This window comes from Pseudomonas sp. HS6-2, from assembly GCF_049325675.2.
In the GTDB taxonomy this organism is placed as follows: Bacteria; Pseudomonadota; Gammaproteobacteria; order Pseudomonadales; family Pseudomonadaceae; genus Aquipseudomonas; species Aquipseudomonas putida_N.
Genome location: NZ_CM143906.1, coordinates 2,599,322 through 2,655,680, shown reverse-complemented (window position 1 = coordinate 2,655,680; position 56,359 = coordinate 2,599,322). Strand labels below are relative to the sequence as shown.

Sequence of the window (56,359 nt, the reverse complement as noted above, 5' to 3'; positions counted from 1 at the left end):
CCCGCGAAGGGGCCGGCACAGGTTCAGTGATGCTATGATCACCACCCCGCTCTGATGGACCGCCAGCACCGCACATGAACTACCGCCAGCCCACCACGCGCAAGAGCATGCATGCCACCCTGGTTCAGGACCTCGGCCTGCAGATCGTATCCGGCCAGCTCCAACCGGGGCAGAAACTGCCCGCCGAAGCCAGCTTGTGCGAGGCCTATGCGATCAGCCGGCCGGTGTTTCGTGAAGCGATGCGCGCCCTCACCGCCAAGGGCCTGATCGAAGCCCGCCCACGTGTCGGCACCCAGGTGCGCCCGCGCCACGACTGGCACATGCTCGACCCCGACGTGCTGCACTGGCTGATGCAGGCCACGCCGCAGCAGGAATTCTTCAACACCCTGTCCAGCGTGCGCTGGGTCATCGAACCCGCTGCCGCCGCACTGGCCGCCACCAACGCCAGCGCCGACGATGTCGCCTCGATCAGCGACGCCTACCAGCGCATGGAAGCCGCACGCACGCACGAAGAGCGCCTGCAACCGGACCTGGACTTCCACGCGCGCATCGCCGACGCCACTCACAACGACCTGCTCGCCTACCTGTGCAACATGCTTTCGCTGGCCCTGCGCGAGTCGGTGCGCTATTCCAACCAGCGCCCCAATTTCGACGAGCTGGCGCTGCCGCGGCACAAGGCGATCCTCACTGCCATCCAGAACGGTGACGCCCTCGGCGCCCGGCATGCTTCGCTGGTGCAACTCGAGGATGCACGGGTAGCGTTGAGCAAGGTGCTCGGCCAGGACCCGATCGGCTGAGCCTCACAACCGCTGCAGGTACCCCTGCAGGTAGTCGATGAACGCCAGCACCTTGCCGCTGGCGCGCCGGTGGCTGGGGTAGACCGCCAGGATGTCTTCACCGAACGCATCCGGCTCGATCACGCAGTGCTCCATCACCCGCACCAGCCGCCCCTCCTGCAGGTAGCGGCGCACGCTCCACTCCGGGGTGTGCAGGATACCGTGCCCTGCCAGCGCATTGCGCAGCAGCAAGTCGTAGTTGTCGCTTTCCAGCCGCGCCCGCTGCGGGTACGGCAGGCGCATGCGTACGCCTTCGCAGTGCATCCACCAAAACTTGGCATCCAGCGCTGGGTGAATGTACTTGAGCCACTGGTGCTGGCCGATGCTGTGCGCCGTCACCGGCAGCGGGTTGCGTTCGAGGTATTCAGGGCTGGCACAGAGAAAGATACGGTTCTTGCCGATGATCCGGGCAATCAGGCCCGGCAGGTCGCTGTGCCCTTCGCGCAGCGCCAGGTCGTAACCGGCTTCGATCAGGTCGACGAAGGTGTCGGACAACTCTACCCGCAGCTGGATCTGCGGGTAGTCGCGCATGAAGCCAGCGCAGGCGTCGGCCAGGAACGCCCGGCCAAACGCCAGTGGCGCGGTCAGGCGCAAGGTGCCAGACACCCCCTGCAACTGGCTGATCTCTTGACCGGCCTCATGCAGGCTCTTCAGCACCTGCCGGGCGGTTTCCAGGTACAGCCGGCCCGCTTCGGTCAGCACGATGCGCCGCGTACTGCGCTCGAACAACTGGCTGCCAAGCTCGCGCTCCAGGTGCGTGACCGCCTTGGTCAGGGCCGAAGGCGTCTTGCCCAGCGCCTCGGCCGCGCGGCTGAAGCTGCCGTGCTCGGCCGTGGCGACGAACATCGAAATCGCACCCAAGGTGTCCATGCGGTTTTTCCTGAATGGCAAAAGGCTTTTTAGCGTTCTGGCGATTCTATGCCAAGTCTGGGCTGGGTAGGCTCGCCTCACACCAATAAATACAAGAGGCTACACATGTCGAGATGTCTACCTGGTTTGCTGGCGCTGGCCGTGGCTTTTGCCTCGGGGCACGCATTGGCCGCTGCTGACCTGGTGCTGGTCAACGGCAAGATCTTCACCGCCGACCGCAACAACCCGCAGGCCCAGGCCATCGCCATCGAAGGCGGCAAGATTGTCGCCGTGGGCACCGACGCCCAGGCGCGGGCACTCGCTGACCCACAGACCCAAGTCATCGACCTGCAAGGCAAGCGCGTCACTCCGGGCCTGATCGACACCCACTCCCACGCCATCTTCGGCGGCCTGCAACTCAGTGGCGCCGACATGGGCGGCGAGGCGGCGCCGCTGGATGCGTTCGAAGCTCGCCTGCGCGGCTGGCGTGATGACGGGCGAGCGCGCAACGGCGAGGTGTTGCAGGTCCTGGGGGTCAGCTCGGCCTACTGGGCCCAGGCCAAGGCGCTGAACGAGCGCTTCGGCCAAGGCGAGTGGGCCTCCACGCCCATCGTGTTCATCGGCGAGGACTACCACACCGCCTGGGCCAACCCGGCCATGCTCAAGCGCGCCGGTATCGACAAGGCATTGCTGGCCACCCTGAGCAAGCAGGAAAAGGACACCATCGGCACCTTCGAAGACGGCCAGCCCAACGGCTTTCTGGTCGATGCCGGCTGGGACCGGGTCGCCAGCGTCCTGCCCAAGGCCGATGCCGCCACCCTGCTCAAGGGGGCACAGGCCGCCGTGCAGTTCAACAACAGCCTGGGCATCACCGCCTGGATGGACCCTGCCGCCAACAGCATGCCTGGCGAGGCGCTGTTCGATATCAAACCCACTGACCAGACCGTCGGCGTGCTGCCAGCCTACAAGGCCCTTGCCGAACAGGGCGGGCTGAACGCGCATGTCGCGGCGCTGCTGGTGGTCAACCCGAAGAGCACCCCCGCCGACCTGCAGACCATCGACAACGTGCGCAAGCAGTTCGCTGGCGTGCCGAACCTGACCCTGCCCGGCATCAAGGTGTTCGCCGACGGTGTGCTGGAGTACCCCGCGCAGTCGGCCGCCTTGCTCAAGCCGTACCACAACACGCACAAACCTGGCGAACTGCTGATCGACCCGAAGCATTTCGGTGAGCTGGTCAGCGCTGCCGACCAGCGTGGCTGGCTGGTGCACATCCACGCCATCGGCGACCGTGCGGTGCGTGAATCACTCAACGGCATCGAACAGGCACGCAAGGCCGGCAACAGCGGCATCCATCACTCGATCACCCACCTGCAGCTGGTCAACCCCCAGGACTTCGCCCGCTTCAAGCCCCTCGACGTGATTGCCTCGATGCAGCTGCTGTGGGCCGCCGGCGACGACTACACCGTCGACATGGTCAAACCCTACGTCGATGCCTCCGCGTTCCGTTACCAGTACCCGGCCCATTCGCTGCAGAAAAATGGCGCGACCATCGCCGGCGCCAGCGACTGGCCAGTGTCGTCACCCAGCCCTTGGCTGGCCATCGCCCAGGCGGCAACGCGCAAGGGCGCGCAAGGCGTGCTCAATGCCGATGAGGGCCTCGACCGCCAGACCATGCTCTATGCCTACACCGCCAATGCAGCCAAGGCCCTGGGCCTGGAGCAGCAGATCGGCTCGCTGGCCCCGGGCAAGCAGGCCGACTTCGTCATCCTCGACCGTGATGTGCTCGCGGTGAACGACCAGCAACTGGGCGAGACCCAGGTGCTGGCCACCTACTTCGGCGGCCAACAGGTCTACGCCCCCCACTAAGCCCCTGCACCTCGGCATGCCTGTACGGCATGCCGCCTTTTCTATCTGCCACAACAACCACAACACAAGATAGGGATGACCATGAAGCACGCTACCCTGGCAGCCGTGTGCGCATTCGGCTGCGCCGCGCTCGCCCCCGCCGCCATCGCCTTGCCGATCAACGATGACTTCGCGCTCGACCTCGACCTGGCCGCAGTCAGTGACTATCGCAGCCGCGGCATCTCGCAAACCCAGGGCGATCCGGCCGCGCAGGCCGACGTCATGCTCAGCCATGCCAGCGGCCTGTATCTGGGCGCCTGGACCTCGAACGTCGATTTCGGCTTCGACAGCAAGACCCGCCAGGAGGTCGACTACTACGGTGGCTGGGCCTGGCAAATGAGTGAGCACGCCAACCTGGACCTGGGTTACCTGAAGTACACCTATCCCAAGGAAAGCCGGTACAACCAGTCAGAGCTGTACGCCATCGTCGATGTGCATGGCTTCAAGCTGGCGGCCTACTACTCCACGGACGCTACGACGCAGTACGGCAAGGATCAGGACAGCCTCTACACCTGGGTGGGCTACCACACGGTGCTGCCGCTGGAAGTCGGCCTGGAACTGCGCTACGGCCGCGCCGACTTCAAAGACCCGAGCTACTGGTCACAGAGCGGCCAGTCGCGCGATTCCTACCGTGAATGGGAAGCCAGATTCACCCGCGACTTCCTCGGCCTCACCTGGCGCCTGAGCTATATGGATACCAACCTGTCGCAGGCCGAATGCGCCAGCAACTATGGCTTCGATGACGTCTGCAGCGCCACCGTGGTGGCCGGTGTCAGCAAACACTTCTGAGGCCTCAGGCCACGGCCCGGCGCTGCAGGATGAAGTGCCGGGCCTGGACGAGCACCCTGTTCAGCCCGCCGTGGTGGGCACAGCAATGATGGGGATGCCGCTCTCGCTGACATTGCGGGGGAATTTGTAGTCGCGCATCACGCCGCCGTGCCTGGCGAGCATGCCGATGGCCTTGGCGCTGTCGATGGGACTACCGCCACCCAGCGCGACAATGCTGTCGTAGCCACCTTCGCGCGCGGCGGCGTCACCCGCCTGGATCGACTTGACTGTGGGCTCAGGTACCGTGTCCGAAAAGATGTCTGCCTGCAGGCCATGCTCGGTCAGGCTGCTGCAGATACGGCCTGCGTAGCCCAGCTCGACCATCATGCGGTCGGTGATGATCAGTGGCCGCGAACAACCCAGGCTGGCGAGGATGTGCGGGATCTGCTGGCTGGCGCCTGCTCCCGTCTGCAGGATGCGTGGGAGGATGCTCGAATACGTCATGGTGCGTTCTCTTTTCCAGGCACGAGCCTGCCCGCGAGCGGGCCAATGGCTCGAAGATGTGTAAGTTGTGATCCGGGCGAAGAAACCGGGCTGCGTCGCAGCCCGCCTTGTGCAAGCGCTGCCTTTAGCCAGGCAGGTACGCTTCGCTCCAGCTTTCGCCAATGGCGCCAGTGCTCAGCAGTGCATGGATTTGCTCCTGGCTGTATCCGTGACGTTCGAGCACCTTGCGCGTGGAGGCGCCGAACTTCTCTGCCGGCGCCAGTGCCCGGATGCGAGCGTTGCGAGTGCGGATCGCATAGGGGTCGAGCTGGGTGATGCAGTGGCCACTCGGGTGATCGCCGTACACGCTGAACGAGTAACTGCCGTTGCAGGTGCCCGGTAGGCCGTCTGCGGGCCGGCTGTAGGTAGTGCGCAGGTTGTCGATATTGTCCGGCACCGCCGCAGCGATGTTTGCTGCCTGCAAACGCTCTTGCAGAACGGTACCGCTCATTCGCGCAATCGCAACGTGCAGGAACTGCGCCCGATTTGCAGCCTGTTCCAGGCCTGCCAGCTCACTGATGCTGCGGAACTTTGGCAAGTCGGACTCATCGGCATCCAGGTAGATCCAGCCGTCTGCAGTGCGGTAGAAACGCGACAGGTCGCTGTACCCTGTGGCCTCTCGACCCGATGGTTCGTCGAATGGCCCTCGCCTTGGGTAGTCGTAGCAGAACGGTATTTGCACCAGGTTGCCCAATGCGGCCAGCGACGTGCGAGCGCGGTGCGCTTCACCCGTACGGTGCTTTTGATAGAGCGCTGTCGCCACGCCCAGGGCGGCAGCGAAGCCGCACATCACATCGATGGTACCCACGTGCGCGTGCTCTTCAGGGGTCTGCATGCCGCCCCCGAAACGCAACATGATTCCGGTCGTCGCCTGAATCAGGTCGTCGTAACCCAGGTAGTCGGTGCGTGGGCCACGGCGCGGGCCGCCGAAGCAATCGAGCTGGCAGAAGATGACGCCCGGGTTCACGGCCTGCAGGCTGGCTTCATCCAGCCCCAAGGGCGCCAGTTGCCGGTCGGGAGCGTTCATGATGATTACATCGACTTCCCGCACCAGGCGATTGAACACCTCGCGACCGTCCGCCTTGTGCAGATCCACCAGGATGCTCTCTTTGCCGCGCGCTGAAGACAGGCCAAAGACGACGGTGTTCCAAGGGTCGTAATTGGGAATTACCGGGTCCAGCTTGATCACGTCGGCACCGAAGCGACCGAGAAAAGATGCGGAGTGTGGCCCGGCGATGACGTTGGTCAGGTCGAGCACTTTTACGCCATCCAGCCAGCCACCTGGGGCGTCCTGCCGCAGAGCTGGAAGCACAGGCCGGGTGCGCTCCGACAGCGTGGCGATGGCTTCGTCAAAAGTAACATCGCGGCGGGAAACAGGCTTGAGCATCGGCTCGGCACTGCCTTCGAGCCAGGCCACCGGGCCAGGCTGCTTCATGAGCCCATATTCACGATCCGTGACCTCGACTACCAGGCCTGCCGTATTGGCGTGCACATCGTGCAGCCATTCCTGGGTCGAGCGATGAGGCGCGCCAGGGAAGCCGCCTTCACCAAAAATCACTTCCCACTGCGCAGCCGTTCTGGTGAGGAAGACCGCTTTCATCCGTGCGGAAATCCGCGCCGCCCAGTCTGCCGGCAACGGATAGACGCCCAGTGACGCGTTGCCCTCCCACTGATCGATCGGCAGGTAGGGATCATCGACTTTCGGCAGGCCCGCCGCGACCATTTCCTCGTACAGCCCCATCGCCTGCAGGCAACGCTTGGCATGCTCACGGTGCGATGGACAAACCGCATAGAACTTGCGGCCATCGGCGCATTCGTAGGTGCGGTAGAACGGGTCGAGAAACTCCTGCAGATCCTCATAGCTGAGGTTCATCGGCAGGTTCTCGGCCTTTCTGCGCTCACTCTCCTTTTCTCGCAAGGTCTTGTAGCGAAGCGGGTAGCCGTCGATCTTGATGGAGTTGTAGGAAAGCCCCTCCATCACCGCTGCCGCCAGTGGCACTTCGATCTGGTCGCCGATGCCGTTTTTCTCTCGCGACTGAAGGGCCAGCACCACCGAGGAGACCGCCAGCATGGTGCCGTAGGCGGATGCCAGCGGCAGTGGAGAGAAACTCGGGTTGATGCCCATCAGCACGCGGTTCTGCCCCATGTCGGTAAATACCCCGGAGGCCGAGGCAATCACCGCCTCGGTTGCTCGCCATTGACGACGCAGTTCGTCATTGCTGGCAAAGCCGGGAATGGACAGCGTGATCAGTTCGGGGCGAGATCGCCGCATTTCCGAAAAGTCCAGGCCGAGCTTTTCCATCACACCCGGACGGAAATTCTCGATCACGATATCGGCCCGGGCGATCAGCTCGCGGGCTTGTTGCAGGCCCGCGCTGCACTTCAGGTCGAGCCGAAGGCAGAGCTTGTTGCGGTTGAGGGTAGCGTTGGCCGGGCTGTCCCAAAGAGGGCCGCCAGGCGGGTCGATGTGGATGACGGTAGCGCCAAGATCCGCCAGGATCATGGCGACGGCCGGGCCTGCGATGAATTGGCCAAAATCGATAATGTTGACGCCCTGCAGGGGCAATTGCTTGGTGTGACCCATGAGGAAACCCTACGTAGCAACGGGACAATTGAGGGGCCGCCCCGGATTTATTGTTGTTGTCGATGCTTCGCTGTAGCCGTTCGCCTGGCTGCGGGTGCTAGCCATTGGCGTTCGATCTGGGCCCTACTTTCAGAAAAACGCGCAGCTTGCGGAAGCAATAAAAAATGACCCTTAGGGGCCATTTTTTTTATGAAGGCGCTCGAACACTTATGGTCAGCGTTCCTCGCTTTCAGCCAGCGTCTGGTCCCTGAAGCTGGCCGCTTCGGCACATAACCAGTCGACGAAGGCGGCTGCTTCCGGGTTTGCCAGGTTGTGGGGGGGTAAACCAGGTAGAAAGCCTCTTTCGTGGCAACGTGGCTGTCGAGCGGAGCGACCAGGCGCCCGCTCTTCAGCAAGTGCGCCACCAGGGATGATCTGGCCAGCGCAACCCCCTGCCCTAGCTCGGCGACCTCGAGTGCCGAGAAGAGCGTATCGAACTGCAGCCCCTGCGATGAGTCGACACTTTCTGCGCCATTTTTCTTCAGCCAGTAGCCCCACCCTTCCTCGTACCCCAGCACGTGCAGCAGTTCGTGTCGGGCAAGGTCCCGGGGCTTTTCAAGTGGCCGTTCGGCAGTGGGCAAATGCGCAGAACACACCGGCACCAGCGTGTCCCAGGTCAGGCGCTCGGCCTTCATGCCAGGCCAGCGGCCCTGCCCGTAGCGGATTTCCAGATCGGCGTCCGATGCGGAGTCATCAACCCAGATGTTACTGGCGATGCGCAGGTTCACATGGGGGTGGAGCTGGCGAAAACGAGGGAGCCGGGGGGCGATCCAGTGCGTGAAGAAAACCAGGCTGCTGCGAATAGTGAGGACGCTCTTGTGGCCCTGCCCGAAAATCTCATCGGTCGCAGCTGCCAGACGCTCGACAGCTTCCCGCACCACCGGAAAGTAAGCCATCCCAGCCTCGGTCAGCTCCAGGCTACGCGGCAACCGCTTGAACAGCACGGTCCCCAGTTGCGACTCCAGAGCCTTCAACTGCTGACTGATGGCCGCCTGGGTGAGGTTGAGTTCTTCTGCTGCATGGGTGAAATTGAGCAGCCGGGCCGAGGCCTCGAAGGCCCTGAGCCAATTCAACGGTGGCAGACGCTTTTTCATGATCGACTGATCTCGACACGCCCCGGGCAGCCCGGCAATGGTTTGTTGACATTAGAGACGATCAGTCTAAATTATTCCAGATGACTTCTGCCAAGCCCCCAGTCCGCCGAGGACGCCCTCCCAAGATTTCCCGTGATCATGCCGAAACGCGTGAGATGCTGTTGCGCTGCGGCATGCAGATCCTGACCGAGCAAGGGTTCGCTGCAACAGGCATTGATACCGTCCTCAAGCGCATCCAGGTACCCAAGGGCTCGTTCTATCACTACTTCGAGAGCAAAGAAGCCTTTGGCCAGGCGGTTCTTCATCGCTACGCAGACTATTTTGCACGCAAGCTCGACCGCTGGTTCCTGGCCCAGGAACTGCCGCCACTGCAGCGCCTTACCGGCTTTGTCGAGGACGCCAAGGCCGGCATGACCAGGTACGCGTTTCGGCGAGGTTGCCTCGTCGGCAACCTTGGGCAGGAGGTGCTGGTACTGCCCGAAAGCTTCCGACAACAGCTGGAAGCAGTATTGCAGGATTGGGAGAACCGCTTGGTTGGCTGCCTGAACGCCGCGGTCGAGGCTGGCGAGATTTCATCGGACCAGGACTGTCAGGCGCTGGCCGCCTACTTCTGGATTGGCTGGGAAGGTGCTGTGCTTCGGGCTCGCCTGGTACAAGACCCGCGCCCACTCGACACATTCTTCAAAGGCTTCCTTGCAGGCATCACCCGGTGATGCTGCAGGGTTATTTAAAGACGATCAGTCTAAAGTGAGGAAACGATGTTCAAAGCCATCTTGGTTGACAAGCATGATGCAAGCTACCAGGCACAACTCCGGGAGCTGGAGGCATCAAGCCTGCCTGAAGGCGATGTGACAGTCCGAGTCGCGTACAGCACCCTCAACTTCAAGGATGCCCTGGCCATTACCGGCCAAAGCCCGGTGGTCCGCCAGTTTCCGATGGTGCCGGGCATTGATTTCGCCGGTACCGTACAGAGCAGCTCGCACCCGAACTACAAAGCCGGCGACAAAGTGCTGTTGAACGGCTGGGGGGTGGGCGAGCAACACTGGGGTGGCCTCGCCCAACTGGCCCGGCTCAACGGCGACTGGCTGATCCCACACCCCACTGCCCTGAATGAAAAACAGAGCATGGCCATTGGCACCGCAGGCTACACCGCCATGCTTTGCCTGATGGCGCTCGAACGCCATGGCCTCACTCCGAGCGACGGCCCCGTGCTTGTCACAGGCGCCAGCGGCGGAGTCGGCAGTTTCGCCATCAGCCTGCTGGCCAACCTCGGTTACTCGGTCATTGCTGCCACGGGCAAGACTGTTGAGGCCCCTTATTTGAAGCAACTTGGCGCCGATTCGGTCATTGACCGCTCCGAGCTTTCGTCCCCGGGTCGCCCCCTGGCCAAAGAACGCTGGGCCGCCGCCATCGACTCTGTAGGCAGCCACACACTCGCGAACGCCTGTGCAGGCACACACGCCGAAGGCGCGGTCGCCGCATGTGGCCTGGCGCAAGGCATGGATTTGCCGGCGACGGTGGCACCGTTCATTCTGCGTGGTGTGAGCCTGCTTGGCGTGAACAGCGTGACTCAGCCTTACGCCCGACGCATTGAGGCCTGGAAGCGGCTTGCAGAAGACCTGAACCCGGACCATCTTGCGTTGATCACGCGAGAGATCGGGTTGCACGAGGCAATTTCCGCTTCAGTTGACCTGCTCGAAGGGGCCATTCGCGGCCGACTAGTGGTCGATGTGAACCGCTAGTTCGCCGCGCCCTTGAGACTGATCGGTGTCTGCATTGGCAACCGAATCGAAGTGTCACTGGTGTTCAGGCCCATGGCCTCAGGCCACGGCCCGGCGCTGCAGGATGAAGTGCCGGGCGCGGTCGAACGCCCAGTTGTACAGCACGGTGTAAGGCAGGATGATCACGAAGAAGCCCAGCTCGACCATGAACGCCTGCAGCAGCGAGATCTCCAGCATCCATGCCGCCACCGGCAGGCACCAGACCACCAGCCCCGCCTCGAAGCCCAGACCATGAACGAAGCGCGCCAGCGCTTTCCACTGGATGCGCGGCGTCGCCACGAAACGGTCGACCAGTGCGTTGTAGACCATGTTCCAGATCATCGCGATCACCGACAGGGTGACCGCCAGGGTACCAGCCGTGGCCAGCGACTTGCCCATGATCCACGAGAGCAAGGGCGCGCACAGCAGCACGGCGAAGATTTCGTAGCCGACGGCATGGACCATGCGTTCGGTGAAAGAGACCTTTTTCATAACAGATTCCATCATGTGGTTACGTCGTGGCTGACATTTTCTTTGATGGAACTGATACTCGCGACATAGCACCTATCGGTTTTATCAATAGGCAATGCCCGGCCCGTTGTCACGAAAAGACAGCTGACTGTCACCTGATGTGAAGCAGCACGCGGCACCTGCGGCCTACAGTCTGTTCCAGCGTGACCCAACGCTTACAACAACAATGCAGACTCTGAGAGCAGGCACATCATGCAAGTGGAACAACTGACCTGCACCATCGGTGCGGAACTGGTAGGCCTGAACCTGGCCGACGTCATCCATGACGATGGGCTATTCGCCGAGGTTCGCCAACAACTGCTCAGGCACCGGGTGCTGTTCCTGCGCAACCAGGACATCAGCCACGCCGAGCATGTGGCGTTCGCCCGGCGCTTCGGCGAACTGGAAGACCACCCGGTGGTCGGCAGCCACCCGGACCACCCTGGCCTGGTGCAGATCCACAAGTCACCAGAAAACCCGCCAGACCGCTACGAGAACGCCTGGCACACCGACACCACCTGGCGCGAGAACCCGTCCATGGGCGCGGTGCTGCGCTGCCTTGAGTGCCCACCCGTGGGCGGCGACACCGTGTGGGCGAACATGGTGGTGGCCTACGATCGCCTGCCGGCGGACGTCAAGGCCAGGATCGAAGGCCTGCGCGCCCGCCACAGCATCGAGGCCAGCTTTGGCGCCGCCATGCCGATCGAAAAGCGCCTGGCCCTCAAGGAACGGTACCCAGATGCCGAACACCCCGTGGTGCGCACGCACCCGGAAACCGGCGAGAAAGTGCTGTTCGTCAACAGCTTCGCCACCCACTTCAGCAACTACCACACGCCCGAACGGGTACGCTTCGGCCAGGACTTCAGCCCGGGTGCCGGCGAGCTGCTGCGCTACCTGATCAGCCAGGCGACGATCCCGGAGTACCAGGTGCGCTGGCGCTGGAAGCCCAACAGCATTGCCATCTGGGACAACCGCAGCACCCAGCACTACGCGGTCATGGATTACCCGCCCTGCCACCGCAAGATGAACCGCGCCGGCATCGTTGGCGACACGCCTTACTGATGGGTCGCACAACCGGTGCATTGGCACCGGTCTGCTTTACGGCAACGCTGCCAGCAGCTTGCCGTTTTTTTTGCGCCAGGCTGTCGGCGGCATGCCGAACTGCCCGATGAACCAGCGGGTAAAGGAAGTGGGTGCGCAAAAGCCCAGCAACTCGGCGATGCGTTGCAGCGGGTAGTTCGCATTGCCCAGGTAACGCAGGGCCAGTTCGCGGCGGGCTTCACCGATCAACGCGCTGAATACCTGGCCCTGGTCATCCAGGCGGCGCTGCAGGGTTCGCACGTTCATGCCCTGCTGCTGGGCGATATGCTCGATCGACGCCCTGCCTGCGGGAAGCCACTGGCGGATATCCCTGCGCACCGCCCCGACCAGTGACAGCCCACCGTCCTCCTGCAGCGGGACCAGGTAGCGCCGGGCATTGCCCGCCATCGCCGGGTCCACCTGGCCAGCAGCCCGCGCCAGGTTGCCGTCAGGGCAGACAATGCCGTTGAAGTGGCTGCCAAACACCAGCTCGCAGGTAAACAGGCGCCGATGCAACTGCAGGTCGGCCGGCGCCGGATGGGTGAAATGCACAACGTACGGCCGCCAATGCCTGCCGAGCAAGGTGGCGCACAGCCGAAACAGCACGCCCATGGCCAGTTCGTTGGCCTGGCGGTTGGGCATTGCGCTGCGGGTCAGCACGTCCTGGCGGATGATCGCCCGGCTGCCGTGCTCATCCAGATCGATGGCCACCGACCCGTTCATCAGGTGCCGGTAACGCAGCATCACCTGCAAGACATCACGCAGCGAGCGCTGGTGGCACAACAGCAGGCTGACCGCGCCCAGGTCCGAAAACTGCCGCGCCGCAGCCATGCTCAGGCCCAAGGCCTGGCAGCCGCTGGCGGCTGCGGTGTTTTCCAGCAGGCGCACCGCGGCGTCGCCGCACAGGCGGTGCTCGGCATGTCGTAGCCGGGCCGTGCTCAAGCCCACCTCGGCCAGCAGCGGCACCGGGTCTATCCCGAACTGCTGGCACACCTCAAGGTAGTGGGACAGGGCTCCAGCCCGAATCAGCACGGGCATGCAGCGGGGCTTACGCGCATTCAGCCGTCTTGCGCAGGAAGCCTTGCTGGCCGCCGTTGCGGTTCGGCGCGAAGCCGTTGGCTGCCAGGCTTTCTTCGACGGTGTCGTAGAACACGCCGATCTTGCTGATTTCGCGGGCCTCCTTGGCCGTGGCGATCGGCCGGCCGAACTCGCGCGACATGCGCACCAGTTGCTCGATCTGCTGCACCGTGGACATCTTCTCGGTCTGCGCCTGGTTCCACAGGTTGTCCTCGATGCCGCAGCGCACATGCAGGCCCGTGGCGATGCCCATCATGTTGACCGGCAGCACGTTGCGCATCGAGCTTTCCACGGTGAGCACCGCGCCGTCCGGCACGGCCCGCAGGATGTTGGCCAGGCTGTAGATGTTCGGCACGTCCATGCCACCGCCGATGGCCACCCAGTTCATCACCAGCGGGCCTTTGTAGATACCGCGGCGCATCAGGCGCTCGACCGATTCGAAGCTGTTCAGGTTGTAGCACTGGAAGGCGCTCTGGATGCCGGCGGCGCTGAGGCGGCGCACGTGCTCCTCGACCCAGCCCGGCTGGGCTGGCACGGTCATTTCCTTGTAGGCTTCATAGACGGCCGGGTCTTCCATCGAGGTGCCGCGCACGTCCTGGTAGCCCCAGTGCTCGACCACGTTCATCTGCGAGGTATTGACCGTCACCGTGACCTGATCAGGCTTGGGGTCGAGCTCGGCCAGCATGTGCCGGGTGTCGTCGCTCAGCCACTTGGCCGCAGCGCCTTCGGTTTCCGGCGCGAAGCTGATCGAGCCACCCACCTGGATGATCATTTCCGGCACCGCTTCGCGCACGCCGGCGATCAGCTCGTTGAACTTGGAAAGGCGCTTGGAGCCCTTGCCATCCAGCTCGCGAACATGCAGGTGGAGCACCGTGGCACCGGCGTTGTAGCAGTCCACGGCCTTCTGGATCTGCTCGGCCATGGTTACCGGAATGTCTTCGGGGAAGTCGGACGGTACCCACGACGGTGCATAGGGTGCTGCGGTGATGATCAGCGGCTGCTGGTTTTCGGTGAACAGGTGGCCATCGAGGAAGTTCATCGGGTGTTCCTTGTTGTGATTGTCAAAGGGTGTCGGTGCAGACCGACGGCTGTTCGGCCACAGCGCAGAGCCGGGCCAGTGCTTCCAGCAGAATCGCGGTATGCGCTGCATTCACAGGTGCATCTCGCGGATCAGCTTCTTGTTGATCTTGCCGACGCTGGTCTTGGGGATGTCGGCCACGAAGTGCACCTGCCGCGGGATCGCCCACTTGTTGATCTGGCCGCTGTCGACAAACTGCTTCAGGTGCGCTTCGAGCCCCACCTGGTCGAGGCTGTCGCCAGGCATGCAGACCACCAGTGCGACCGGCCGCTCGCCCCAGCGCTCGTCGGGAATGCCAACCACCGCCACCGCATTGACCGCCGTGTGCAGGCTGATCAGGTTTTCCAAGGCCAAGGAGCTGATCCACTCACCGCCGGTCTTGATCACGTCCTTGATCCGGTCCTTGATCTCCAGCACCCCGTGACGGTCGATCGAGCCCATGTCGCCGGTGTGCATCCAGCCGTCCTGCCACAGTTCGGCGCCCATGCCGGGCTCGTGCAGGTAGCCCTGGGTCAGCCATGGCGAGCGCACCACGATCTCGCCCAGCGACGCGCCGTCGTGGGGCACATCGCAGCCATTGGCATCGACGATGCGCAGGTCGACCATGGCCACCGGGGCGCCGGTCTTGATCCGCTGCGCCACCTGTTCGGCCATGGGTAGCGCCAGGTGCTCGTCGCGCAGGCGAGTCAGGGTCAGCAGCGGGCAGGTTTCCGACATGCCGTAACCGCTGAAGATCAGCATGCCGCGCTCGCTGGCCTGACGCGCCAGGCCCTGGGTCAGGGCACTGCCGCCGAGCAGCAGCTTCCAGCGGCTGAAGTCGGTATGCCGGCCCTGCTCGCTGTCGAGCATCATCTGCAGCAAGGTCGGCACGCAGTGAGAGAACGTCACCCCTTCGTCGCGGTACAGGCGCACCAGCTTGTCCGCCTCGTACCGTCCCGGGTACACCTGCTTGATCCCCAGCAGCGTGGCCGTATAGGGCACGCCCCAGGCGTGCACGTGGAACATCGGCGTGATCGGCATGTACACATCGCCGGAGCGCAGCAGCGGCTGGGCATCGTAGGCAGCGAACGTGCCCAGCTGGTTCAGGGTATGCAGCACCAGCTGGCGGTGCGAGAAGTACACGCCCTTGGGGTTGCCGGTGGTACCGGTGGTGTAGAACAGCGTGGCCACCGACTGCTCGTCGAAGTCCTCGAACTCGGCCTCGGGGCTGGCCGCCGCCAGCAGCGCCTCGTACTCGCCCAGCACCGGCAGCGAGGTAGCCACCGCCTCGTCGTCGCTGAGCTGCAGGTAGCTCTTGGCCGTGCCCAGCTGGCCATGGATCTGCTCCAGCAGCGGCAGGAAGTCGTCATGCACCAGCACCAGGTCATCCTCGGCATGGTTCATGGTGTAGGCCACCTGTTCCGGCGACAGGCGAATGTTCACCGTGTGCAGCACCGCACCGAGCATCGGCACGGCGAAGAAGCATTCCAGCGAACGGTGACTGTCCCAGTCCAGCAGCGCCACGGTGTCGCCGGCCTGTACCCCGGCCGCGCGCAGCACGTTGGCCAGCCGCCGCACGCGCTGGTCGAGCTCGCGGTAGGTGTAGCGCAGCTTGTCGGCGTAGACGATCTCCTGGTCCGGCTGTTGCCGTACGCCCGACATCAGCAGGCGCTTGATCAGCAAGGGGTAGGCGTCGGCGCCGGGTGCCGGCGGCATTATTTTTGTCTTGGCCATGACGTTGTGTCCGATTTCCGTTTTCGATTCGACGAGTAGACCTGCCGGCTACGCCTGCACCTGCGCTTGCGCGCGCGGCACCTGGGCGTCGTCACAGGGTTGCGGTTGGGCCTCGCAGGGCGTGGGGGCGGCGGCGACAAAGCGCTGGTCGGGCAGCAGGAAGTGCGACAGCGCCGGGATCAGCAGCAGCGCCCCGAGCATGTTCCAGAGGAACATGAAGGTCAGCAGGATGCCCATGTCGGCCTGGAACTTGATCGGCGACCAGGCCCAGCCGACCACACCGGCGGCCAGGGTGATACCCACCAGGCCGACCACCCGGCCCGTGAAGGCCACGGCGTTCTGGTAAGCCTCGCCCAGGGTGCGGCCCTGGCGCTGGTAGTGCAGCTGCACGCTGAGCAGGTACAGCGCGTAGTCCACGCCAATGCCGACGCCCAGGGCGATGACCGGCAAGGTGGCCACTTTCACGCCAATGCCCATCGCCACCATCAACGCCTCGCACAGCACCGAGGTCAGCACCAGTGGCAGCAGCGCCACCAGGGTCGCGCGCCAGCTGCGGAAGGTCACCAGGCAGAACAGCGTGACCGCCAGGTAGACGAACAGCAGCATGGTGCGGTTGGCGTCGCGCACGACGATATTGGTCGCCGCCTCGATGCCAGCGCTGCCGGCGGCCAGCAGGAACTGGCGGTCGGGGCTGCTGTTGTCGCGGGCGAAGCGGTCGGCGATGGCCACCACGTCGTCCAGGGTCTGGGCCTTGTGGTCCTTGAGGTAGGCGATCACCGGCATCATCGAGCAGTCGTTGTTGAACAGCTCGGGGGCGTTGACCGAGGCCTGCTGGGCGGCGTAGTTGAGCATGTCCTGGTTACGCTGCAGGCTGTTCATCTTCGGGTTGCCCTCGAAGGAACCGGCGGTGATCTGGCGCACGGCGTTGACCAGCGACACCGTGGTCTGCACCCCTGGGTACTGCTGCAGCTCCCACGCCAGGCGGTCGGCGAGAATCAGCGTCTTGTAGCTCAGGCAGCCTTCCGCCGGGGTCTTGATCATCACCGCGAACAGGTCGCTGGACAGCGCATAGTGGCTGGTGATGTAGGCGTTGTCGCGGTTGTAGCGCGAATCGGCGCGCAGCTCCGGCGCACCGCTGTCGAGGTCGCCGATCTTCAGTTGCAGGCTCATCCACAAGCCGCCCACGCCCATCAGCGTGGCGACCAGCACTGCGCCGGTGGCCCACTTGCGCGTGGTGAAGCGGTCGAGCGCGTCCCACAGTTTGCCGAAGCCCCGGTGCTCGGCGGCGCGGCGGTCGATGCGCAGGGCCCGCTCAGCCGCCTTGCGGCCGACGCCGACGTAGGACAGTGCCACCGGAATCAACAGCAACGAGGTGAAGATCAGCACCGCCACGCCGATGCTCGCGGTGATCGCCAGGTCCTTGATCACCGGGATGTCGATCAGCATCAGCACGGCAAAGCCCACGGCGTCCGCCAGCAGCGCGGTGACCCCGGCCACGAACAGGCGGCGGAAGGTGTAGCGCGCCGCCACCAGCTTGTGGGTGCCACGGCCGATGTCCTGCATGATGCCGTTCATCTTCTGCGCCGCGTGGGACACGCCGATGGCGAAGATCAGGAACGGCACCAAGATCGAGTACGGGTCGATGGCATAGCCCAGCCAACCGACGATGCCCAGCTGCCACACCACCGCCGCCAGCGAGCAGAACACCACCAGCAGCGTACTGCGCACGCAACGGGTATACAGGAAGATGATCACCAGCGATGTGACCACGGCCAGGGCAAAGAACATCATCACCTGGATCAGGCCGTCGATCAGGTCGCCCATCAGCTTGGCAAAGCCGATCACCCGCACCTTGTACTTGCCTTCGCCTTCCTTGCCAGACGCCCGCGCCTTGCTGTCACCGCCGTACTCGTACTTGTCACGCAACTGCTGCTCGAGCATCTGCGAGAACTGCCGGTAGTCGATGCCGCGCCCGCTGGCCAGGTCGTGGTCGAGCAGCGGCACCACCAGCATGCTCGACTTGAAATCGGTCGACACCAGGCTGCCGACGATGCCGGCACGGTTGATATTCTGGCGCAACTGCTCGATGTCGGCCGGCTTGCCCTGATAGTCATCGGGCATCACCGCGCCGCCCTGAAAGCCCTCCTCGGTAACCTCGGTCCAGCGCACGCCCGGGCTCCACAGCGACTTCATCCAGGCACGGTCGACGCCTTGGGCGAGAAACAGCTCGTCGTTGATCTTCTTCAGCACGTCCAGGTATTCGGGGTCGAAGATATCGCCCTGGGTATTCTCCACCACCACCCGCACCGAGTTGCCCAGGCCGCGCAGCGACTTGCGGTTGTCCAGGTAGTTCTGGATGTAGGGCTGGCTCTGCGGAATCATCTTCTCGAAGCTGGGGCGCAGTTCCAGGCGCGTGACCGCGACATAGCCGAGCACCAGCGTGACCAGGACCATGAACAGCATGAACAGCGGGCGATAGTTGAAGACCATGCGTTCCAGCAGGTTGCCGGAGCGTCGATCGAAATCCCGCAGGTCGCGGATCACCGGCATGGTGTCTTGCTTGATGTTGGCCATCACGGGGGCTCTCTTGGAATTATTGTGGGTCTTGGCGGGCAGGCAGCACGCGCACGCCGCGCTCACCCACCAGCACGGTGCCGTTGCCGCGGGCCTGCAACGCACCGGCCACCGGGGCCAGCGGCACCTGCGCTTGCAGGGCGAAGCTCAGCCCGCCGTCGTGGCTACGCAGCACATGCCCGGCCTGGCTGAACAGCCAGTAGTCGCCGCGGTTGTCGAGGGTGGCGGCGGTAATGCTCTGGCCCAGCCCGGTGTCCACCTCGGTCCAGCTCTGGCCGCCGTCGAGGCTGCGGGCCAGATGGCCGCGCAGGCCATAGGCGAGCACTTCGCCGGGCTTGCCGAGAATGCCGAACCAGCTGCCCTGGTAAGGGCTGGGCAAGGCGACGAAGCGTTGCTGCTGGGTGTTCCACTTAAGCAGCAAGCCTTGCTCGCCGGCCACGTAGAGGTCATCGCCGACCGCACGGATGGCGTTGAGGTGCAGGCCTTGCGGGTTGTCGGTGCGGTCCTGCATCGGCACCCAGCTTGCACCGCCGTCGTCGGTGCGCAGAATCAGGTTGAACACGCCCACCGCATAGCCGTGCCTGGCGTCGACGAAGCACACGCCGAGGAACGGCTTGTCGGCGCCCTCTTCTTCCAGGCGCTGGCCTTCGGCGGCGAACTGCGTCCATCGCTCGTCGTCCGGGTGGGCCTTGGCCAGGGCCTGGTAATGGGCCGCTACCAGGGCGCCGATCTGCCGGCCATCAAGCTGCACGGCCCAGTTCACGCCGCCGTCAGGGCTGTGCAGGATCACGCCATCGTTGCCCACCGCCCAGCCGTCCTCGGGGGTAGGGAAAGCCAGGGCATTGAGGTCGGCACTCACCGGCACGTTGGCCTGGTGCCAGTCCTGGCCCTGGTTGTCGGAATACACGATATGGCCACGAGCGCCCACCGCCACCAGCCGTTCGCCGGCCCACGCCACGTCGCGCAGGGCGCTATGCACGGCCAGCGCGCTGGGCCTGGCCGGCAAGTCGAGCACATCGACATAGGCCGCCCGGGCCACACCGCAGGGGCCGCCCAGGGCGAGCGTGATTGCCAGCGCCCAAGGCGCATACTTGTTCAAAGAAGCCATGCCACATCCTCTGCAAGACCTGACGGCGGCCACGCCTGGGCCACCGTCAGACGGATCGTCGGGGTCAGCGAATACCGGCGCCGGCCAGGGCTTCCGGCGACCACTGCGCCTTGGACAGAGGGGCGATGTACTCGATACCGCCGTGCGGGCCGATCAGGCCATTGACGTTGTAGGTGCTGCCGACCAAGTCGTAGACCACGTGCGGGTTGCTGTTGGGCGTCTGCACGTCGTAGCTCTGGGTGAAGAAGGCGAACGAGCCGCGGTACAGCTGGCCACGCGCGTCGTACTGGTCGGAGGCCAGGGCCACCCAGCTGTCCTCGTCGAGGTAGAAGCGGCGCTTGGCATAGATGTGCCGGGCATTGCCCTTGAGGGTGCCCTCCACCACCCACACGCGGTGCTTCTCCCAGCGCACCTGGTCGGGCGCCAGATGGTTGGGCGTGGTCAGGGTTTTCGGGTCGTGGATGTAGGTCAGCTTGTAGGTGTTGTACGGCACGTACATGTCCTTCTTGCCGACCAGGTGCCAGTCATAGCGGTCCAGCGCACCGTTGAACACATAAATGTCGTCGAACGTGCCCGAGCCTGCGGTGCCAGGGTTTGGCGTGTCGTAGGCCAGGTTCGGCGCCAGCTTGACCCGGCGCTGCCCCGGCAGGTACTGCCAGGCGCGGCGTTCCTGCACCAGCGGGTTGGCGGCGTCCTTGAGCATCATCGACTCACCGGCACGGCGCGCCGGGCCTTCGAAGTACAGCTTGGTCTGGAAGTAGATGTCCTTGGGCTCGATGACCTTGTTCAGGTCTTCGTAGATCGGGTAGGCGTTGTACGCAAGGCCTGTGGTGGCCAGGGCCGCGACGCCGGCGGAGTCGACGTTCCACGAATCGTACTTGGCCTTCTGCGCCACACCCTGGTAGCGAAGCAGGTGGTTCCACATCACCTCGGCCCCCGACTGCGGGATCGGGAACGGTACGCCCGGCAGCACATTCTCGATGGCCATGCCGTCCTGCAGGGACTTGGCATTGGCGGCATTCTTCAGGGTGTTGTCGAGCAGCGCCTGGGGCAACGCCGCCGTGCGGTGGCTCGGGTACACGTCGATGCGGAAGGTCGGGAAGCGCTTGGCCAGTTCCACGGTGGTCGCGGTCAGCGCATCCTTGTACTGGTCGACGTTCTTACCATCGATCACCAGCAGCGGCTTCTCCGCTGCGTATGGGTCCGGGCGCAGGGTATCGCCCTGCTTGAACCCGGCAGGCGGCGTATTCAGGCCGCCCTGGTAGGCCGGGATCGAGCCGTCGGCGCTGGCCGCCTTTTCGGCACCGACCAGGGTCAGGTCCTTGCCCAAGCGGGCGACGTCCTGCGCCGGGGCGGCGGCATGGGCATTACCGGCAATCACGACCGCAAGCGAGGCCGACAGCAGGCTGTTGAGATACTTCATCGCGTTTCTCCGCTTGTTTTTGTATGACGTGTTTTTGTTCAGGGAGCTTCAGAAGGTGGTCTTGAACGAGGCGGTGACCATGCCGCGATCCTTCAGCAGCGGCGCCAGGCCGGCCTGCGAAGTGATCTGCCCGGGGATGCACTGGTAGCGCCCGTTGGTGCCCGGGGTGTTGTTGTCGGTACCGGTTGCGCAGGTATCGAACTTGCCGAAGGAGTCGACGTACTTCAGGTCGAACTTGTACTTCTGGTAGACGTCGGCGGCGATGCCGATCGAGTAGCTGCCGGAGTCTTCGTTACCGCCCAACTGCACCGCCGAGTTGCCCTTGAGGCCGACGTTGTAGGACAGCGGCAAGGTGATATCGACCCCCGGCAGCGCCTGGAACCAGGTCGGGGTGAAATTGACCGCCAGGGTGTAGGCGTTGGTGGTGACCTTGTCGACGCCTTCGTAGCTGGAGTCGCCCTTGAAGGTCTGCTCGCCCTTGTCGACACTGACCAGGTGGGTCATGGCGCCCTCCACGGCCAGCGACGAGGCGTTCCACAGTGGCGTGGCGCCGAACGACACCAAGCCGTTGAGTACCACGTGGAAGGTCTTGCCGCGGGCCAGCCCGGTTTCACCATGGCCTGGCACTTCACCGATCAGGTTGGTACCACCAGCGGTGCCGGCCAGGGCGTCGTACAGCGGCCCGTTGATGGTGGTGAAGTTGCTGATCAGCGGCATATTCTCGCGGTAGTTGACGTCCAGCCCGACGCTGACCGGGCCGATGTTCTTGGCCAGGCTGATGCCGTAGATATCGATGTCGTCGGCGTAGGCGGTCATGTAGCTGGTGCCTTCCAGGCTGCCCTTGTGCAGGTTGGGGGCGTTGATCAGCACTGCCGGGGTCGGGTCGGAGGTGTTGCGGTAGTAGAAGCCCAGAGTGCCGTCGAGCCATTCCGGGCTCCACTTGGCCATCACGCCGAAGTCGCCCGAGTTGCGCGGGCGGATGTCATGCCCGCGGGGGGCACCATAGAAGGCACCGGCACCGCCGACCGCGTTGGGCACTGGCAGCCAGAAGATGTCGGCGCCGTCGCCCAGCATGTCGTAGGCACCCATATAGGTGCCCCCTTCAGGCAGGCGCGAGTTGTCGAATTCAAGGAAGTACTGCGCCGCGAGGGTCAGCTCGGGGTTGACCGTGTAGCTCAGCGACAGCTGCTTGCGCGGCAGGAACAGCTCTTTGGTTTCGGTACCGGGCACGTTGTACAGCTTGGCCAGGTCCAGGGCCGACTGGCCATAGTTGATGCCGTTAGCGGCGTTGAACAACGTCTCGCCCCAGTACACCGAGTGCCAGCCGAGCTTGCCGCTCAACATCGATTCGTCGCCGACTTCGGTGTTGTAGAACACGAAGGCATCGAGGAATTCGCCAGACGGGCCGTTGTAGTAACGGTCGGAATAATTGCTCAGGCCATGATGCCTGGCGGGGCCACCCTGCAGCACGGTACCCGCTGGCAGTGCACCGGCCGGGCGCGCCAGTACCAAGTTGCCGGCATTGCCGGCCTGGCCCGGGAACGGGTTGGAGTTGGAACCCACGTCGTCATAGGCGTGGTCGTACCAGCTGGCGGCACTCACGCGCATGCCCATGTTGCCCTGGTACACCACATCCAGCTCGGTCAGCAGGTCGAGACGCTGGGTCACCGCGCTGCCGACGCTGAAGTTCTTGTCACCGTCGTTGAGGTTGGAGGTACGTGCGATCTTCGCATTTTCGCCTTCGACCCGCTGGCCATAGCTGAGCTTGGCAGTGTTGTCGAAGCGCACGCTCCAGTCTGGGTCGGCGAGATCAAGCTGGAATGCCTGGGCAGCCGGCGCGCCGGCAACCAGCAACAGGGTGGCCATCAGTTTGTGGCGGTGAAGGCAGAAGAGAACGTTCTTATTGTTGTTCATGCGATGTCTCTGCTTGGAATGTGCAAGGTGCCAGCAGCGATCGGGCGCTGGCCTGCCTTGAGGTTCAGCGATCGAGTTGACGGATCAGCGCCTCGGCTTGGGGCCATGGGCCAAAGCCCGAGGCAGGGTTGAGGTGGCCGACGGCGCCGAGTTCGAGCAGTTCGCCGCCCCACTCGTCGGCCATGCGAGCGACCGCTTCGAAGCTCGCCAGATGGTCGTTGCTGCTGGCGGCCACGATGCTCGGGAATGGCAGACGGCCACTCGGCAGCGGCGCCCAGCCATTGGCGCGCAGGCTGTCGGGGGTGGGGTAACTGGCCGGCCATTCGGTTTCCAGGTCCGGTGGCGCGGCCAGCAAGGCGCCCTGGATCGGGCGTTGGTAACGGGCGGCCCAGTGCGCCACCATCAGCACACCGGCGCTGTGCGCCACCAGGATCACCGGGCCTTCGATGCTGGCCAGTTCACGCTCGATCGCTTCGACCCGGGCGCTGCAGCTGAGCTTGTCGGTTTCCAGCGGGGGTACCGAGCGCACCTTGCCCAGGCGCGCTTGCAACAGGGTTTGCCAATGTTCGGCTACATGGTCGCGTAAGCCGGGCACGATCAGCACGGTTGCGGTGGTTTGCAGTTTTTCCACGTCAGGGCCCTTGCTCTGGTCAGCTCGGTCAATTGCCGACTGCTTGGGGCCAGAGTAAAGAGTCGCCCTGCCAGGCGCTTTACATTGCGCGTCACGCACTTTTCAGTTGATGACACGAAAACCGTGGCGCGCAGCAGCAGGCTCCGCCGCTCGGAAATGGCTTTTCATCTGACGACACAACCGCTATAAGAAGCTTCCCGCCAGCGCAGCGGGAGCTCATCAAGATCACGTGGAAAACAATAAAATGACCGTGCTCGCCCGTGCTGCAACCTTGACCAATTACCTCGAAGTTTCACGCCATCTGGGCCTCAACGGCCATGGCTTGCTGGCCCAGGCCGGCCTCAGTGCCTCGCTGCTGGAAACCCCTGACCAACGCATCCCCGTAGCCGCTGCCATCAACGTGCTGGAGGAGTCGGCGCGGCTGAGCGGCTGTGAAGCCTTCGGCCTGCGGATGGCCGAGCTGCGCCAGTTGTCGGACTTCGGCGAGGTCAGCCTGCTGATCAACCATCAGCACTCGCTGCGCGATGCCCTGCAGGTGATCGTGCAGTACCGCCACGTGCTCAACAACGCGCTGGCCATTCACATCGAGGAAATCGGCAAGACCGTGATCATCCGCGAGGAGGTCATCACCGACCAGCCGATGCACAGCCGCCAGGCCATCGAGATGGCCATCGGCGTGATGCACCGCTTCTGCTCGGTGCTGTTGGGGCCGCACTGGCACCCGATCAGCGCCAACTTCACCCACGCCGCCCCCGCCGACCTGTCCACGCACCGGCGCATCTTCGGTTGCAAGCTGGAGTTCAACAGCGACTTCAACGGCATCGTGTGTTCGGCGTCCGACCTCGACACCACCAACCCTCAGGCGAATGCCGGCATGGCGCGCCTGGCGCAGCGTTATGTGGGGGTGCTGCAGGATGAGAACCTGCCGTCGCTGATGCTGGAAGTGCGCAAGGCGATCTTCCTGCTGATGCCCATGGGCCGCGCCACCATCGAACACATCGCCCAGACCCAGGGCATGAACGTGCGCACCTTGCAGCGGCGCCTGGAAGAAGAAGGTGCGACCTTCAGCGAGCTGGTCAACGGCGTGCGCCGCGACCTGGTGGTGCGCTACCTGGCAAGCCCCGGCTATTCGCTGGGGCGCATCGCCGACATGCTCGGCTATTCCATGCACAGCTCGTTCACCCGCTGGTTCATCAGCCAGTTCGGCCAACCACCAGCGGCCTGGCGCGCGCAGCATGAACCGCAGACGCAACCGAAACGCAGTCGCAGCGCTGCCCAGGCTGCCGTCAGCGCCCGCTGACGGCCCTGGGCCTGCGGGTTACAGGCCGACGCGCAGCAACCCTAGCACCAGCAGCACCAGGAACACCGTTTCGCCCACCATCAGCAGGATCGGCTTGATGCCCACGGCGGCCAGTTCCTTGAGCTGGGTCTTCATGCCGAGGGCGGCAATCGACACCACCAGGCACCAGCGCGACAGTTCGTTGATGCTGCCCTGCACCACCAGCGGCACCCAGCCGGTGCTGTTGACACAGGCCAGGACCAGGAAGCCGACCGCGAACCACGGCAACAACGGCGGGCGCTTGCCGCTGCTGTCGATGCCCTGGCGACGGCCGATCATGGCCGCGACGACGATCACCGGGACCAGCATGGCCACACGCATGAGCTTGACCACCGTGGCGGTGTCGCCGGTTTCGGTGGACATGCTGTAGCCCGCCCCCACCACTTGTGCCACATCATGGATGGTGGCGCCAAGGAACACCCCGGCCGCTTGCGGCGACAGGCCCAGAGCATTGGCGATCATCGGGTAGAGGATCATCGCCAGGGTCGACAGCGCCGACACCCCGATCACGGTGAACAGCGTGGCGCGTTCCTTCTGCGGGTGGCTGGGCAATGCTGCGGCCAGCGCCAGTGCCGCCGAGGCGCCGCAGATCGCCGTGGCGCCGCCGGTGAGCATGCCGAACAGGCGTTGGAAGCCCAAGGCCTTGGCCGCAACCATCGACACACTGATGGTCACCACCACCAGGATCACCACCAGCGCCACGGCTTTCCAGCCCAGGCCGGCCATCTGCTCAAGGGTGATACGCATGCCCAGCAAGGCCACGCCCAGGCGCAGCACGGTGCGCGCGGTGAACTCGATGCCGGCCTTGCACGTGCCGTCTGCGCTGAGGAAGTTCAGTGCCAGCCCCAGCAGCAGGGCGAACAGCATCACCGGTGCGCCGTAATGCTCGGCCAGGAAGCTTGCCGCACCTGCCGCGATCAGGCTGACGATCAGCCCGGGCGCGAGTTCGCGCACGCGGTGGTTGACCTGGGCAAGTGCCAGCGTGCTCATGCCCTCACCTGCGCCATGCGCGAAACCGCCGCGTGCATGGCTTCGAGCAATGCCTCGGCCGGTTGCGCACCGACCACCTGCAGGCGATCGTCGAAGACGAAGCAAGGCACGCCGCGGCTGGCAATGTCGGCGCTGGCACTGACGAATGGCAGGCCATCCCCGCGCAAACTGCCCGCCAGGCTATGTGCAGCAAAGCCGCACTGATCGGCGATGCGTAGCAGCGTGGCGCGATCACCCAGGTCTTCGCCGTGCTTGAAGTACGCGGCCAGCAGCCGCTCCAGCAGCGCCTCGACCTGCGCTTCGCTGCCCAGTTCGCTGGCATGCAACAACAAGCGATGGGCGTCGGCCGTGTTGGGCATGCGCTGGATGCGGCTGAAGTCGATCTGCTCACCCACGGCGCTGGCGGCTTCGCGCACCTGGGCCTGGCGCTGGCGCACGGCCTGGTCGCTGCCCAGGCGCCTGCGGTAGAACTCGGCGAACGGCTGGCCGTCGAACGGCAGCTCCGGCAGCAGCTGCACGCCCTGCCAGGCCAGGTTGACCTCGACCTCCGGCTGCGCCGCCTTGAACTGCGCCAACGCAGCTTGCAACTGCCGGCGGCCGATCAGGCACCAAGGGCAGATGAAATCGAAGTACACATCAATCGACAACGAACGCTTCACGGGCGGGCCTCCAGGGTGTGCTGCACGGGCGCTTGCGCGGTTTCACCGGGCTGCAGGCGCGCCATGTCAAGGTGGTAGTAACGCTTGGCGTAGAAGAACACCGCAGCAGCGCCGATGCTGATCAACGGCACCAGCTGGAAGGCCGACTGCAGGCCGATCAGGTCGGACACCTTGCCGGTGATCAGCGGGCCGGTGGCCAGCCCCAACAGGTTGTTGCTCAAGGTCAGAGTGGCGAACGCGGTGCCGTGCACCGAGTAGTGGGTCAGGTTGGCGACCATGGCACTGGACGGGCCATTGGTGCCGGCGGCAATCATCATGCCCAGGCAGATCAGCACCAGCTGCGCCACCCCTGGCGGTATGGCAAACGCCATCGACAGCAGCAGGCAACTGCCCAGGCAGTAGGCGATGGCGAGGCTGATCTTGCGGTCCGGGCAGTGGCGCCCCATGCGGTCGCAGAGCATGCCGCACAGGACGATGCCGATGCCGCTGCACAGCACGATGATCGCTGCCACGGCACCGGCACGCTCAGTGCCCATGGCGTAGTAGCGGTTCAGGTAACTGGGGAACCAGACGATCACCGTGCCGCCGACGAACAGCTGCAGGCCGCTGCCGACATAGGCGCAGATCACCGAGCGGCTTGAATACAGGGTACGCAGAGGGCGCAGGGCCTTGAGCGCCGCCTTGTCGGGCTTGGCCTCAACGCCGTTGGGCGCAATGCGCGCTTCGCGCACGATCAGCGGGTAAAGTAGCGCCAGCACCAGGCCGAACAAGGCCATGCCGGCGAACGCCCAGCGCCAGCCCAGGTGCTGGGCCATCACCCCACCCAGGGCCATGCCCAGTACCGAGCCGAACATGCCTCCGGCCATGAACGAGCCGGCCAGCGTGGCGCGCATTTCGCGCGGGAACACCGCCACCACCACGGCGATGCCGACGCTGCCGTAGGCCGCCTCGCCGACGCCGACCATGAAGCGTGCGATGAACATTTCCTGGTAGTTGTCCGCCAGGCCGCAGCCCAGGGTCGCCAGGCTCCATATCACGGCCATGGCGGTCAGGCTCTTGATCCGGCCGATGCGGTCGGCGAGCAGTGACAGCGGGAAGGTCAGCAGGCCGACCATCAGCGCGACGATGCCGCTGAGCAGGCCGAGCTGGCTGTCGCTGAGCAGCCACTCCTGTTTCAGCAGCGGGAACACGGCGTTGAGCACCTGGCGTGACATGTAGTCGGAAATCAACAGGCCGAATGTCAGGGCGAAGACGATCCAGGCGTAGCGCCGTGGAATGCCGAGCGAAGTATCAGTGCCAGGTTGTGCCGCACTGGCGTGATAGGTGGCCATGCTGCCTCCTCGGATATCTGGGTTTTTTGTTGTTATTGCGTGCAGGCTATCGGGCGTAGCTGTACAGAGACTTTCGTGTAGAAGGGCAATGTAGGCCGTTGTGCAAGGGGCCGCTTATCATCGGACGACAACGGTTTTTCAGTTCATGACAGCACCCCGGTTTGCCCGCCGGGGTGCCGCTGGCACTGGCTCAGTAATCCGCTCAGGCGTGCAGGCGGCGTGGGTCGATGGAGGCATGCACCTGCGCCATGACGGTCTGGTCGATGGTTGTCTTGCCTGGGTCGTACGCTGAGTAGTTGAGGGTGCGGATGTAGGCGCGCAGCACTTGCGGGCCGGCCATATCGATGTCGACGATGTTCAGGCAGGCCGGGGCCTGCTCGAAGGCCGCCAGGGCGCCGAGCCCGGCGCCGCAGGCCCAGGCCAGGAGAATGCGGTTGACCGCGTCGTGGCTGACCAGCAGCAGCGCGTTCCAGTCCGGTTCTTCGAGCAATTGCTGGAAGCTGCCCAGTACGCGTTGCTGGAACGCCAGCCACGACTCGCCGCGCAAGAAGGTCGCCTCGGGGCGGTCGGCAAGCTGATAGGCCTGGGCCACCTCGCGGTGCAGGCATTCGCGGGGGATTTCCCGCAGGCGGCCGGCGCGGATCTCGCGCAGCGCGGCGCGCTCCTCCACTGCCAGGGCGCGGCCGCTCAGCAACTGGTCGAGGGTCTGCCGGGTACGCGGGTAGCCCGAGCATACAGCGCGGTCGAAGTGCACCGGTGCCAGCACCTGGCTCAACGCTTGGGCCTGGGCCACGCCGCTTACCGACAGCGGCACGCTCCCTCTGCAAAATTTGCCCGCGCGGGTGGCGGGCTCGGCTAGGATGTCTGGCCGAACCGATGGAACCTGCCCGCCATGCATCCTCCTGCGCTCAAACCGAACCAGTTGCGCCCGCCTGCCGAGCCGGCGAAGGGTCTGGTGCGTGCGCGGCTGCTTGAACAACTGGCCGCAGCCCTGGACGAGGGCGGCGTGGTGCTCCTGCAAGCACCGTTGGGATATGGCAAGAGCACTTTGCTCGGCCAGTTCGCCCGCCAGTTGTCCACGCCCTGGGCCTGGCTACGCCTGACCCGCGCCGAGAACCAGCCACTGGCACTGCTGCTGCACCTGCACGCGGCGTTGCAATTGCCCGCCGAGCAACGCGACACGCTCTCTGCCGAGCAACTGTGGAGCCTGATCCTGGCCGACCTGGAAGCCCGGCAACACCCGTTGACGCTGCTGCTCGACGACTTGCACCTGCTCACCGCCGCATCCGCCTGGCAGTACCTGGACACGCTGTTACACTACCCGCCGCCTGGGCTGCGCCTGGTCGCCGCCAGCGAAGGCCCACCCGCCCTGCCCCTGGCCCACCTGCGCCGCGATGGCCGGCTTAGCGTGCTGGGCGCCCGCGACCTGGCCCTGGACAGCGAAGAAACGCACCAGCTGGCGCGCGCCCGTGAGGTCAACCTGGGCAGCGATGCCCTCTATCAACTGCGCGCTGGCAGCGAAGGCTGGCCCAGTGGCGTGCTGTTCTGACTTGAGGCTTACCGCAAGGCGCTGCACAGCACCGGCGAGGCGCCCGCCGACCTGCGTCCGATTACCCGCCAGGCCTATGCCCATGCCCGGCAGTTTCTCGAAGAAGAACGCCTGCAGCAGCTGCCCTTGCCATTGCGCACGTTCCTCGAACACACCGCCGTGGCCCAGGTGTTCGATGCCGGCCTTGCCAGCGAGCTGGCCGTCAACGCCGATGTCCCTGCCGCGCTGCGCCAGCTGCAACGCCTGGACCTGATCATCGAGGTGCCCCAGGGCAGCCACGCCGAGTACCGCTACCACCCGGCCCTGCGCAACGGCCTCTACCAGCGTCTGGAGCAGCGCGCCCCCCAGCAGCTGCGCCAATTGCATCGCCAGGCGGCCCACTGGCTGCTGGCCCAACGCCGCTTCACCGAGGCGATCTACCAGTTCGGTCGCGCCCGCGACCTGGACGCGGTGCTGAGCATCGTCGACCGGCATGGTTTCGAGCTGCTGCGCGAGGGCAAGGTCAACACCCTGGTCGATGTGCTCGACGAGGTCGCCGGCCACGGCGGCAACGACAGCTTCACCCTGGCGGTGACCGAAGCCTCCACCGTGATGGTCACTAACGATATCGCCCAGGCCTGCCAATGCCTGCACCAGCTCTATGCTCTGCAGCGCCGCCAGGGGGTGCCGCGCAACCCCGAGCGGGTGCAGCAGACGGTGATGTTCCTGCGCAGCCGCCTGGCCTACCTGGGCGGCAACCTGGAGCACGCCCTGACCCTGACGGCGCGGGCACTGCAAGGGTTTCCCCAGCACAACGCGGCGCGCTCGGTACTGTATTTCGACCGCGCCAACTGCCTGGCCGCGCTCGGCCAGTTGCAACAGGCCCACGCCGAAGGCAGCCGCGCCCTGTGCGAACTGCAGGGCTTCGGCCTGAATGGCTACACCAACCTGCTGCAACTGCTGCTGGCCCAGATCGAATTGGCCCAGGGCGCAAGCGACGCGGCCTGGGCACGCCTGCAAGGCATGGCCGACCAGCCCGACACCGGCAGCTCGGGGCGTTTCTATGAACTGTTCCGCCACCTGGGCCAGGGTCTCGCGCTGCTGCAGGGCAACCGGCTGGCCCAGGCGCGCCAGGCGCTGGCCCAGGCCGAAGTGCTGGCCCTGGGCTTCCCCCACAGCGCCGCGCTGCCCTGGGTGTTCCACCACCAGGCATGCCTGCACTGGGCGTTGGGTGAAACAGCCCAGGCCAAGGCACGCTGGACCGAGGTGCGCCGGCTGACCCGGCAGTACCGCCTGTTCACCCTCTACCGCACGGCCGGGGCTTGGCTGGCGCGCCTGGCCCTGCGCGACAACGACCAGGACTACCTGCCCGACTGGCTCGATCAGTGGCACTGGTGCCGACGCCAGTATGGCGAACAACGGTTGCCCGAAGAGTGGCTCGCCTATGCCTGGATGCAACGCCACCTTGGCCAGCGCGACAAGGCCCGGCAGATCCAGCAAAACCTGCAAGCCCAGGCCCAGGCGCAAGGCAACCGCCGCCTGCTGCTCGACGCGCTGTTGCTGGATGCCGCGCTGCAGCATGACCATGACCACGCCCTGCGCAGCCTCGACCAGGCGCTGCAACTTGCTTGCGCGCACGGCTTCGGGCAACTGCTGCAGTACGAGGGCGATGCGTGCCTCGAGGCCCTGCGTCAACTGCTGCTACCGAGCGTGCGCGAGCGCCTGGGCCTGAAGGCCCCGACGCCTTCGCGCGAGCAGCTCAATGCTCTGTTCCGGCCCCTGCTGGCCAGCAAGGAGCACGCCGCAAGCGCGCTGATCGTGCCGCTCTCGCGCCGTGAGCTGGAAGTGCTGCAGCGCATGGCCCGCGGGCAGAACAACGGGCAGATCGCCGAGGCTATGTTCATCAGCCTGAGCACGGTCAAGACCCACATCAACAACCTGTTCCGCAAGCTCGACGTAGCCGACCGCGACAGCGCCCTGTGTTCGGCGCACGAACTGCAACTGCTGGGCTGACCTCCACCTGGCCCCGACGACGATTCCACCCGCCATTCCACCCGGGGGGTGGACGCGGCGCCGAAGCCTGCCTGCTACAACATGCCGAGTCCACCCAGACAGGAGTTCGGCATGCCCAGCTACACCGCCCCGTTGCGCGATATCACCTTCGTTGCCCAGGAGCTGCTCGACCTGAGCCGCCACTACCAGCAACTGTCAGGTTGTGAAGCCCCGGACGAGGCCACCTTCGCTGCCATCGTCGAGGAAGGTGCCAAGTTCGCCGAACAGCAACTGGCCCCGCTCAACGCCGTGGGCGACCAGCACGGCTGCCAGTGGCAGGACGGCAAGGTCACCACCCCGCCCGGCTTCAGCGAGGCCTACCAGCGCTTCGCCGACAACGGCTGGCTGGGTCTGGACAAACCTCCGGCCTTCGGCGGCCAGGGCCTGCCGCCGTCGCTGGGTTTCGTCAACTACGAGATGGTGTGCAGCGCCAACCACGCCTGGGGCATGTACGGCAACCTCGCCGGCGGCGCCATCAGCACCCTCAGCGAGCATGCCGAGCAAACCCTGCAGCAGCGCTTCCTGCCGCCGATGATCGCCGGCCGCTGGGGCGGCACCATGTGCCTCACCGAAGCCCACTGCGGCTCGGACCTCGGCCTGCTGCGCACCAGCGCCAAGCCCCAGGCCGACGGCAGCTACCAGATCAGCGGCAGCAAGATGTTCATCTCTGCCGGTGAACACGACATGACCGAGAACATCATCCACCTGGTGCTGGCGCGTATCGAAGGCGCACCGGCCGGGGTCAAGGGCATTTCGCTGTTCGCCGTGCCGAAGATCCAGGTCGATGCCCATGGCCAGCTCGGCGCCGCCAACGGCGTAAGCTGCGGGTCCATCGAGCACAAGATGGGCATCCACGGCAACGCTACCTGTGTGCTCAACTTCGACGGCGCCAGCGGCTACCTGCTGGGCGAGGCCAACCGTGGCCTGAACGCCATGTTCACCTACATCAACGAATCGCGCCTGGCGGTTGCCCAGCAGGCCCAGGCCCACGCCGAAGCGTCCTTCCAGGGCGCCCTGGCCTATGCCCGTGAACGCGTGCAGATGCGCGCCAGTCCGCGCCTGCGCAACGAACAGCCCGCCGACCCGATCATCGGCCACGCCGATGTGCGGCGCATGCTGCTGACCCAGAAGGCCTGCGCCGAAGGCGGCCGCATGCTCGCCTACACCTGCGCCAAGGGCGTCGACCAGTTGCACCACGGCGCCAGCACCGATGTGCGTGAGGCCGCCGCGCGCCGCCTGGCGCTGCTCACGCCGATTGCCAAAGGCTTCCTCAGTGAAACCGGCAACGAAGCCGCGCAACTGGGCATCCAGGTATTCGGCGGCCACGGCTACATCCGCGAGTGGGGCATGGAGCAGATCGCCCGCGACGTGCGTATCACCGCGATCTACGAAGGCACCAACACCATCCAGGGCCTCGACCTGCTGAACCGCAAGGTGCTGGCCGATGGCGGCGAGGCCCTGGCCGAACTGCTAGGCGAAATCGAAGACTTCACCCAGGGTACCAGCGCCCCGGCCCAGTTGGCCCAGGCGCTGCTCAAGCAGGTGAGTGCCTGGCGTGAAGTCAGCGTCTGGCTGCGTGACGCCAGCGCAACCGACGCCAACCTGATCGGCGCCAGCGCTTACGACTACCTGATGCTCAGCGGCTACACCCTGGTGGGCTACCTGTGGCTGCGCGCCGCCTGCGTGGCCGAGCGCGCCCTGGCGGCGGGCAGCGATGACGTGGCGTTCTACCAGGGCAAGCGCGAGACCGCGCGCTTCTACCTGCAGCGCCTGCTGCCCCGCGCCCACCTGCATGAAACGCTGATCCGCACGGGCAGCGACAACCTGATGACCCTCAGCGAAGCCGCGTTCGCCCGCTGATGCACCCGCGCTGGTTACCACGGCCTGCACCCTCCGGGCCGCGGTTTTTCGGGTGGCGGCACGCGCTCCGGGCCGCCACCTGGTTTTTCCATCCGTCCTGGCCAGGGCGAGGTGCACGACGCCTGCCCCGGCCCAATAACAAGAAGGTTCCCGCCCATGCCGCTGATCGACTATCGCCGCGACCACCAACTGGCCTTGATCGGCCTGCACCACGCGCCAGTCAACGCCCTTGGCCACGGCCTGCGCCAGGCGCTGCTGCAGGCCTGCAGCCAGGCCGCCGCCGACCCCGAGGTGCAGGCCATCATCCTGCACGGGCAACAGCTACCGTTCAGCGCCGGCGCCGACATCAACGAGTTCGGCAGCCCGCAGGCCTGGGAGGAACCAGCCCTGCCGCAATTGCTCGAAACCCTGGCTCGCCTCGGCAAGCCTGTGCTGGCCGCCATCGACGGCGTGGCCCTGGGCGGCGGCCTGGAACTGACCCTGGCCTGCAGTCACCGGCTGGCCACCACCGGCGCACGCCTGGGCCTGCCCGAAGTGCGCCTGGGCCTGCTGCCCGGCGCCGGTGGTACCCAGCGCCTGCCACGCCTGATCGGTGTGGCCCCGGCCCTGGAAATGATGCTCAGCGGTGACTCGATCGATGCCCGCCAGGGCCTCGTCCTGGGCCTGATCGACCGCCTCGTCGAACCCGGCCAGGAGCTGCTCGACGCCGCCTGCAGCTTCGCCCGTGAGCTGCTGGCCCAACCTGCCGCGCCGCGTGCCACGGCTGCTGCCTTGATGGACGGGCTGGAAAGCGACTTCTTTGCCAACCGCGAGGCGCAACTGCTGGCCCGCAACCCCGGCCAGCGCGCACCGCTGCGGGTGCTCGCCGCCGTGCGCGCCGCCTGCGAGCTGCCCTTGGCCGAGGGCCTGGCCCGCGAGCAGGCGCTGTTCCGCGAAGCCCTGCAAGACCCCCAGGCGACCGCCCTGCGCCAGCAGTTCTTCGCCGAGCGCGAAGCCCTGCGAGTGCCCGGCATCGACGCCAGCACGGCGCTGCGCCCGATTGCCCAAGTGGCAGTGATCGGCGCGGGGACCATGGGCGCCGGCATCGCCATGAACTTCATCAACGTCGGTATCCCGGTGCGCCTGCTGGAGCTCAAGCCCGAAGCCCTGGACCGGGGCCTGGCGCAGATTCGCAAGCTATACGAGCACAGCATCAAGCGCGGCAAGCTCAGTGCCGAGCAGCTCGAACAACGCATGGCCCTGCTGCAAGGCACCCTCGACTATGCCGACCTCGCCGACGCCGACCTGGTGATCGAGGCGGTGTTCGAGGACCTGTCAATCAAGCAGTCGGTGTTCCGCACCCTCGACCGTGTGTGCAAGCCGGGTGCGATCCTCGCCAGCAACACCTCGACGCTGGACGTCGACCGCATCGCCGCCTGCACGCAACGCCCGCAGGATGTGCTCGGCCTGCACTTCTTCAGCCCGGCCAACGTCATGCGCCTGCTCGAAGTGGTGCGCGGCCGGCTCACCGCCCCCGACGTGCTGGCCACCACGCTGAAGATTGCCAAGCGCATCGGCAAGTTGCCGGTGGTGTCGGGTGTCTGCTTCGGCTTCATCGGCAACCGCATGCTCGAGCCCTATGCCCGCGAAGCCCACCGTCTGGTGCTCGAAGGCGCCTCCCCCGCCCAGGTGGACAAGGTGCTCACCGGCCTGGGCCTGGCCATGGGCGTGTTCGCCATGTACGACCTGGCCGGCATCGACGTCGGCTACCTGGTGCGCCAGGCGCGGCGCAGCGAGATCGCCCACGATCCGAGCTACTTCCGCCTGGCCGACGAGCTCTACAGCCTGGGCCGCCATGGCCAGAAGAGCGGGCGCGGCTTCTACCGCTACGAGGGGCGCCAGCGCATCGAAGACCCGGAAGTGCAACAGATCGCGGCGCAACTGGCGGGCAACCTGGGCATCACCCGGCGCACCATCAGCGACGCGGAAATCCACGACCGCTGCCTGTTCATGCTGATCAACGAAGGCCTGCAGCTGCTCGACGAAGGCATCGCCCTGCGCAGCGGCGACATCGACCTGGTGTGGACCAACGGCTACGGCTTCCCGGCCTGGCGTGGCGGCCCGCTGCACTACGCCCGCGAACTGGGCCTGGACCAGGTGCTGGCCGGCATCGAGCACCAGCGCGAGCAGCTCGGCGCCTATGGCCGCATGTGGCTGCAACCGGCCCCATTGCTGCGCCGCCTGGCCAGCAGCACGAAGCAGCGCGCGCCAGGCAACTGAACGGTTCACCCCAGGGTTTTCAAGGAGCATCGACCATGAAAGAAGCTGTCATTCTGTCCACCGCCCGCACCCCGATCGGCAAGGCTTTTCGCGGCGCGCTGAACAACACCCGCTCGCCGAGCCTGGCCGCGTACGCCATCCAGGCGGCGGTGGCCCGCGCCGGCATCGAGGCGGACGAAATCGAGGACCTGGTGATGGGCACCGCGATGCCCTCCGGCACCGCCGGCTGGAATCTGGGCCGCATGAGTGCACTGGCCGCCGGCCTGCCGGTGTCGGTCAGCGGCCAGACCCTGGACCGTCAGTGCGCCTCCGGGCTGATGGCGATCGCCACGGCTGCCAAGCAGATCATCGTCGATGGCATGCAGGCGACCATCGGCGCCGGCCAGGAAAACATCAGTGCGGTGCAGGCGCGCAATCTGGAATGGGCGCTAGGCGAGCAGGACAGCAACGTGATCCAGCGCGTGCCCCATGCCTACATGCCGATGCTGCAGACCGCCGAGCATGTGGCCAGGCGCTACGGCATCAGCCGTGACGCCCAGGACGCCTACGCCCTGCAGTCGCAGCTGCGCACCGCCCTTGCCCAACGCGACGGGTTGTTCGAGGCCGAGATCGTGCCGGTGACCGCCCAGCAACTGATCAAGGACAAGCAGACCGGCGAGGTCAGCTACCGCGAGGTGATCCTGGCCCAGGACGAAGGCAATCGCCCCCAGACCCGCCTGGAAGACCTGACCGGCTTGAAGCCGGTGCTCGAAGGCGGCTGCATCACTGCGGGCAACGCCAGCCAGCTGTCCGACGGCGCCAGTGCCTGCGTGCTGATGGACGCGCGCCTGGCCGAGCAACGCAACCTGCAGCCCATTGGCCTGTACCGGGGCATCGCGGTGGCCGGCCTGGCCCCGGAGGAAATGGGCATCGGCCCGGTGTACGCCGTGCCGCGCCTGCTCAAGGAGCATGGGTTGAAGGTAGACGACATCGGCCTGTGGGAACTCAACGAAGCCTTCGCCTGCCAGGTGCTGTACTGCCGCGACACGCTGGGCATCGACCCGATGCGGCTGAACGTCAACGGCGGCGCCATCGCCATCGGCCACCCCTACGGCATGAGCGGCGCACGGATGGTCGGGCATGCCTTGCTCGAAGGCAAACGCCGCGGGGTGCGCTACGTGGTGGTGACCATGTGCGTGGGCGGTGGCATGGGCGCCGCCGGCCTGTTCGAAGTGCTCTGAGACGAGAGCCGACTCCATGAGCGCGCCGCTTGTGGTCATAGCAAGTCGGGGAATGCTGAGCCAAGCAGGTCGGGGTCTTTCAACAGCGCTGCACTGCTTTCGATGTCCGGGGCCAGCCAACGGTCCTGGGCATAAGCGGGGACCCGTTCGCGCAACAACCGCCAGGCAACCCCGGTACCGGCGCCGAAGCGCTGCTCCTTGAGGAACTCGAATGCCTGGGCCGCCAACAGGTATTCGATGGCGAGGATCTGCGTGCAATTCTCCAGGGCGCGGTGCAGCTTCAAGCCGGCATTGGTGCCCATGCTCAGGTGATCCTCCTGCAGGCCGGAGGTGACGTAGTTGTCGATAACGGCCGGTTGAGCCAACTGGCGGTTTTCCGCACACAGTGACGCGGCCACGTACTGGACGATCATCATGCCCGAATTCACCCCCGGCTGGCTGACCAGGAACGCCGGCAAGCCGCTGACCAACGGGTTGATCAGGCGATCCAGGCGACGCTCGGCAATCGCCCCGATCTCGGCCACCGCGATGGCCAGCAAGTCGGCCGCCATGGCCACCGACTGGCCGTGGGGATTGGCCTGGGACACCACCCGGTACGACGCGGGTGTACCCAGCAACATCGGGTTGTCGGTCGTCGAGTTGAGCTCGGTTTCGATCTGCCGCGCCGCGTGTGCCAACTGATCACGCGCGGCGCCATGAACCTGCGGAATCGAGCGAATGCTCAAGGCGTCCTGGGTGCGAATGCCATGGCTGCTGGCAATGATTTCACTGCCGTCGAGCAGGCGCCGCAAGTTGCTGCCCACGCGCTGCATGCCGGGGTGCGGTTTCATCGCGATGATTTCAGGGTCGAAGGCATCGAGCTGGCCACGCAGGGCCTCGAAGCTCATGGCGCCGATCACGTCCGCCCACTGGCTCAAGCGCGTGGCGTCGTCTAGGGACAGGCAGCTCAGGCCGGTCATGCACGGGGTGCCGTTGACCAGGCACAGCCCGTCCTTGGCACCCAGCTTGACCGGTGCCAGGCCAACCTCGTCCAGGGCTTGCTGCGCCGGCATGATCTCGCCGCGATAGCTGACTTGGCCGACACCCAGCAAGCTGATGCTGATATGGGCCATGTGGGTCAGGTAGCCCACCGACCCCTGCTTCGGCACCTGCGGCGTGATGTGCCGGTTGAGCAGGGTCAGCAGCGCCTCGACCACCTTGCGCTGAAGGCCGGATCGGCCCTGGCAGAAATTGATGATCGCCGCGCAGATGATCGCCCGGGTCTGTTCGTCCGACAGCGCGGCCCCCACGCCGCAGGCATGACTGAGCAAGGTATTGCGCGACAGCTGGCTGAGTTGTTCGTCCTGCAGCGAGACATTGCACAAGGCGCCCAGCCCGGTGTTGACGCCATAGGCGCGTTCGCCACTGGCAACAATGCGCTGGACGATCGCCTGGGCGTTGTCGATCCGCGCCCAGGCCGATGGCGCCAGCTCAAGCTTTGCCCCGTGCCGCGCTACGGCCACCACGTCCTGCCAGCGAACGGGGGTATCGGCGATGATGATTTTTTCGGCAAACGACATACACGCGGTTCCTTAATGCGAAGCTACGCGGCGCTGCACGAATCGATCGACGTAGTCGTCCGCAGGCTGGTAGAGGATTTCCTTCGGCGTGCCGACCTGGATCAGGCGACCGTCCTTGAGAATGGCGATTCGGTTGCCGATGCGCACCGCTTCGTCCAGGTCGTGGGTGATGAAGACGATGGTCTTGTGCAGGGTCTTTTGCAGTTCCAGCAACTGGTCCTGCATTTCGGCGCGGATCAACGGGTCGAGCGCACTGAAGGCTTCGTCCATCAGGATGATGTCGGTGTCGGCCGCCAGGGCGCGGGCGAGGCCAACGCGCTGGCGCATGCCGCCCGACAACTGGTGCGGGTACGATTTTTCGTAACCCTTGAGGCCCACGGTGGCGATCCAGTGCAGGGCGCGCTCGGTGCAGGTGGCCTTGCTCTCGCCACGGACTTTCAAGCCATAGGCGACGTTGTCCAGCACGGTGCGGTGCGGCAACAGGCCGAAGCTCTGGAACACCATGCTGATCTTGTGCCGGCGGAATTCGCGCAGGGCGTTCATGTCGTACTGCAGGATGTCTTCGCCATCGACCAGGATCTCGCCGCTGGTCGGATCGATCAGGCGGTTGAAGTGACGCACCAAGGTCGACTTGCCCGAGCCCGACAGGCCCATGATCACGAAGATCTCACCGCTGCCGATGGACAACGAAAGGTCGTTGACCCCGACCACGCAGCCGGTTTCGGCCAGCACCTGATCCTTGGGTTTTTTCTCGCGGATCAGCTTCAGGGCATCCTCGGCGCGCGCCCCGAAAATCTTGTAGACGTTCTTGACTTCGATCTTGTTCATCATCTGCTTGGCGCTCATTTGCCCACCCCATGCCGTGGCCGGCCATAGGCCTGGGTAATGCGGTCGATCACAACCGCCAGAATCACGATGGCCAAGCCCGCTTCGAGGCCGCGGCCCACGTTCAGGGTCTGGATGCCGACCAGCACGTCTTCACCCAGGCCACGGGCACCGATCATCGAGGCGATGACCACCATCGACAGGGCCATCATGGTGGTCTGGTTGATACCGGCCATGATGCTCGGCAACGCCAGTGGCAGCTGCACGCCGAACAGTTGTTGCAGGCGATTGGCACCAAAGGCATTGATCGCCTCCATGACCTCGCCGTCCACCTGGCGAATGCCCAGGTCGGTCAGGCGAATCAGCGGCGGCGCAGCATAGATGACGGTGGCAAAGATCGCCGGCACCTTGCCCAGGCCGAACAGCATCAGCACCGGAATCAGGTACACGAAGCTGGGCATGGTCTGCATGATGTCGAGCAGCGGCATCAACACCGCCCGCAGGCGATCGTTGCGCGCCGACAGGATGCCCAGCGGAATCCCGACCAGCACCGATATCAGCGTGGCCACCAGCATCAGTGCCAGGGTCTGCATCAGCTTGTCCCAGAGCCCTACCGCCCCGACCAGGAACAGCAAGCCGACGATCACCGCCGTGGGTACGATCTTGCGGGTGGCGTGCCAGGCAATACCACCGACGACAGCCAGCATCAGCCACCAGGGGGTTGCGCGCAGCAGGCCTTCTAGGTTGACGATGGCCCACAGCAGGGTGTCGGAAATGTGCCGGAACACGTCACCGTAGTTGGTGACCAATGCGTCGACCCAACCATTGACCCAGTCGGCAATGGAAAACGTAAAGTTCTTGGGAAACATGAAGTTCTCTCGAGCAAGTGCTTGAAGCGGACTGCTGTATGGCGTGCCCGGCAGCCGCCGGACCCGCTCACACCCTCAGAGTGCCGCGTCTACCTTTTTGGCTGCGTCTTCGCTGACCCAGCTGTGCCAGACTTCGGGGTGCTCCTTGAGGAACAGCTTGGCCAGCTCTGGCGACTCGATACGCTCCTTGCTCATGCGCCCCAGGTTCTGGTTCAGCAGGTCGATCGGCAGGTTGACCTTTTCCAGCACCGCCACCAGCTCCGGCGCTTGCTCGTGGAAGGTCTTCGATACGCCCACCTTGATGGTCACGGACTTGTCCACGCCGGGTTTCTCGTCCAGCTTGACCAGGTCGGCCTGACCCATCAGCGGGGTTGGCGACCAGTAGTAGAAGAGGATCGGCTCGCCACGCTTGTAGCTCGACAGCACGGCGGCATCCAGTGCCGGGCCGGTGCCCGGGCGGAAGTTGGTGTAGGTGTTTTCCAGGCCGTAGCGCTTGAGCATTTCGCTGTTGTCCAGCTCGCAGGTCCAGCCAGCCGGGCAGTTATAGAAGCGGCCCTTGTCCGGTTCCTCCGGATCCTTGAACACCTGAGCGTATTGGCCCAGGTCGGCGATGTTCTTGAGGTTCGGTGCCTTGGCTTCGAGCTTGCGCTTGGCATCGCCTTCGATCACATAGCGCGGTACGTACCAGCCTTCGACCGCGCCGACCACCGGCGAGCCGACGCCGACGACCTTGCCGGCAGCCGCCGCCTTGTTCCAGACCTCGCTGCGCCCTACCCACTCTTCGGCAAACACCTGGATATCGTTGCTGCTCAGGGCGTTTTCCATGGAAATGGAGTTGCCCGGCAGGCTGTCGGTTTCGCAGCCATAGCCATTTTTCAGTACGAACTGCATCACATCCGTGAGCAGCATCCCGCTTTCCCAGTTCAAACCGGCGAATTTCACCGGCTTGCCAGACTCGCACCAACCGGCCGCCTGGCTGGCGCCAGCGGACGCCAGCAGCCCGAAAGAAAGAGTCGTGGTCAGCAGAGCCTTTGTAATTGTCATTGTGACGCTCCCAAACATGATGATCACTGCGCAGGAGAAATATTTCACAACAAAAAAAAAGGATAAAATAATAAGTCCTGATGCATCACAACGGAAAAACCTATGAAGTTCACCCTGCGACAACTTCGCTATGCACTCGCAGCGGCCAAGCACGGCAATCTGACCACTGCCGCCATGGAGCTTCATGTTTCACAACCATCCATCTCGGCCGCCATCACCGAGCTGGAGGAGGTATTGGGGCAAGCGATTTTCATCCGCCAACGGGGCCTGGGCATATCGCTGACCCCGTTCGGGCGTACCGTCATGGTCCAGGCCCGGCGCGTGCTGGCAGAGGCTCAGACCTTTGCCGAAATCCACGCCAATGCCGGCGAGTGCGTCGGCGAACTGGTGGTCGGCTGCTTTGAGGACCTGGCGCCCTACTGCCTGCCGCAAATCGTGCGGCGGATGCAGGAGTCCTGCCCAAGGGTCACCGTCGACATGCGCGATGGCAGCTTCGATTACGTGGGCAAGCGCCTCAGTGAAGGGGCGATCGAATTGGCAATCACCTACGACCTGGGTTTGCCGCCGAATACGCAAACCACCGAGCTGTGCCAGCTGACCGCTCAGGTACTGCTGGCGGCCGATCACCCGTTGGCCAAGGAGCCGCGTGTCAGCCTCAAGGCGCTGGCCGAATACACCCTGGTGGTCACCGATCAGGCGCAAAGCTGGCAGCATGTGCTGGACCTGTTCAGCTTTTACGACCTTTCACCCGCCGTTGTGCACCGTGTGCGTACCTTCGAATTGCAGCGCAGCCTGGTCGCCAATGGCTTTGGCGTGGCGCTGATCTACACCCGGCCATTTGGTGATCGCAGTTACGATGGACAAGCGCTGGTCTGTCGCCCGACCGAGGAAAAACTGCCAACCCACAGCATCGTCCTGGCCCACGACCAGCGCTATCCGCTGACGCCTTCGGCTGAAGCGTTCAAGGCGTTGGCGGTGGCTTGGTTCGCGGAACGACCGTCGTTTGCATCCGAGTAAACGCCCGTCATCCGGGCCGGTCATAAATCGCACAATTGTTCGGTAATCGCACAAATTCCTCTCCACCCTCTCTACTGTTGCACTGTATTGCGGCACGCTATGGACAAGTCAGCACACAACGCCAACGCGCTGAATGGCCCCACCGCGTCAACACGCGGCCAGGTCGACAATCCATACTCCAGGAAGAACCAGGAGCTCGCTGTGATCAATAAAACGTTTGAGTCCATCGCCAGCGCGGTGGAAGGGATAACCGACGGTTCGACCATCATGGTCGGTGGCTTCGGCACCGCCGGGATGCCGTCCGAACTCATCGATGGCCTGATCGCCACCGGTGCCCGCGACCTGACCATCATCAGCAACAACGCCGGCAACGGCGAGATCGGCCTGGCCGCCCTGCTGATGGCCGGCAGCGTGCGCAAGGTCATCTGTTCCTTCCCGCGCCAGTCTGACTCCTACGTCTTCGACGAACTGTACCGCGCCGGCAAGATCGAGCTGGAAGTGGTACCGCAAGGCAACCTGGCCGAACGTATCCGCGCAGCGGGGTCGGGCATCGGTGCGTTCTTCTCGCCGACCGGCTACGGCACCCTGCTGGCCGAAGGCAAGGAAACCCGTGAGATCGACGGCCGCCAGTACGTGCTGGAAATGCCGCTGCACGCCGACTTCGCGCTGATCAAGGCGCACAAGGGTGACCGTTGGGGCAACCTGGTGTACCGCAAGGCCGCGCGCAACTTCGGCCCGATCATGGCCATGGCGGCCAAGACCGCCATCGCCCAGGTCGACCAGATCGTCGAGCTCGGTGAACTGGACCCGGAACACATCATCACCCCGGGTATTTTCGTCCAGCGTGTGGTCGCCGTTTCGGGCGCTGCCGCTTCTTCGATCGCCAAAGCTGTCTGAGGCCTGCCATGACCATCACCAAAAAGCTCTCCCGCACCGAGATGGCCCAGCGCGTGGCCGCAGACATCCAGGAAGGCGCGTACGTCAACCTGGGCATCGGCGCCCCGACCCTGGTGGCCAACTACCTGGGCGACAAGGAAGTGTTCCTGCACAGCGAGAACGGCCTGCTGGGCATGGGCCCAAGCCCGGCACCGGGCGAGGAAGACGATGACCTGATCAACGCCGGCAAGCAGCACGTGACCCTGCTCACCGGAGGGGCCTTCTTCCACCACGCCGACTCGTTCTCGATGATGCGTGGCGGCCACCTGGACATCGCCGTACTGGGCGCCTTCCAGGTATCGGTCAAGGGCGACCTGGCCAACTGGCACACCGGCGCCGAAGGTTCGATCCCCGCCGTGGGCGGTGCGATGGACCTGGCCACCGGCGCCCGCCAGGTGTTCGTGATGATGGACCACCTGACCAAGTCGGGCGAAAGCAAGCTGGTACCCGAGTGCACCTACCCGCTGACCGGCATCGGTTGCGTCAGCCGCATCTACACCGACCTGGCCGTGCTGGAAGTGACCACCGATGGCCTGAAAGTGGTAGAGATCTGCGCGGACATCGACTTTGAGGAGCTGCAGAAGCTCAGTGGCGTGCCGCTGATCAAGTGAGCCACAACACCTGACCGTATGCGGCCGCAAGGCCGCATACGGTCCCTGCGACAGCCCGCGAGCATATTTACCCCGGCAACATACGCTTGAGGGTGTTGTCCTTGATCCAATAGTGATGCAACAGGCCTGCACAAGCATGCAGCCCGATCAGTGCATAGCCGGCATTGCCAACCAGCTCATGCCAGTCCTTCAGCGTCCTCGCCAGCGCGGGATCCACGGACAACGGCGAAGGCAGGTTGATGCCCCAATAAGGCAGGGGTTTGCCTGCAGCAGCCAGCATCAACCAAGCCAAAAGCGGCGTAGCGATCATCAAGCCATAGAGTGCCAAGTGAGTGACGCTGGCCATCGCCGCCTGCCAGACGGGAGGCTTGGGCACAATGGGTGGTCGAGGAATGAGCCGCCCCAGCAGGCGCACCCAGACCAGCACGAATACAGCAATCCCCAGCATTGCGTGGCCACCCAGCAGGGGAGCTTTGAGCGCGTGCCCCTTGGGTAACGCCCCGCGCAGTTCGACACAGGCATAAACGCCGACGAACAGAATGACCATGCTCCAATGCATGATGATGGACAGGCGACCATAGCGGTCAACTCTTGATGCGCGCTGCATATCCATGACCTCAGATAACTGAAAGAGATATCCGTTGCCATGAGACTTCAATGAGCAGGCCACTGCCGGCAACCGGACAGCGCCAAGTTGCCAACTCAAGCTTAAGGAAGTCTGAAGTGAGACAGACGGTTGCCTCAGGCCAGAGGCAACGACAGGGTGGCTGCCAATCCACCACTGACTCGGTTCTCGAGATGCACCCGCCCGCCAAGACGGTCAATGATGGTAGCCACGATGGACAACCCCAGGCCGGCACCATTAGGGCTGTTACGGCTGTAGAAACGTTCGAATACGCGTGATAGCTCAGCTGCTTCGATACCCGGCCCCTCATCCTCGACAATCAGCTCGAAACGCTTTTCCAGGCGCCTGAGCAGCACCGTGATGCGCCCTCCCGGGGGCGAATGCTCTACCGCGTTGGAAACCAGGTTCTGCAGCGCAATCGTCAACGCACCGGCATCAATGGCCAGATGGTGGTCTCCCTCGCCAATATCCAGCGAAGGCTCAAGGCCACGGTCGAGTATCCACGGAGTCAGTTCGGCCAAGGTGTCGGTGACGACCTGGGCCAGGTCGACCTGGGCAGTAGCGCGTTGCCCTAGCCGAGGCTCGACACGGGCCAGTGTCAGCAGCTGATTGACCACCCGGGTCAGCCGATCGACGCCGCTAATGAGAAAACCCAGTGCCTTGTGGCGCTCGGCCTCGTGACTGGCTTCCAGCGCGTTCTGTGCGTGCAATCGCAGCACTGCCAGCGGTGTGCGCATCTCATGGGCGGCATCGGCAATGAAACGATGCTCACGCCGCAGCAAGTCCTCGATCTGCGCCAACAGGCGGTTGATGGCTGCCTGCATGGGCTCAAGCTCTGAGGGCAGCGGTACCAACTGCAGCGGCTCCAGCGAATCGGCGTGCCGCCCGCGGATGACATTGGCCATGTTCTGCAACGGCCGCAGCCCCCAACCGATGGCCGCCCAGACCAACAGCACCAAGGCCAGGCTACCGAGCAGGAACGGGAACAAGGTGTGGCGAACAATCCGGTCTATCAAGTCGTAACGGACATCGTCACGCTCGCCGACCCAGATCACCCAGTTTTTCTCCGGCACCGGCAAAACGAAGCCACGCCATTGCTTGTCGCCGCTTGAAAAGTCGTAGAAACCTGGGGTACTGGGCAACGGATCAAGCCTGGGTGCACTCGGTGTATGCACCAGTAGCACACCACCCTCCCCCCAGACTTGAAACGCCAGCTTGCTTTCGTAAGGGTGCCCAACCCGGTGACGACCAGCCTGCCCCAGTGCTGCGTCGAATGCACGGTACATGGCATCGCGGGCCCCCTCCTGCACAGGCATGCTCAAGACACCCTGCAGCAAACGCGCGTTCTGGGCGAGGTGCGCGTCATACACCTCGTTAATCTCATGGCGGCTGTCGTGGTAGTTGTAGAGCACCAGCAGGCCAGTGCCAACCAACATCAACAACATGACCCGCCACAGGGTGCGTTGACGCAGCGAGCTCATGCCTTGACCTCGACCAGGTAGCCAATGCCGCGGACCGTGCGAATCAGGCCATTGAAGAGTTTCTTGCGCAAGTGGTAGATGTTCACCTCCAGCGTATTGCTCTCGGGCTCCTCATCCCAGCCATAGAGCAGCTGGGTCAGGCGTTCACGGGTGAATACCTTGCCGGGTTGTGCCAGCAACTCATGCAACAGTCGGTATTCCTTGGGGGTCAGAATGACTTCGAGGCCGTTGTAGCGTACTTGCTGGGTGGCAGGATCGAGGCTGACACCGGCATGTTCGATCAGCACCGTCGCACGCCCGGCGCTTCGTCGCAGCAGGGCACGCAATCGGGCCTTCAATTCGTTGAGGTCGAAAGGCTTCACCAGATAATCATCAGCACCGGCATCCAGACCGCTGATGCGATCATCGAGGGCATCCCGCGCGGTGAGGATCAACACCGGCAGGCTGTTGCCCCCGGCCCTCACGCGCCGCAACACTTCGATACCATCCAGGCGGGGCAAGCCGAGATCCAGGATCACCAGGTCGAACGCCTCATGCTGCAACGCATGCAAGCCACTCACGCCATCACGCAGCCAGTCGAGCGTATAGCCCGCCTGACGCAAGCCGTCGCAGATACCTTCACCCAGCGCGATATCGTCCTCAACCAGCAGCAGCCGCATGTTCAGTCCTGTTTGTCCTTGATGGCCTTGAGTAAAGCATCGATATCGGAGCGACGTCCCTGGTCTGCGAGTTCACGCCCGGGCCGTGGCGGCGCCTGCAAGGCTTTCTGCAAGGCGGCGGTGGCTTCAGGGTAGCGCTTTTGCCGATACAGATGATCGGCCCAGAAGTAGTTGCTGTCGATGCCGTTGGGGTTGATCTGCAGGGCTTTGCGCAGCATTTTGTCGGCCATTTCAGTGTCTCCAAAACCGATCGGCCAGCCTGGCACCTGGTCGTAGAGCGTGCCCAAACTGGTGTAGGCCGAACCTTGCAGGGCGTTGGGGTCCAACTTCATGGCCTGCTCCAGGCTGGCTTTGGCGGCCTTGACCTTGCCCAGCGCGCCAAGGCCACCAACGGCACCCGCCCAGCTGCTGTGGATGATGCCCTCCCAGATCAACGGCTCAGGCGTGCCGGGGTACTGATGAACGAAGGCAGTGGCATCGCTGGCCAGCTTTTCAAATGCGTCGGCGCGTTTTTCCTTGGGCAACTGGTACTGGATCTGCGCCCAGCGCTGTTGCAGATCGCTCAGGTGTTGCGTGCCTGCCGGGTCCAGTGCCCAGCTGAAGGGGGCGAATGCCAGTAAGCTGGCGATCAACAGACGCTTCATTTGCTCGACTCCTTGGAATGGCTACCGATGTAGCGGCGAATAACAGGCAGTTGCTTGCGCAGCGCACGGTCGACCACACCCGGCAACATGCCATTGATGCGCACGAAGAGTTTCTCTGGCCAACCCAGGTAGAGTTCGCTGCGCTCTGACTGCACGGCCTGGAGCACCGCGCGGGCGACGTCGGCGGGATCGTCCATGCCGACTTTCAGCGCCTGATTGAGCGCCGTCGCGGCGCTGCTGTTCATGGCTGTGCGGGTGGCCCGCGGCGCGGCATACAGCACATTCACCGTGGTGTCGGCCAACTCGCGCCGCAGCGCTTCGGAGAACCCCCGCAGGGCGAATTTGCTGGCGCAATAGCTGGCGTAACCAGGGTAACCAATCGAGCCATAGGTGGACCCGACATTGACCACCAGCGCCTTGGGTTGCTCGCGCAACAGCGGCAGGCAGGCGCGGGTCAACTGCAGTGGCGCCTTGAGGTTGATGTCCAGCAACTCGTCCAGGGCGTGCTCGTCCAGCTGATCGAGCAAGGCGAACCGGTTCACGCCAGCGGCGTTGATCAGCACATTGACCCCTCCCATCTCACGGGCCCGACTGATGACCTGCTCACGACCGTGCGGGGTGCGCAGGTCAGCCGTCTGCCAACGCAAGCGATCCGGATAGCGGTTCATCAGGCCCGCCAGCTTGCCCAGGTGCCGGCTCACCGCCAGCACCCTGGCCCCGGCTGCGCAAAGCTGCTCTGCCAGTTCCAGCCCAATACCGCCACTGGCACCGGTCAGCACAACCACCGACTCAGACAAGCGCATGTTGCACCTCCGCGTGGCCCGCACGCGGCAAGCCTTCGAACATGTCGGTGTACAACCGGTACACCACCTTGGCGGCGTGTATCACCGCCTGATGGTCATCGACCTCCTCCAGTCGGTCCATCAGCCGCTTGTAGGTAACCATGTGCTCCTGGTCCAGCGCGCCGTGGGAGCTCAGGTAGCTGAACGCGCTGTCCGGCAGCCCCAGGCTGCTCTGAATGGAACCGGCGGCATGGGTGGCCAGGGCGATGCTGGTGCCCTCGAGGACGTTGACCATGCCGAACAGCCCCACCGGATTTCCCCGGGCGATGAGGTCGTACAGGTAGGCGACCATCAGCTCGATCGGCAATGCCGGCCGGCCGTCACGCACCGCCTCCCAGTCACCGCCGCAGGCCTTGATATCGTTGAGGATCCACTGCTCGTGGCCGTATTCCTCCTCGATGTACTCGCAGACGGCGCCGCGCAACCATTCCAGGCGCGAGGGCAAACGCGCGCCGCAGGCCATCATCAGTGGCACGGTGTGGCGCACATGGTAGTAGGCCTGGGTCAGGAAGGCGATATAGCTATCCCGGCTGACCTGGCCGGCCAAGGCTTCACGAATCACCGGCACCGCGAACAGGACCTGGCGTTCGTGGCTGGTTTGCAACTGCAGGGTGTCGAAAAATGACATGACGAACCTCACAACAAAATGTCGGACAACAGGGTGTGATAACGCTGCAGGATCGCCTCACGTCGCGGGCGGCCATTGGCAGTCAGGGTGTCTTCGCCAGGCGTCAGTGGGCCTGGCAGGCGCCGCCAGGCATGCACTCTGGCGTAGTCGGGCAAGGTGGCATTGCTACGCTGCACGGCCTGCTCGATGGCCTCGTCGGTGGCCGCCGGATCAAGTGGCCAGAGCAATGCCAGGTTGCGCGCAAGCCCTTCGCCGTGCACGAACGCCTGGGCGATCACACCGCTCTGGGTCAGCTCGGCTTCCACCCATTCGGGATTGACGTTGCGACCAAAGCTGGTGATGAACTGGTGTTTCTTGCGCCCGTTCAGATACAGGTAACCGTCGTCGTCGAAGTAACCGAGGTCCCCCGTGGCCCACCAGGCCGACGAGGTGGGTAACTCCCCAAGGTAGCCAAGCAGAACGGAGCCGCTGACGAGCACTTCGCCGTCGTCGGCGATTCGCACCTGAACATGAGGCAACGGCCGGCCGACGCTGCCCCGGCGCATCGCCCCCGGGCGGTTGAGCGCCACTACCGAGGCACACTCCGACAACCCATAGCCTTCGAAAACAGGCAAGCCGATGGTCTCGGCCCGCGCCAGCAGTCCGGGCGATACCCGGGCCCCACCGACCGCGACGAAGCGTAGCGAGCCAACCCGCATCAGGCCCTGCTCGATCGCCGTGACCAGGCCCATCAACAGCTGTGGCACCAGGATCAGGCTCTGTGCGCCGCTCAAGGCGATGGCCCCGAGCAAGCGCTTGAAATCGACCTGGCTGGCGCCGCCCATACCCAGTTGCGCCTGTGGGTAGAGCAACACGCTGGCCCCTGCCATGAGTGCGGCGTAAACACCCAGGTTTTCCAGCAGTACGCCCAGCGGTAAAACTGCCAGGTAGCGCCGGGGTTCGGTAGGCCGGCTGGCCATCTCCAGTTCATGAGCGACGCGCAACATGGCATCGGCGCCCAGGCAAACGCCTTTGGGCGTGCCCGTGCTGCCAGAGGTATAGGTGACCTTGGCAGTGCCCTCAGGCAGCACCACCTGTGTTGCCAGATCGCGCGTCCAGAATGCCTCCTGCTGCACGAAGCCCAACTGGCTGAAAACGCCCTCCCAGGCATGCTGGCAAAGCAACAGGCTTGCGCCGCACTGCTCGATGCAGTGGTGCACCTGCGCCGTACTGAAGAACGTTGGCACGATCACGCAAGCTCGCTCCGAGACCAGTGCCGCGAGGTCCCATAACAGCAGTTCCGGACCATTATCCAGCGCCAGGATCAACACGCCGGCGCGTTGTTCGCTCAAGGCCTTGGCGCGCAGCCAGACCTCGGTCAGCAATTGCTTGTAGGTGAACCGCTCGTTGGCGCCTTCCACGGCCAGGGCATCACCGCGCTCACGGCCAAGGGCAAGCAGCAGCTGTTTGAAGCGTTCCAGTTCATGCGGCATGGCCGGCCTCCTCGTTCAGCGCAGGCAGCCCCAGGCGCCGGAACACACCTGCCGACTCCAGGCGCTCGAAGCCCTGGCGGATATCGCCGACGAACACTTGCGGATGCTGGTCGTAATAGCCACCCCAATGCTCAGCTGGCTCGTCCAGCCGGCTCGGATCGGCCCGCGCCACCACGGTCGGCACCAGGCCCAGGCGCTGGAAACTGTTGATCAGGGTTGAGGCCCCGGTGAACGCCACCCACCGCAGCTCTCGCGTAGCAAGCAGCCAGGTCACGGCGGTGATCATGACGCGGGCGCTTCCGGCACTGAGAGAGGCCAGATTGCCGACCTCAACCATACATTCGCGTGCCAACGTCACACCTGCTACCCGAGAAATCGCGCTTTCCAGGGGCTCATCCAGATAGCGCTCAAGAAACAACGGACCGCTGCTGGCCGTACGCATCCCAACCGCGGCGATCAGCCGCCCATGGCTGTCCCGCAGGGCCAGCAATTCCGGCAGGTAATGATGGACATCTGCATGGTGGACATTGGCAAAACACTGATGAATGAAATGTTCAAGTTCACCACGACCCTCATCGTCATGAACGTGCAGGGACAAGTGGGCGTGATGGTCAGCATGGGTGCCGATGGGCAATGGGAGCAGGCTGCTCCATAGGGTTTGATTCATAAAGCTCCCCCCGACTGGGTTGGTCAGGGCGAGTATCCGTGGCGAATCTGAAGGGAGTCTGAAGCTGAGTGAAAAGCGCCAGTTCACCTGAAGATGCTGTCGAATTAATGCGGTGATTTGATCAAAATCAAACGCAGGGTCCGCGCAACGCTCAATGTGCCTGTATGGAACCACTGCCTCGGAAAACCCGGCAGCTAATGGCAAGGAGCGGCTCTTCCACATCTGGATTCTTTCTGCGAGGTACGGTCCATGAAAAGCGCACGAAAACTGTTTGCCATGGCTTTGGCGGTGTCACTGGTAGCTCCAGGTTACCTGCTGGCCGCCACCGATACCGGTACCACGACACCACCGGCCGCATCCGCCTCGAAAGCAGGCAAAACCACCGGCCATGAAAGCTACAAGGAACACGAAAAGCATAAAAAACCCACGACGTCTCATGAAAAAAAACACATGACGCCGTCTCAAGGCAAGCCCAGCGACTCGGGCACCATGCCCGCCCAATAGCCTGTCCCCGCCAGCCGAAACCGCCCGCGCGCGCGTAACGCCCCGTGGGCGGCCTGGCACTTCAAAAAAGCGCTCAACTGGCTCGGCCTGGTCGCGGCGCGCTTTACACCTGGCGGCTTTTGCCGAGGACTTCCAGCCCGTTGAAAAGTGCCATGCCAGCCAGCATGGCGGCCACGAACAACCAGCCTTGCCAATAACCGCCGCCCAACAACACCAGGGCCGGTCCCGGGCACACCCCGGCAAGCCCCCAACCAATGCCGAAGGTCAGGCTGCCACCGACCAGCCGGCGATCAATGTCACGCCGGGCCGGCAACTGCATCGCGCCGCCGAACAAGGCCACAGGGTGCCGACGCGCCCAGGCCATGGGTAGCAAAGCCGCTCCGATGGCGCCCACCATGACCAGTGCCAGCGACGGGTCCCACTGCCCGGCGAGATCAAGAAACCCAAGTACTTTGGCGGGGTTCGCCATACCGGACAGCAACAAACCCATGCCGAACAGCAACCCTGCGATGAACGCGCTGATCCCGGTCATTTCATGCTCCTGAGTAAAGATGGCGAACCACGAATACGGTGGCAAAGCCGGCCGCCATGAAACACAACGTCGCCACCGCCGAGCGCGGGGATAGGCGAGACAGGCCGCACACCCCATGGCCACTGGTGCAGCCGCTGCCGTAGCGGGTACCCACGCCCACCAGAAGCCCCGCGACCACGAGCAACCAGGGGGCCGTACTGAAATGCACCGGGGGCATCGCTGAGAACACCCGCCACAGAAGTGGTGCGGCGATGATACCCAGCAAGAAGAACAGTTTTTCGCCTCGCCCTTCTCCCACGCGCTGCAACAGCGAGCCGAGCAGACCGCTGATACCGGCAATGCGCCCGTTCGCCACCACGAACAGCCCAGCGGCCAAGCCGATCAGTCCCCCACCTGCCAATGCCGACCACGGCGTGAAGGCAAACATATCTACAAACATCTCAGCGCCCCTCTCGAACCGAAGAATTGAACCGCTTCCATCTTAACGCTGTGCTTGGGTGACGGTTTCCGTGCAAAGGAAATAACCCGGCATTCAGCGGTAGGGTGTGGGCTTGATGGTCAGGATGCTGCATGGCGCATGACTGATAAGCCGCTCGGTGGTATCGCCGATCAGCTTGGCCCACCGCCTGGCCTGCACGGCACCGACCACCACCACATCGGCCCCCAACGTAGCGATATGGGACTTGATGACGCGCAACGGCGCACCTTCGCTGAAAAACCGATGGCTGTGGGCGATGCCATGGGCATCGGCCAACGCATCGAACGGCAACTGCAGTGATTCACGCACTTCGTCCGCCCAAGGGCCGGCGAGGTCTGGGTTGGCCAGCATGGCGATTGGCAGGTCGTAAGCCGAAAGTAGCTGCAGCTGGGCCTGGCATTGCTTCGCCAGTTGCTGACCGGCCACGACCAGCGCGTCATTGAGCGGCGAGGGTTGGGAGACATCCACCGCGACCAGCACGTTACCTGGCATGGTCGGGGCATCGGCCGGCACGAACATCAACGGCACCTCGCTCGCATGCAGCAACACCTGATCAAGCGAGGTCCGGGCCAGCTGATCGATCAGGGAACAGCCGGAGCAGCCCTTGATCACCAGGTCAGGCGCGTAGCGGGCAATGCAGGCCGGCACCAGGTCGCGGGGATCGGTGGTTTCCACGGCCTCGAAACCTGGGCGTGCTCCCCTCGTCAGCTGCTCGTCGAGCAACGCCTTGAGCTCTGTGTTGAAGTGCACGAAGGAAACGGAAGGCAGTGGGGTGGCCTGCAACTCGTGGCGCACACGCAGTTCGCCGGGTTCATGGATACCCAGCACGTGCAGGGCAGCACCAGACGCCGCAGCCAAGGCCATGGCCCGGGACAGTGCGGCATTGGCCTGGACCTCGGTCATGATCAGCAAAATCCGGCGATAGGGGTTCATCGGGCACCTCCAGGCGCGGCTGTTGGTTTGCGTATGCTTTTCATTATCGAAGCAGTTGCCGGTTCGTTCTTGATAAAAATCAAGGCCCCCAGGCGCTAGCGCGCCACCCTACGCCTGAGCCCGTGTACCGTCATTGCGGCGGCCATCGCTGCGGAGGTCATCATGAACGCTTTCACGCGACTGCTACTGATCTGCCACCCGGACCTGCACCCCTCGCCGGCCCTGGCGCGCGCGCAGGCGCTGGCCAAGGCCACAGGCGCCACCTTGCACCTGGTAGTGCTGAGCCAACTACCGTCACGCCTGACCACCCTTGACCAGGTGCTGCGCAGCAGTGCCCGCAAGCAAGACGCCGAGCACCGCGCGGCATGGCTGAACGAGCAGGCAAAGGCGCTTGGCGAGCAGGGCATTACCGCCTATGCCGAAGCGCTGGATGACGATGATCCACTCAAGGACCTGATCCGCCTGGCGCAGTTGCACCGTGTGGAGATGCTGATTAAGGATATCCGCCACGAAACCGTCGTCAGCCGTGCCCTGCTCACACCTCTGGACTGGCAGTTGCTGCGCCGTTGCCCGATTCCGTTGCACCTGGTAGCTCAGGCTGACTCGGCACTGCCTGCGCGAGTGCTGGCGGCGGTGGACCTGGTCGAACACGACGCAGCAGTGAACAAGTGCAACGACCGTATCCTGCAAGCGGCACAGGTGCTGGCGCAGCGCTGCAGGGCACAACTGCATGTGCTCCAGGCCTATGAACCCAGCCCCAGCTTCATCGCCTACGCCGCCGCACCCGTGGCATGGACACGCGAAGTGATCGAAGACTTGACGGGTAGAGCGCGGGAGCGCCTGACCCGGTTCGCCGGCCACTACGGCATCAAGCCGGACCACTTGCACCTGATACGCGGGGCTGCCCGTAGTGCCATCAGCGAATACGCCAACCAGCATGGCTTCGATGTGGTCGTCATGGGCACCCTTTACCATGAAGGCTTGGCCAAGATCATCGGCAGTACCACCGAGCAAACCCTGCACAAGGTGCATTCGAGCATTCTGGCGATCCACGGTTGATTGGCCGCCGGTGCCATGCCGCCGCTTGCCGCAAAGGCCCGGAAAGGCCTGTTCACCGGGTTTGATCTTTATCAATCGCACTGGCCGGCAAAAGGGTAGAAACAAAGGCTCAAGGCACAGGAGAGATGGCCATGAACAAGGATCAGCCCTGGAGGCTCTACTTCCTGGCAGTCGGCCTGGCGGTGCTCGCTGCCGTGCAATTTGGCGTGTTCAACCAGCCGGCCGTGCAAGCCATCCCTTACAGCCAGTTCCTGCAATTGCTCGATCAGCAGAAGGTAAGCGACCTGCATATCGAGCACGACCGTATCCTCGGCAGGCTGCAGGAACCGATCGATGGCCATTCGGTGTTCTCCACCGTGCGCGTCGACCCGGCACTGAGCGAGCAGCTGGGGCGCTCGAGCGTGGCATTCACTGGCGTCGCCGAAGACAGCACCGTGGCGACCGTGGTGGGCGCGTTGATGCCGCTGTTGATGATGCTGGTGCTGTGGTACTTCCTGTTTCATGGCCTGGGGCAAAAACAGGGGCTGGGGGGCTTGATGGGGGTGGGCAAGTCACACGCGCGGGTCTATGTCGAACATGATACCCAGGTGACCTTCGCCGACGTGGCCGGTATCGACGACGTCAAGGGCGAGCTGACCGAGATCGTGTCCTTCCTGAAAAACAAGGCGTGGTATGCGCGCCTTGGCGCCCATGTGCCCAAGGGCACGTTGCTGGTAGGCCCACCCGGCACCGGCAAGACCCTGGTCGCCAAGGCCATCGCCGGGGAAGCGGCGGTGCCGTTCTTCTCGATCTCCGGCTCGGAGTTCGTGGAGATGTTCGTCGGCGTGGGTGCCGCGCGGGTGCGTGACCTCTTCAACCAGGCACGCCAGGCCGCGCCTTGCATCATTTTCATCGACGAACTGGATGCCCTGGGCAAGATGCGCGGCGTCGGCAGCTTTGGCGGCAATGACGAGAAGGAACAAACCCTCAATCAGTTGCTGGCCGAACTCGACGGCTTCGACCCGCGTGAAGGCGTGGTGCTGCTGGCAGCGACCAATCGCCCGGAAGTCCTGGACCCGGCGCTGCTGCGTGCCGGGCGCTTCGACCGGCAGATTCTCATCGACCGGCCCGACCGCAAGGGCCGCCTGGCGATCCTGAAAGTCCACCTGCACAAGATCATTTACAAGAACGACCTGGACTGCGAGCGGATTGCCGAGATTACCCCGGGCCTGACGGGCGCCGACCTGGCCAACCTGGTCAACGAGGCGGCCATCGTCGCTACCCGGCGCTCCAGCCAGTGGGTCGAGTTGCAGGATTTCACCGCTGCGGTCGAGCGCCTGGTGGCGGGTGTCGAGCGCAAAGGCAGCGTGTTGCGCAGCGACGAGCGCCAGGTGGTGGCGTACCACGAAATGGGTCATGCCCTGGCCGCCAGCAGCCTGCCGGCAATGGACCCTGTGCACAAGGTGTCGATCATTCCCCGCGCCGCGGGCTCATTGGGCTACACCCTGCAACGACCAACCGATGACCGCTACCTGATCAGCACGCAGATGCTGCGCGACCGCCTTGTCGTGCTAATGGCCGGGCGCGCCGCCGAACATCTTGTGTTCGGCCAGGTCTCCACGGGTGCCGCCGACGACCTCGGGCGCGCCACCGACATCGCCCGCCAGCTAGTCACCCGCTTCGGCATGAGCCCGGTGCTGGGCCAAGCGGTTCTTGAGCACCAGCAAGCCGGTTATCTGGGCGACTCGGTGTTGCGCCAGGAGCGCAAGGACTACTCCGAGCAAACCGCGCGCGAGATCGACCTCGCTGTCCGTGGCTTGCTCGAAGAGGCCTATGGCCGCGCCGGGGCTTTGCTGGAGCAGCGCCGCAACGACCTGGATGCAGGCGCGCGTCTGTTGCTGGCCAAAGAGACCATCACCCCGGAAGAATTCCCGGCGTTGCAACCACAGGCCAATGAGCCCGCCACCTATGTGTTGCTCGATGCCACGAAGTGAACCGTCAATCCTGGCCAGGGTACCCGCCATGCTCTCTGTGACACTGATCAACATGCAGGTGGTGGTACTGGTGGTGATCATTCATGTATCAGGTCGCCGACATGGGTGGCGACGAGGGGCAGCCCCGTTTGACCTTTATCAACAGCGTGGCGGCCCATTTCGCCAGCCGGTTTGATCCTGATCAAAATGCCGGACTGGCCACGGCCTAGGCTGTTATCAGCAAGACATAGTTACCCTGCGAGGCAGCCATGAACCGGGATGGCAGTGCCAGCGTCCG

Annotated in this window: 50 protein-coding genes and 2 pseudogenes (1 of these 52 only partly in view); 20 read left to right on the top strand and 32 right to left on the bottom strand. The window is 64.4% G+C overall.

Annotation, left to right across the window (positions count from 1 at the left end; all coding sequences use genetic code 11):
• Positions 1–74: 74 nt before the first annotated feature.
• Positions 75–797 carry a FadR/GntR family transcriptional regulator gene (locus tag ACOKS3_RS12480; protein ID WP_422763109.1) on the top strand — a complete coding sequence of 241 codons (723 nt, stop codon included), beginning with the start codon at positions 75–77 and terminating at the stop codon, positions 795–797.
• 3 nt (positions 798–800) lie between these two features.
• Here the strand turns inward: ACOKS3_RS12480 and ACOKS3_RS12475 are convergent, their stop codons facing one another.
• A complete protein-coding gene (locus tag ACOKS3_RS12475) occupies positions 801–1,706 on the bottom strand; it encodes a LysR family transcriptional regulator (protein WP_422763108.1) in 906 nt (301 codons plus the stop codon).
• A 105-nt stretch (positions 1,707–1,811) separates the two neighbouring features.
• On the opposite strand from ACOKS3_RS12475, the gene ACOKS3_RS12470 reads away from it, so the two are divergent.
• Positions 1,812–3,551: an amidohydrolase gene (locus ACOKS3_RS12470; RefSeq protein ID WP_422763107.1), complete on the top strand. Its 1,740-nt coding sequence runs from the start codon at positions 1,812–1,814 to the stop codon at positions 3,549–3,551.
• 81 nt (positions 3,552–3,632) lie between these two features.
• The gene (locus tag ACOKS3_RS12465; RefSeq protein WP_422763106.1) at positions 3,633–4,379 is read left to right on the top strand and encodes a TorF family putative porin; all 747 of its coding nucleotides are present in this window, start codon (positions 3,633–3,635) and stop codon (positions 4,377–4,379) included.
• Positions 4,380–4,442: 63 nt separating this feature from the next.
• Here the strand turns inward: ACOKS3_RS12465 and ACOKS3_RS12460 are convergent.
• From ACOKS3_RS12460 to gcvA, 3 genes and pseudogenes are all read right to left on the bottom strand, one after another.
• Positions 4,443–4,862: pseudogene (locus ACOKS3_RS12460) on the bottom strand (iron-containing alcohol dehydrogenase); the annotation flags it as partial.
• A gap of 124 nt (positions 4,863–4,986) precedes the next feature.
• Complete coding sequence (locus tag ACOKS3_RS12455) at positions 4,987–7,485, bottom strand: CoA transferase (protein WP_422763105.1); 2,499 nt, start codon at positions 7,483–7,485, stop codon at positions 4,987–4,989.
• A gap of 213 nt (positions 7,486–7,698) precedes the next feature.
• Positions 7,699–8,621, bottom strand: a pseudogene (gene gcvA / locus ACOKS3_RS12450) (transcriptional regulator GcvA).
• A 77-nt stretch (positions 8,622–8,698) separates the two neighbouring features.
• Between gcvA and acuR the strand changes: the two are divergent.
• On the top strand, positions 8,699–9,331 hold the full coding sequence (gene acuR / locus ACOKS3_RS12445; protein WP_422763104.1) for an acrylate utilization transcriptional regulator AcuR: 633 nt from the start codon (positions 8,699–8,701) through the stop codon (positions 9,329–9,331).
• 45 nt (positions 9,332–9,376) lie between these two features.
• Entirely contained in the window at positions 9,377–10,360 is a 984-nt protein-coding gene (acuI, locus tag ACOKS3_RS12440) for an acrylyl-CoA reductase (NADPH) (RefSeq protein WP_422763103.1), read from the top strand.
• Between the two features lie 78 nt (positions 10,361–10,438).
• Here the strand turns inward: acuI and ACOKS3_RS12435 are convergent, their stop codons facing one another.
• Positions 10,439–10,870 carry a multidrug/biocide efflux PACE transporter gene (locus tag ACOKS3_RS12435; RefSeq protein WP_103446998.1) on the bottom strand — a complete coding sequence of 144 codons (432 nt, stop codon included), beginning with the start codon at positions 10,868–10,870 and terminating at the stop codon, positions 10,439–10,441.
• A gap of 231 nt (positions 10,871–11,101) precedes the next feature.
• Here ACOKS3_RS12435 and ACOKS3_RS12430 point away from each other — a divergent pair, with 231 nt between their 5' ends.
• Positions 11,102–11,950 carry a TauD/TfdA dioxygenase family protein gene (locus ACOKS3_RS12430; RefSeq protein ID WP_422763102.1) on the top strand — a complete coding sequence of 283 codons (849 nt, stop codon included), beginning with the start codon at positions 11,102–11,104 and terminating at the stop codon, positions 11,948–11,950.
• Between the two features lie 36 nt (positions 11,951–11,986).
• On the opposite strand, the gene ACOKS3_RS12425 is transcribed toward ACOKS3_RS12430, so the two are convergent.
• From ACOKS3_RS12425 to ACOKS3_RS12390, 8 genes are all read right to left on the bottom strand, one after another.
• On the bottom strand, positions 11,987–13,006 hold the full coding sequence (locus ACOKS3_RS12425; protein WP_422763101.1) for an AraC family transcriptional regulator: 1,020 nt from the start codon (positions 13,004–13,006) through the stop codon (positions 11,987–11,989).
• 10 nt (positions 13,007–13,016) lie between these two features.
• Positions 13,017–14,084 (bottom strand): beta-keto acid cleavage family enzyme, encoded by a 1,068-nt coding sequence (locus ACOKS3_RS12420; RefSeq protein WP_422763100.1) that lies wholly within the window; start codon positions 14,082–14,084, stop codon positions 13,017–13,019.
• A gap of 111 nt (positions 14,085–14,195) precedes the next feature.
• A complete protein-coding gene (locus ACOKS3_RS12415) occupies positions 14,196–15,836 on the bottom strand; it encodes a fatty acid--CoA ligase (RefSeq protein WP_422763099.1) in 1,641 nt (546 codons plus the stop codon).
• 48 nt (positions 15,837–15,884) lie between these two features.
• Positions 15,885–18,410 (bottom strand): efflux RND transporter permease subunit, encoded by a 2,526-nt coding sequence (locus ACOKS3_RS12410; protein ID WP_103446994.1) that lies wholly within the window; start codon positions 18,408–18,410, stop codon positions 15,885–15,887.
• A 19-nt stretch (positions 18,411–18,429) separates the two neighbouring features.
• Positions 18,430–19,518 carry a WD40/YVTN/BNR-like repeat-containing protein gene (locus tag ACOKS3_RS12405; protein ID WP_422763098.1) on the bottom strand — a complete coding sequence of 363 codons (1,089 nt, stop codon included), beginning with the start codon at positions 19,516–19,518 and terminating at the stop codon, positions 18,430–18,432.
• Positions 19,519–19,582: 64 nt separating this feature from the next.
• A complete protein-coding gene (locus ACOKS3_RS12400; protein ID WP_422763097.1) occupies positions 19,583–20,941 on the bottom strand; it encodes a DUF1329 domain-containing protein in 1,359 nt (452 codons plus the stop codon).
• Between the two features lie 48 nt (positions 20,942–20,989).
• Positions 20,990–22,855, bottom strand: a complete 1,866-nt coding sequence (locus ACOKS3_RS12395) for a DUF1302 domain-containing protein (RefSeq protein ID WP_422763096.1) — start codon at positions 22,853–22,855, stop codon at positions 20,990–20,992.
• A gap of 64 nt (positions 22,856–22,919) precedes the next feature.
• Positions 22,920–23,486 (bottom strand): RBBP9/YdeN family alpha/beta hydrolase, encoded by a 567-nt coding sequence (locus tag ACOKS3_RS12390; protein ID WP_103446990.1) that lies wholly within the window; start codon positions 23,484–23,486, stop codon positions 22,920–22,922.
• A gap of 244 nt (positions 23,487–23,730) precedes the next feature.
• On the opposite strand from ACOKS3_RS12390, the gene ACOKS3_RS12385 reads away from it, so the two are divergent.
• On the top strand, positions 23,731–24,786 hold the full coding sequence (locus tag ACOKS3_RS12385) for an AraC family transcriptional regulator (RefSeq protein ID WP_103446989.1): 1,056 nt from the start codon (positions 23,731–23,733) through the stop codon (positions 24,784–24,786).
• A gap of 18 nt (positions 24,787–24,804) precedes the next feature.
• Here ACOKS3_RS12385 and ACOKS3_RS12380 read toward each other — a convergent pair whose 3' ends face one another.
• The 4 genes from ACOKS3_RS12380 to ACOKS3_RS12365 form a co-directional block, all read right to left on the bottom strand.
• Entirely contained in the window at positions 24,805–25,815 is a 1,011-nt protein-coding gene (locus ACOKS3_RS12380) for a YeiH family protein (RefSeq protein ID WP_422763095.1), read from the bottom strand.
• A complete protein-coding gene (locus ACOKS3_RS12375) occupies positions 25,812–26,474 on the bottom strand; it encodes a DsbA family oxidoreductase (RefSeq protein WP_422763094.1) in 663 nt (220 codons plus the stop codon). The genes ACOKS3_RS12380 and ACOKS3_RS12375 overlap by 4 nt, the downstream gene beginning before the upstream one ends.
• Positions 26,471–27,805, bottom strand: a complete 1,335-nt coding sequence (locus ACOKS3_RS12370; RefSeq protein ID WP_103446986.1) for an MFS transporter — start codon at positions 27,803–27,805, stop codon at positions 26,471–26,473. The genes ACOKS3_RS12375 and ACOKS3_RS12370 overlap by 4 nt, the downstream gene beginning before the upstream one ends.
• Before the next feature lie 202 nt (positions 27,806–28,007).
• Complete coding sequence (locus ACOKS3_RS12365) at positions 28,008–28,619, bottom strand: histidine phosphatase family protein (RefSeq protein WP_422763093.1); 612 nt, start codon at positions 28,617–28,619, stop codon at positions 28,008–28,010.
• A gap of 78 nt (positions 28,620–28,697) precedes the next feature.
• On the opposite strand from ACOKS3_RS12365, the gene ACOKS3_RS12360 reads away from it, so the two are divergent.
• The 5 genes from ACOKS3_RS12360 (at position 28,698) to ACOKS3_RS12340 (ending at position 36,724) form a co-directional block, all read left to right on the top strand.
• Positions 28,698–29,354 carry an AAA family ATPase gene (locus ACOKS3_RS12360; RefSeq protein ID WP_422763092.1) on the top strand — a complete coding sequence of 219 codons (657 nt, stop codon included), beginning with the start codon at positions 28,698–28,700 and terminating at the stop codon, positions 29,352–29,354.
• A gap of 126 nt (positions 29,355–29,480) precedes the next feature.
• Entirely contained in the window at positions 29,481–31,346 is a 1,866-nt protein-coding gene (locus ACOKS3_RS12355; RefSeq protein ID WP_422763091.1) for a LuxR C-terminal-related transcriptional regulator, read from the top strand.
• A 111-nt stretch (positions 31,347–31,457) separates the two neighbouring features.
• Positions 31,458–33,245 carry an acyl-CoA dehydrogenase C-terminal domain-containing protein gene (locus tag ACOKS3_RS12350; protein WP_103446984.1) on the top strand — a complete coding sequence of 596 codons (1,788 nt, stop codon included), beginning with the start codon at positions 31,458–31,460 and terminating at the stop codon, positions 33,243–33,245.
• A gap of 156 nt (positions 33,246–33,401) precedes the next feature.
• Entirely contained in the window at positions 33,402–35,504 is a 2,103-nt protein-coding gene (locus ACOKS3_RS12345) for a 3-hydroxyacyl-CoA dehydrogenase NAD-binding domain-containing protein (protein WP_103446983.1), read from the top strand.
• 35 nt (positions 35,505–35,539) lie between these two features.
• A complete protein-coding gene (locus ACOKS3_RS12340; protein WP_103446982.1) occupies positions 35,540–36,724 on the top strand; it encodes an acetyl-CoA C-acyltransferase in 1,185 nt (394 codons plus the stop codon).
• A gap of 35 nt (positions 36,725–36,759) precedes the next feature.
• On the opposite strand, the gene hutH is transcribed toward ACOKS3_RS12340, so the two are convergent.
• From hutH to ACOKS3_RS12320, 4 genes are all read right to left on the bottom strand, one after another.
• A complete protein-coding gene (gene hutH, locus ACOKS3_RS12335) occupies positions 36,760–38,283 on the bottom strand; it encodes a histidine ammonia-lyase (RefSeq protein ID WP_422763090.1) in 1,524 nt (507 codons plus the stop codon).
• A gap of 12 nt (positions 38,284–38,295) precedes the next feature.
• The gene (locus tag ACOKS3_RS12330; protein ID WP_374755314.1) at positions 38,296–39,114 is read right to left on the bottom strand and encodes a quaternary amine ABC transporter ATP-binding protein; all 819 of its coding nucleotides are present in this window, start codon (positions 39,112–39,114) and stop codon (positions 38,296–38,298) included.
• Positions 39,115–39,125: 11 nt separating this feature from the next.
• Positions 39,126–39,977 carry an ABC transporter permease gene (locus ACOKS3_RS12325; protein WP_103446979.1) on the bottom strand — a complete coding sequence of 284 codons (852 nt, stop codon included), beginning with the start codon at positions 39,975–39,977 and terminating at the stop codon, positions 39,126–39,128.
• 75 nt (positions 39,978–40,052) lie between these two features.
• On the bottom strand, positions 40,053–41,021 hold the full coding sequence (locus ACOKS3_RS12320) for an ABC transporter substrate-binding protein (protein ID WP_103446978.1): 969 nt from the start codon (positions 41,019–41,021) through the stop codon (positions 40,053–40,055).
• Positions 41,022–41,123: 102 nt separating this feature from the next.
• Here ACOKS3_RS12320 and ACOKS3_RS12315 point away from each other — a divergent pair, with 102 nt between their 5' ends.
• From ACOKS3_RS12315 to ACOKS3_RS12305, 3 genes are all read left to right on the top strand, one after another.
• Positions 41,124–42,038 carry a LysR family transcriptional regulator gene (locus ACOKS3_RS12315; RefSeq protein WP_103446977.1) on the top strand — a complete coding sequence of 305 codons (915 nt, stop codon included), beginning with the start codon at positions 41,124–41,126 and terminating at the stop codon, positions 42,036–42,038.
• Positions 42,039–42,239: 201 nt separating this feature from the next.
• Positions 42,240–42,935 (top strand): 3-oxoacid CoA-transferase subunit A, encoded by a 696-nt coding sequence (locus tag ACOKS3_RS12310; RefSeq protein WP_103446976.1) that lies wholly within the window; start codon positions 42,240–42,242, stop codon positions 42,933–42,935.
• 8 nt (positions 42,936–42,943) lie between these two features.
• Entirely contained in the window at positions 42,944–43,585 is a 642-nt protein-coding gene (locus ACOKS3_RS12305; RefSeq protein ID WP_103446975.1) for a 3-oxoacid CoA-transferase subunit B, read from the top strand.
• Between the two features lie 67 nt (positions 43,586–43,652).
• On the opposite strand, the gene ACOKS3_RS12300 is transcribed toward ACOKS3_RS12305, so the two are convergent.
• The 8 genes from ACOKS3_RS12300 to ACOKS3_RS12265 all read right to left on the bottom strand — a co-directional run bounded on the left by ACOKS3_RS12300 (position 43,653) and on the right by ACOKS3_RS12265 (position 50,603).
• Positions 43,653–44,192: a cytochrome b gene (locus tag ACOKS3_RS12300; protein WP_103446974.1), complete on the bottom strand. Its 540-nt coding sequence runs from the start codon at positions 44,190–44,192 to the stop codon at positions 43,653–43,655.
• Between the two features lie 134 nt (positions 44,193–44,326).
• Positions 44,327–45,691 carry a sensor histidine kinase gene (locus ACOKS3_RS12295; RefSeq protein ID WP_103446973.1) on the bottom strand — a complete coding sequence of 455 codons (1,365 nt, stop codon included), beginning with the start codon at positions 45,689–45,691 and terminating at the stop codon, positions 44,327–44,329.
• The gene (locus ACOKS3_RS12290; RefSeq protein WP_103446972.1) at positions 45,688–46,350 is read right to left on the bottom strand and encodes a response regulator; all 663 of its coding nucleotides are present in this window, start codon (positions 46,348–46,350) and stop codon (positions 45,688–45,690) included. The genes ACOKS3_RS12295 and ACOKS3_RS12290 overlap by 4 nt, the downstream gene beginning before the upstream one ends.
• Before the next feature lie 2 nt (positions 46,351–46,352).
• A complete protein-coding gene (locus tag ACOKS3_RS12285; protein WP_103446971.1) occupies positions 46,353–46,994 on the bottom strand; it encodes a tetratricopeptide repeat protein in 642 nt (213 codons plus the stop codon).
• Complete coding sequence (locus tag ACOKS3_RS12280; RefSeq protein WP_103446970.1) at positions 46,991–47,797, bottom strand: SDR family oxidoreductase; 807 nt, start codon at positions 47,795–47,797, stop codon at positions 46,991–46,993. The genes ACOKS3_RS12285 and ACOKS3_RS12280 overlap by 4 nt, the downstream gene beginning before the upstream one ends.
• On the bottom strand, positions 47,784–48,464 hold the full coding sequence (locus tag ACOKS3_RS12275; protein WP_103446969.1) for a TenA family transcriptional regulator: 681 nt from the start codon (positions 48,462–48,464) through the stop codon (positions 47,784–47,786). Before ACOKS3_RS12275 ends, ACOKS3_RS12280 begins: the two co-directional genes overlap by 14 nt.
• Before the next feature lie 8 nt (positions 48,465–48,472).
• Positions 48,473–49,936 (bottom strand): AMP-binding protein, encoded by a 1,464-nt coding sequence (locus ACOKS3_RS12270; RefSeq protein ID WP_422763089.1) that lies wholly within the window; start codon positions 49,934–49,936, stop codon positions 48,473–48,475.
• Positions 49,926–50,603, bottom strand: a complete 678-nt coding sequence (locus ACOKS3_RS12265) for a thermostable hemolysin (protein WP_103446967.1) — start codon at positions 50,601–50,603, stop codon at positions 49,926–49,928. The genes ACOKS3_RS12270 and ACOKS3_RS12265 overlap by 11 nt, the downstream gene beginning before the upstream one ends.
• A gap of 249 nt (positions 50,604–50,852) precedes the next feature.
• On the opposite strand from ACOKS3_RS12265, the gene ACOKS3_RS12260 reads away from it, so the two are divergent.
• Positions 50,853–51,107, top strand: coding sequence for a hypothetical protein (locus tag ACOKS3_RS12260; RefSeq protein ID WP_146048972.1), 255 nt, complete (start codon positions 50,853–50,855; stop codon positions 51,105–51,107).
• A gap of 103 nt (positions 51,108–51,210) precedes the next feature.
• Here ACOKS3_RS12260 and ACOKS3_RS12255 read toward each other — a convergent pair whose 3' ends face one another.
• The 3 genes from ACOKS3_RS12255 to ACOKS3_RS12245 all read right to left on the bottom strand — a co-directional run bounded on the left by ACOKS3_RS12255 (position 51,211) and on the right by ACOKS3_RS12245 (position 53,050).
• Positions 51,211–51,639, bottom strand: coding sequence for a DUF6691 family protein (locus ACOKS3_RS12255; RefSeq protein WP_103446966.1), 429 nt, complete (start codon positions 51,637–51,639; stop codon positions 51,211–51,213).
• 1 nt (position 51,640) lies between these two features.
• Positions 51,641–52,078, bottom strand: coding sequence for a YeeE/YedE family protein (locus tag ACOKS3_RS12250; protein WP_103446965.1), 438 nt, complete (start codon positions 52,076–52,078; stop codon positions 51,641–51,643).
• Between the two features lie 93 nt (positions 52,079–52,171).
• Positions 52,172–53,050, bottom strand: coding sequence for a universal stress protein (locus tag ACOKS3_RS12245; RefSeq protein WP_422763087.1), 879 nt, complete (start codon positions 53,048–53,050; stop codon positions 52,172–52,174).
• 162 nt (positions 53,051–53,212) lie between these two features.
• Between ACOKS3_RS12245 and ACOKS3_RS12240 the strand changes: the two genes are divergently transcribed.
• From ACOKS3_RS12240 to ACOKS3_RS12225, 4 genes are all read left to right on the top strand, one after another.
• Positions 53,213–54,109: a universal stress protein gene (locus ACOKS3_RS12240; RefSeq protein ID WP_422763086.1), complete on the top strand. Its 897-nt coding sequence runs from the start codon at positions 53,213–53,215 to the stop codon at positions 54,107–54,109.
• Positions 54,110–54,240: 131 nt separating this feature from the next.
• The gene (gene ftsH, locus ACOKS3_RS12235; protein WP_103446962.1) at positions 54,241–56,082 is read left to right on the top strand and encodes an ATP-dependent zinc metalloprotease FtsH; all 1,842 of its coding nucleotides are present in this window, start codon (positions 54,241–54,243) and stop codon (positions 56,080–56,082) included.
• A gap of 83 nt (positions 56,083–56,165) precedes the next feature.
• Positions 56,166–56,291, top strand: a complete 126-nt coding sequence (locus ACOKS3_RS12230; protein ID WP_258035851.1) for a hypothetical protein — start codon at positions 56,166–56,168, stop codon at positions 56,289–56,291.
• Between the two features lie 39 nt (positions 56,292–56,330).
• Positions 56,331–56,359: the beginning of a hypothetical protein gene (locus tag ACOKS3_RS12225; RefSeq protein WP_103446961.1), read on the top strand. Its footprint extends 703 nt past the window's final position; only the first 29 of its 732 coding nucleotides appear in the window; it begins with the start codon at positions 56,331–56,333; the stop codon falls past the right edge of the window.

Excerpts from the sequence above, each read along its gene's own strand:
- ACOKS3_RS12480 (WP_422763109.1), top strand. The coding sequence starts at position 75 with ATGAACTACCGCCAGCCCACCACGCGCAAGAGCATGCATGCCACCCTG.
- ACOKS3_RS12475 (WP_422763108.1), bottom strand. The coding sequence starts at position 1,706 with ATGGACACCTTGGGTGCGATTTCGATGTTCGTCGCCACGGCCGAGCAC.
- ACOKS3_RS12470 (WP_422763107.1), top strand. The coding sequence starts at position 1,812 with ATGTCGAGATGTCTACCTGGTTTGCTGGCGCTGGCCGTGGCTTTTGCC.
- ACOKS3_RS12465 (WP_422763106.1), top strand. The coding sequence starts at position 3,633 with ATGAAGCACGCTACCCTGGCAGCCGTGTGCGCATTCGGCTGCGCCGCG.
- ACOKS3_RS12455 (WP_422763105.1), bottom strand. The coding sequence starts at position 7,485 with ATGGGTCACACCAAGCAATTGCCCCTGCAGGGCGTCAACATTATCGAT.
- acuR (WP_422763104.1), top strand. The coding sequence starts at position 8,699 with ATGACTTCTGCCAAGCCCCCAGTCCGCCGAGGACGCCCTCCCAAGATT.
- acuI (WP_422763103.1), top strand. The coding sequence starts at position 9,377 with ATGTTCAAAGCCATCTTGGTTGACAAGCATGATGCAAGCTACCAGGCA.
- ACOKS3_RS12435 (WP_103446998.1), bottom strand. The coding sequence starts at position 10,870 with ATGAAAAAGGTCTCTTTCACCGAACGCATGGTCCATGCCGTCGGCTAC.
- ACOKS3_RS12430 (WP_422763102.1), top strand. The coding sequence starts at position 11,102 with ATGCAAGTGGAACAACTGACCTGCACCATCGGTGCGGAACTGGTAGGC.
- ACOKS3_RS12425 (WP_422763101.1), bottom strand. The coding sequence starts at position 13,006 with ATGCCCGTGCTGATTCGGGCTGGAGCCCTGTCCCACTACCTTGAGGTG.
- ACOKS3_RS12420 (WP_422763100.1), bottom strand. The coding sequence starts at position 14,084 with ATGAACTTCCTCGATGGCCACCTGTTCACCGAAAACCAGCAGCCGCTG.
- ACOKS3_RS12415 (WP_422763099.1), bottom strand. The coding sequence starts at position 15,836 with ATGGCCAAGACAAAAATAATGCCGCCGGCACCCGGCGCCGACGCCTAC.
- ACOKS3_RS12410 (WP_103446994.1), bottom strand. The coding sequence starts at position 18,410 with ATGGCCAACATCAAGCAAGACACCATGCCGGTGATCCGCGACCTGCGG.
- ACOKS3_RS12405 (WP_422763098.1), bottom strand. The coding sequence starts at position 19,518 with ATGGCTTCTTTGAACAAGTATGCGCCTTGGGCGCTGGCAATCACGCTC.
- ACOKS3_RS12400 (WP_422763097.1), bottom strand. The coding sequence starts at position 20,941 with ATGAAGTATCTCAACAGCCTGCTGTCGGCCTCGCTTGCGGTCGTGATT.
- ACOKS3_RS12395 (WP_422763096.1), bottom strand. The coding sequence starts at position 22,855 with ATGAACAACAATAAGAACGTTCTCTTCTGCCTTCACCGCCACAAACTG.
- ACOKS3_RS12385 (WP_103446989.1), top strand. The coding sequence starts at position 23,731 with ATGACCGTGCTCGCCCGTGCTGCAACCTTGACCAATTACCTCGAAGTT.
- ACOKS3_RS12380 (WP_422763095.1), bottom strand. The coding sequence starts at position 25,815 with ATGAGCACGCTGGCACTTGCCCAGGTCAACCACCGCGTGCGCGAACTC.
- ACOKS3_RS12370 (WP_103446986.1), bottom strand. The coding sequence starts at position 27,805 with ATGGCCACCTATCACGCCAGTGCGGCACAACCTGGCACTGATACTTCG.
- ACOKS3_RS12360 (WP_422763092.1), top strand. The coding sequence starts at position 28,698 with ATGCATCCTCCTGCGCTCAAACCGAACCAGTTGCGCCCGCCTGCCGAG.
- ACOKS3_RS12350 (WP_103446984.1), top strand. The coding sequence starts at position 31,458 with ATGCCCAGCTACACCGCCCCGTTGCGCGATATCACCTTCGTTGCCCAG.
- ACOKS3_RS12345 (WP_103446983.1), top strand. The coding sequence starts at position 33,402 with ATGCCGCTGATCGACTATCGCCGCGACCACCAACTGGCCTTGATCGGC.
- ACOKS3_RS12340 (WP_103446982.1), top strand. The coding sequence starts at position 35,540 with ATGAAAGAAGCTGTCATTCTGTCCACCGCCCGCACCCCGATCGGCAAG.
- hutH (WP_422763090.1), bottom strand. The coding sequence starts at position 38,283 with ATGTCGTTTGCCGAAAAAATCATCATCGCCGATACCCCCGTTCGCTGG.
- ACOKS3_RS12330 (WP_374755314.1), bottom strand. The coding sequence starts at position 39,114 with ATGATGAACAAGATCGAAGTCAAGAACGTCTACAAGATTTTCGGGGCG.
- ACOKS3_RS12325 (WP_103446979.1), bottom strand. The coding sequence starts at position 39,977 with ATGTTTCCCAAGAACTTTACGTTTTCCATTGCCGACTGGGTCAATGGT.
- ACOKS3_RS12320 (WP_103446978.1), bottom strand. The coding sequence starts at position 41,021 with ATGACAATTACAAAGGCTCTGCTGACCACGACTCTTTCTTTCGGGCTG.
- ACOKS3_RS12315 (WP_103446977.1), top strand. The coding sequence starts at position 41,124 with ATGAAGTTCACCCTGCGACAACTTCGCTATGCACTCGCAGCGGCCAAG.
- ACOKS3_RS12305 (WP_103446975.1), top strand. The coding sequence starts at position 42,944 with ATGACCATCACCAAAAAGCTCTCCCGCACCGAGATGGCCCAGCGCGTG.
- ACOKS3_RS12300 (WP_103446974.1), bottom strand. The coding sequence starts at position 44,192 with ATGCAGCGCGCATCAAGAGTTGACCGCTATGGTCGCCTGTCCATCATC.
- ACOKS3_RS12295 (WP_103446973.1), bottom strand. The coding sequence starts at position 45,691 with ATGAGCTCGCTGCGTCAACGCACCCTGTGGCGGGTCATGTTGTTGATG.
- ACOKS3_RS12290 (WP_103446972.1), bottom strand. The coding sequence starts at position 46,350 with ATGCGGCTGCTGCTGGTTGAGGACGATATCGCGCTGGGTGAAGGTATC.
- ACOKS3_RS12285 (WP_103446971.1), bottom strand. The coding sequence starts at position 46,994 with ATGAAGCGTCTGTTGATCGCCAGCTTACTGGCATTCGCCCCCTTCAGC.
- ACOKS3_RS12280 (WP_103446970.1), bottom strand. The coding sequence starts at position 47,797 with ATGCGCTTGTCTGAGTCGGTGGTTGTGCTGACCGGTGCCAGTGGCGGT.
- ACOKS3_RS12275 (WP_103446969.1), bottom strand. The coding sequence starts at position 48,464 with ATGTCATTTTTCGACACCCTGCAGTTGCAAACCAGCCACGAACGCCAG.
- ACOKS3_RS12270 (WP_422763089.1), bottom strand. The coding sequence starts at position 49,936 with ATGCCGCATGAACTGGAACGCTTCAAACAGCTGCTGCTTGCCCTTGGC.
- ACOKS3_RS12265 (WP_103446967.1), bottom strand. The coding sequence starts at position 50,603 with ATGAATCAAACCCTATGGAGCAGCCTGCTCCCATTGCCCATCGGCACC.
- ACOKS3_RS12260 (WP_146048972.1), top strand. The coding sequence starts at position 50,853 with ATGAAAAGCGCACGAAAACTGTTTGCCATGGCTTTGGCGGTGTCACTG.
- ACOKS3_RS12255 (WP_103446966.1), bottom strand. The coding sequence starts at position 51,639 with ATGACCGGGATCAGCGCGTTCATCGCAGGGTTGCTGTTCGGCATGGGT.
- ACOKS3_RS12250 (WP_103446965.1), bottom strand. The coding sequence starts at position 52,078 with ATGTTTGTAGATATGTTTGCCTTCACGCCGTGGTCGGCATTGGCAGGT.
- ACOKS3_RS12245 (WP_422763087.1), bottom strand. The coding sequence starts at position 53,050 with ATGAACCCCTATCGCCGGATTTTGCTGATCATGACCGAGGTCCAGGCC.
- ACOKS3_RS12240 (WP_422763086.1), top strand. The coding sequence starts at position 53,213 with ATGAACGCTTTCACGCGACTGCTACTGATCTGCCACCCGGACCTGCAC.
- ftsH (WP_103446962.1), top strand. The coding sequence starts at position 54,241 with ATGAACAAGGATCAGCCCTGGAGGCTCTACTTCCTGGCAGTCGGCCTG.
- ACOKS3_RS12230 (WP_258035851.1), top strand. The coding sequence starts at position 56,166 with ATGTATCAGGTCGCCGACATGGGTGGCGACGAGGGGCAGCCCCGTTTG.